Source organism: Arthrobacter globiformis (genome assembly GCF_046536215.2).
Classification (GTDB): domain Bacteria; phylum Actinomycetota; class Actinomycetes; order Actinomycetales; family Micrococcaceae; genus Arthrobacter; species Arthrobacter globiformis_E.
Genome location: NZ_JAWMWD020000002.1, coordinates 115344 through 173014, shown reverse-complemented (window position 1 = coordinate 173014; position 57671 = coordinate 115344). Strand labels below are relative to the sequence as shown.

General features: G+C 60.2%; 54 protein-coding genes and 2 pseudogenes (1 of these 56 only partly in view). 31 read left to right on the top strand and 25 right to left on the bottom strand.

All coding sequences use genetic code 11. The features are described 5' to 3' along the window. The 4 genes in view from R5O87_RS23685 to R5O87_RS23670 are tightly spaced (at most 15 nt apart) and all read left to right on the top strand, a layout consistent with a single transcriptional unit that may run on beyond the window. Positions 1-345 carry the final stretch of an ABC transporter substrate-binding protein gene (locus R5O87_RS23685; RefSeq protein WP_410554630.1) on the top strand. Its footprint begins 1233 nt before the window's first position, so only the last 345 of its 1578 coding nucleotides appear in the window; the start codon falls outside the window, past its left edge; it ends in the stop codon at positions 343-345. Between the two features lie 15 nt (positions 346-360). Then, positions 361-1416: an ABC transporter permease gene (locus tag R5O87_RS23680; protein WP_410554629.1), complete on the top strand. Its 1056-nt coding sequence runs from the start codon at positions 361-363 to the stop codon at positions 1414-1416. After that, positions 1409-3178, top strand: a complete 1770-nt coding sequence (locus tag R5O87_RS23675) for a dipeptide/oligopeptide/nickel ABC transporter permease/ATP-binding protein (protein WP_410554628.1) — start codon at positions 1409-1411, stop codon at positions 3176-3178. Before R5O87_RS23680 ends, R5O87_RS23675 begins: the two co-directional genes overlap by 8 nt. Beyond that, on the top strand, positions 3175-3996 hold the full coding sequence (locus tag R5O87_RS23670; RefSeq protein ID WP_410554627.1) for an ABC transporter ATP-binding protein: 822 nt from the start codon (positions 3175-3177) through the stop codon (positions 3994-3996). The genes R5O87_RS23675 and R5O87_RS23670 overlap by 4 nt, the downstream gene beginning before the upstream one ends. A gap of 82 nt (positions 3997-4078) precedes the next feature. On the opposite strand, the gene R5O87_RS23665 is transcribed toward R5O87_RS23670, so the two are convergent. Further along, a complete protein-coding gene (locus R5O87_RS23665) occupies positions 4079-4627 on the bottom strand; it encodes a gluconokinase (RefSeq protein ID WP_410554626.1) in 549 nt (182 codons plus the stop codon). A gap of 159 nt (positions 4628-4786) precedes the next feature. Between R5O87_RS23665 and R5O87_RS23660 the strand changes: the two genes are divergently transcribed. Both R5O87_RS23660 and R5O87_RS23655 read left to right on the top strand, forming a co-directional pair. Further along, positions 4787-5728, top strand: coding sequence for a 2-hydroxyacid dehydrogenase (locus R5O87_RS23660; protein ID WP_410554625.1), 942 nt, complete (start codon positions 4787-4789; stop codon positions 5726-5728). 1537 nt (positions 5729-7265) lie between these two features. Next, positions 7266-8660, top strand: coding sequence for a glutamine synthetase family protein (locus tag R5O87_RS23655; protein WP_410554624.1), 1395 nt, complete (start codon positions 7266-7268; stop codon positions 8658-8660). 376 nt (positions 8661-9036) lie between these two features. Here the strand turns inward: R5O87_RS23655 and R5O87_RS23650 are convergent. From R5O87_RS23650 to R5O87_RS23635, 4 genes and pseudogenes are all read right to left on the bottom strand, one after another. Then, a pseudogene (locus tag R5O87_RS23650) lies at positions 9037-10048 on the bottom strand (IS3 family transposase). Between the two features lie 522 nt (positions 10049-10570). Further along, entirely contained in the window at positions 10571-11527 is a 957-nt protein-coding gene (gene dmpG / locus R5O87_RS23645; protein ID WP_462836458.1) for a 4-hydroxy-2-oxovalerate aldolase, read from the bottom strand. 62 nt (positions 11528-11589) lie between these two features. Continuing rightward, the gene (locus R5O87_RS23640; protein WP_410554621.1) at positions 11590-12540 is read right to left on the bottom strand and encodes an acetaldehyde dehydrogenase (acetylating); all 951 of its coding nucleotides are present in this window, start codon (positions 12538-12540) and stop codon (positions 11590-11592) included. Positions 12541-12558: 18 nt separating this feature from the next. Beyond that, entirely contained in the window at positions 12559-13383 is an 825-nt protein-coding gene (locus R5O87_RS23635) for a 2-keto-4-pentenoate hydratase (protein ID WP_410554620.1), read from the bottom strand. Positions 13384-13758: 375 nt separating this feature from the next. Between R5O87_RS23635 and R5O87_RS23630 the strand changes: the two genes are divergently transcribed. Both R5O87_RS23630 and R5O87_RS23625 read left to right on the top strand, forming a co-directional pair. Then, on the top strand, positions 13759-14571 hold the full coding sequence (locus tag R5O87_RS23630; protein WP_410554619.1) for an IclR family transcriptional regulator: 813 nt from the start codon (positions 13759-13761) through the stop codon (positions 14569-14571). Positions 14572-14655: 84 nt separating this feature from the next. After that, a complete protein-coding gene (locus tag R5O87_RS23625; RefSeq protein WP_410554618.1) occupies positions 14656-15393 on the top strand; it encodes a FadR/GntR family transcriptional regulator in 738 nt (245 codons plus the stop codon). 230 nt (positions 15394-15623) lie between these two features. Here the strand turns inward: R5O87_RS23625 and R5O87_RS23620 are convergent, their stop codons facing one another. The 13 genes from R5O87_RS23620 to R5O87_RS23560 form a co-directional block, all read right to left on the bottom strand. Then, positions 15624-17099: an APC family permease gene (locus R5O87_RS23620; protein ID WP_410554617.1), complete on the bottom strand. Its 1476-nt coding sequence runs from the start codon at positions 17097-17099 to the stop codon at positions 15624-15626. 281 nt (positions 17100-17380) lie between these two features. Continuing rightward, positions 17381-18901, bottom strand: coding sequence for an amidohydrolase (locus R5O87_RS23615; RefSeq protein ID WP_410554616.1), 1521 nt, complete (start codon positions 18899-18901; stop codon positions 17381-17383). A 340-nt stretch (positions 18902-19241) separates the two neighbouring features. After that, the gene (locus tag R5O87_RS23610) at positions 19242-20150 is read right to left on the bottom strand and encodes an SDR family NAD(P)-dependent oxidoreductase (protein ID WP_410554615.1); all 909 of its coding nucleotides are present in this window, start codon (positions 20148-20150) and stop codon (positions 19242-19244) included. Beyond that, the gene (locus R5O87_RS23605) at positions 20143-20472 is read right to left on the bottom strand and encodes a bifunctional 3-phenylpropionate/cinnamic acid dioxygenase ferredoxin subunit (RefSeq protein ID WP_410554614.1); all 330 of its coding nucleotides are present in this window, start codon (positions 20470-20472) and stop codon (positions 20143-20145) included. Before R5O87_RS23605 ends, R5O87_RS23610 begins: the two co-directional genes overlap by 8 nt. Then, positions 20469-21326, bottom strand: coding sequence for a VOC family protein (locus R5O87_RS23600; protein WP_410554613.1), 858 nt, complete (start codon positions 21324-21326; stop codon positions 20469-20471). The genes R5O87_RS23605 and R5O87_RS23600 overlap by 4 nt, the downstream gene beginning before the upstream one ends. Continuing rightward, positions 21323-22537, bottom strand: a complete 1215-nt coding sequence (locus R5O87_RS23595; RefSeq protein ID WP_410554612.1) for an NAD(P)/FAD-dependent oxidoreductase — start codon at positions 22535-22537, stop codon at positions 21323-21325. Before R5O87_RS23595 ends, R5O87_RS23600 begins: the two co-directional genes overlap by 4 nt. Beyond that, positions 22534-23076 carry a 3-phenylpropionate/cinnamic acid dioxygenase subunit beta gene (locus tag R5O87_RS23590; protein WP_410554611.1) on the bottom strand — a complete coding sequence of 181 codons (543 nt, stop codon included), beginning with the start codon at positions 23074-23076 and terminating at the stop codon, positions 22534-22536. The genes R5O87_RS23595 and R5O87_RS23590 overlap by 4 nt, the downstream gene beginning before the upstream one ends. Further along, positions 23076-24320, bottom strand: a complete 1245-nt coding sequence (locus R5O87_RS23585) for an aromatic ring-hydroxylating oxygenase subunit alpha (RefSeq protein ID WP_410554610.1) — start codon at positions 24318-24320, stop codon at positions 23076-23078. Before R5O87_RS23585 ends, R5O87_RS23590 begins: the two co-directional genes overlap by 1 nt. Positions 24321-24468: 148 nt before the next feature. Next, the gene (locus R5O87_RS23580) at positions 24469-25182 is read right to left on the bottom strand and encodes a type 1 glutamine amidotransferase (protein WP_410554609.1); all 714 of its coding nucleotides are present in this window, start codon (positions 25180-25182) and stop codon (positions 24469-24471) included. After that, positions 25179-25946 (bottom strand): gamma-glutamyl-gamma-aminobutyrate hydrolase family protein, encoded by a 768-nt coding sequence (locus R5O87_RS23575; protein WP_410554608.1) that lies wholly within the window; start codon positions 25944-25946, stop codon positions 25179-25181. The genes R5O87_RS23580 and R5O87_RS23575 overlap by 4 nt, the downstream gene beginning before the upstream one ends. Next, a complete protein-coding gene (locus R5O87_RS23570) occupies positions 25943-26875 on the bottom strand; it encodes an alpha/beta fold hydrolase (RefSeq protein WP_410554607.1) in 933 nt (310 codons plus the stop codon). The genes R5O87_RS23575 and R5O87_RS23570 overlap by 4 nt, the downstream gene beginning before the upstream one ends. Positions 26876-27523: 648 nt before the next feature. Beyond that, a complete protein-coding gene (locus R5O87_RS23565) occupies positions 27524-27952 on the bottom strand; it encodes an ester cyclase (protein WP_410554606.1) in 429 nt (142 codons plus the stop codon). A 612-nt stretch (positions 27953-28564) separates the two neighbouring features. After that, positions 28565-28831 carry a metal-sensitive transcriptional regulator gene (locus R5O87_RS23560; RefSeq protein WP_410554605.1) on the bottom strand — a complete coding sequence of 89 codons (267 nt, stop codon included), beginning with the start codon at positions 28829-28831 and terminating at the stop codon, positions 28565-28567. A gap of 255 nt (positions 28832-29086) precedes the next feature. Between R5O87_RS23560 and R5O87_RS23555 the strand changes: the two genes are divergently transcribed. From R5O87_RS23555 to R5O87_RS23520, 8 genes and pseudogenes are all read left to right on the top strand, one after another. After that, the gene (locus R5O87_RS23555; protein WP_410554604.1) at positions 29087-29860 is read left to right on the top strand and encodes an MBL fold metallo-hydrolase; all 774 of its coding nucleotides are present in this window, start codon (positions 29087-29089) and stop codon (positions 29858-29860) included. 39 nt (positions 29861-29899) lie between these two features. Continuing rightward, positions 29900-30307, top strand: a complete 408-nt coding sequence (locus R5O87_RS23550) for an ester cyclase (protein WP_410554603.1) — start codon at positions 29900-29902, stop codon at positions 30305-30307. Positions 30308-30628: 321 nt separating this feature from the next. After that, complete coding sequence (locus R5O87_RS23545; RefSeq protein ID WP_410554602.1) at positions 30629-30889, top strand: hypothetical protein; 261 nt, start codon at positions 30629-30631, stop codon at positions 30887-30889. A gap of 485 nt (positions 30890-31374) precedes the next feature. Then, entirely contained in the window at positions 31375-32316 is a 942-nt protein-coding gene (locus tag R5O87_RS23540; protein ID WP_410554601.1) for an AraC-like ligand-binding domain-containing protein, read from the top strand. A 160-nt stretch (positions 32317-32476) separates the two neighbouring features. Further along, positions 32477-33556, top strand: a complete 1080-nt coding sequence (locus R5O87_RS23535) for a carbon-nitrogen hydrolase family protein (protein ID WP_410554600.1) — start codon at positions 32477-32479, stop codon at positions 33554-33556. Positions 33557-34017: 461 nt separating this feature from the next. Further along, positions 34018-34281: a hypothetical protein gene (locus tag R5O87_RS23530; protein WP_410554599.1), complete on the top strand. Its 264-nt coding sequence runs from the start codon at positions 34018-34020 to the stop codon at positions 34279-34281. A 251-nt stretch (positions 34282-34532) separates the two neighbouring features. Beyond that, a pseudogene (locus tag R5O87_RS23525) lies at positions 34533-34967 on the top strand (recombinase family protein). Further along, entirely contained in the window at positions 34964-35095 is a 132-nt protein-coding gene (locus R5O87_RS23520; protein WP_410554597.1) for a helix-turn-helix domain-containing protein, read from the top strand. The pseudogene R5O87_RS23525 and the gene R5O87_RS23520 overlap by 4 nt, the downstream one beginning before the upstream one ends. Before the next feature lie 185 nt (positions 35096-35280). Here the strand turns inward: R5O87_RS23520 and R5O87_RS23515 are convergent, their stop codons facing one another. Together R5O87_RS23515 and R5O87_RS23510 are read right to left on the bottom strand one after the other, a co-directional pair. Further along, positions 35281-35415, bottom strand: a complete 135-nt coding sequence (locus tag R5O87_RS23515; protein WP_410554759.1) for a hypothetical protein — start codon at positions 35413-35415, stop codon at positions 35281-35283. Positions 35416-35532: 117 nt separating this feature from the next. Then, positions 35533-37125 carry an IclR family transcriptional regulator gene (locus tag R5O87_RS23510; protein ID WP_410554596.1) on the bottom strand — a complete coding sequence of 531 codons (1593 nt, stop codon included), beginning with the start codon at positions 37123-37125 and terminating at the stop codon, positions 35533-35535. 157 nt (positions 37126-37282) lie between these two features. Between R5O87_RS23510 and R5O87_RS23505 the strand changes: the two genes are divergently transcribed. The 5 genes from R5O87_RS23505 (at position 37283) to R5O87_RS23485 (ending at position 41985) form a co-directional block, all read left to right on the top strand. Further along, positions 37283-38596, top strand: a complete 1314-nt coding sequence (locus tag R5O87_RS23505; protein WP_410554595.1) for an MFS transporter — start codon at positions 37283-37285, stop codon at positions 38594-38596. A 9-nt stretch (positions 38597-38605) separates the two neighbouring features. Further along, positions 38606-39595 carry a hydroxyacid dehydrogenase gene (locus tag R5O87_RS23500; RefSeq protein WP_410554594.1) on the top strand — a complete coding sequence of 330 codons (990 nt, stop codon included), beginning with the start codon at positions 38606-38608 and terminating at the stop codon, positions 39593-39595. Between the two features lie 17 nt (positions 39596-39612). Next, positions 39613-40254, top strand: coding sequence for an RraA family protein (locus R5O87_RS23495; protein ID WP_410554593.1), 642 nt, complete (start codon positions 39613-39615; stop codon positions 40252-40254). A gap of 85 nt (positions 40255-40339) precedes the next feature. Then, positions 40340-40633, top strand: a complete 294-nt coding sequence (locus R5O87_RS23490) for a hypothetical protein (RefSeq protein ID WP_410554592.1) — start codon at positions 40340-40342, stop codon at positions 40631-40633. A gap of 1112 nt (positions 40634-41745) precedes the next feature. Continuing rightward, the gene (locus R5O87_RS23485) at positions 41746-41985 is read left to right on the top strand and encodes a hypothetical protein (protein ID WP_410554591.1); all 240 of its coding nucleotides are present in this window, start codon (positions 41746-41748) and stop codon (positions 41983-41985) included. Positions 41986-42416: 431 nt separating this feature from the next. Here the strand turns inward: R5O87_RS23485 and R5O87_RS23480 are convergent, their stop codons facing one another. Next, positions 42417-42599: a helix-turn-helix transcriptional regulator gene (locus R5O87_RS23480; RefSeq protein ID WP_462836457.1), complete on the bottom strand. Its 183-nt coding sequence runs from the start codon at positions 42597-42599 to the stop codon at positions 42417-42419. Between the two features lie 700 nt (positions 42600-43299). Between R5O87_RS23480 and R5O87_RS23475 the strand changes: the two genes are divergently transcribed. From R5O87_RS23475 to R5O87_RS23460, 4 genes are all read left to right on the top strand, one after another. Continuing rightward, positions 43300-44448, top strand: a complete 1149-nt coding sequence (locus R5O87_RS23475) for a glutathione-independent formaldehyde dehydrogenase (protein ID WP_410554589.1) — start codon at positions 43300-43302, stop codon at positions 44446-44448. A 59-nt stretch (positions 44449-44507) separates the two neighbouring features. Then, entirely contained in the window at positions 44508-45656 is a 1149-nt protein-coding gene (locus tag R5O87_RS23470) for a zinc-dependent alcohol dehydrogenase (RefSeq protein ID WP_410554588.1), read from the top strand. A gap of 14 nt (positions 45657-45670) precedes the next feature. Continuing rightward, entirely contained in the window at positions 45671-46276 is a 606-nt protein-coding gene (locus R5O87_RS23465) for a hypothetical protein (protein ID WP_410554587.1), read from the top strand. 366 nt (positions 46277-46642) lie between these two features. Beyond that, positions 46643-47272: a DUF1345 domain-containing protein gene (locus tag R5O87_RS23460; RefSeq protein WP_410554586.1), complete on the top strand. Its 630-nt coding sequence runs from the start codon at positions 46643-46645 to the stop codon at positions 47270-47272. A 344-nt stretch (positions 47273-47616) separates the two neighbouring features. Here R5O87_RS23460 and R5O87_RS23455 read toward each other — a convergent pair whose 3' ends face one another. After that, the gene (locus tag R5O87_RS23455; protein WP_410554585.1) at positions 47617-47997 is read right to left on the bottom strand and encodes a DUF7793 family protein; all 381 of its coding nucleotides are present in this window, start codon (positions 47995-47997) and stop codon (positions 47617-47619) included. 368 nt (positions 47998-48365) lie between these two features. On the opposite strand from R5O87_RS23455, the gene R5O87_RS23450 reads away from it, so the two are divergent. Continuing rightward, on the top strand, positions 48366-49412 hold the full coding sequence (locus tag R5O87_RS23450; RefSeq protein WP_410554583.1) for a tyrosine-type recombinase/integrase: 1047 nt from the start codon (positions 48366-48368) through the stop codon (positions 49410-49412). A gap of 267 nt (positions 49413-49679) precedes the next feature. On the opposite strand, the gene R5O87_RS23445 is transcribed toward R5O87_RS23450, so the two are convergent. Beyond that, positions 49680-50621, bottom strand: coding sequence for a LysR family transcriptional regulator (locus R5O87_RS23445; RefSeq protein ID WP_410554582.1), 942 nt, complete (start codon positions 50619-50621; stop codon positions 49680-49682). A gap of 120 nt (positions 50622-50741) precedes the next feature. Between R5O87_RS23445 and R5O87_RS23440 the strand changes: the two genes are divergently transcribed. The 4 genes from R5O87_RS23440 to R5O87_RS23425 all read left to right on the top strand — a co-directional run bounded on the left by R5O87_RS23440 (position 50742) and on the right by R5O87_RS23425 (position 54299). Then, positions 50742-51734: a DUF1852 domain-containing protein gene (locus R5O87_RS23440; RefSeq protein WP_410554581.1), complete on the top strand. Its 993-nt coding sequence runs from the start codon at positions 50742-50744 to the stop codon at positions 51732-51734. A 20-nt stretch (positions 51735-51754) separates the two neighbouring features. Then, the gene (locus tag R5O87_RS23435) at positions 51755-52801 is read left to right on the top strand and encodes a methionine synthase (protein ID WP_410554580.1); all 1047 of its coding nucleotides are present in this window, start codon (positions 51755-51757) and stop codon (positions 52799-52801) included. A 2-nt stretch (positions 52802-52803) separates the two neighbouring features. Beyond that, complete coding sequence (locus R5O87_RS23430; protein WP_410554579.1) at positions 52804-53376, top strand: flavin reductase family protein; 573 nt, start codon at positions 52804-52806, stop codon at positions 53374-53376. A 209-nt stretch (positions 53377-53585) separates the two neighbouring features. Continuing rightward, positions 53586-54299 carry a YoaK family protein gene (locus R5O87_RS23425; protein WP_410554578.1) on the top strand — a complete coding sequence of 238 codons (714 nt, stop codon included), beginning with the start codon at positions 53586-53588 and terminating at the stop codon, positions 54297-54299. Between the two features lie 417 nt (positions 54300-54716). Here the strand turns inward: R5O87_RS23425 and R5O87_RS23420 are convergent, their stop codons facing one another. Then, positions 54717-55781 (bottom strand): NAD(P)/FAD-dependent oxidoreductase, encoded by a 1065-nt coding sequence (locus tag R5O87_RS23420; protein ID WP_410554758.1) that lies wholly within the window; start codon positions 55779-55781, stop codon positions 54717-54719. 120 nt (positions 55782-55901) lie between these two features. Between R5O87_RS23420 and R5O87_RS23415 the strand changes: the two genes are divergently transcribed. Then, positions 55902-56486, top strand: a complete 585-nt coding sequence (locus R5O87_RS23415; RefSeq protein WP_410554577.1) for a helix-turn-helix domain-containing protein — start codon at positions 55902-55904, stop codon at positions 56484-56486. Positions 56487-56964: 478 nt separating this feature from the next. On the opposite strand, the gene R5O87_RS23410 is transcribed toward R5O87_RS23415, so the two are convergent. Continuing rightward, a complete protein-coding gene (locus R5O87_RS23410; protein ID WP_410554576.1) occupies positions 56965-57573 on the bottom strand; it encodes a PxKF domain-containing protein in 609 nt (202 codons plus the stop codon). Positions 57574-57671 lie beyond the last annotated feature (98 nt).

Sequence of the window (57671 nt, the reverse complement as noted above, 5' to 3'; positions counted from 1 at the left end):
ACCAAGCCTGAAACCTGGGACATGACCGTCCAGGGTGACGCCAACTTCGTCGGAACCGTAGCTGCCTCCTTGACCCGCATCGCCGGTGTTCCCACCGACAAGGGTGGCCGCAACATCGGCGGCGGCGAAAACGCCGATATCCTCGCCGACATTTCCACGGCGCAGGCAGCCACTAATGACACCCAGCGGTGCGATGCCTACACGAAGGCACAGATCAGCGCCCTCGAAGACAACGACATCTACCCGTTCGTTGGCGAACCACAGATCGTCGCCCAGCGCCCGGGATTCTCCATCCAGGCACCCTCAGGCATTGTCGACTACGGCACCCTGCGGATCACCAAGTAAGTAAAGGTTCAGGACATGACCGAACCCACGATGCTCTCCAAGGAAGCTGTCATCCTTCAGGAGAGCCAAACCCCGGGAGCCGCCCCTTCGGGCTCCCGGGGTGCCCCCCGGGGTCTTTCGCCCTGGGGCAGCTACGCCCTTCGCCGGACCGGGGGCGTCCTGCTGTCCGTGGCTCTTCTCGTCGTCGTGACCTTCTTCATGGTGCCGCTGATCCCCGGCGATCCCGCCGTGGCGGTTGCCGGAGCCGACGCCACCAGCGAACAAATCGAAGCGATCCGGCAGAACCTGGGACTAAACCAGCCCCTGCACCTGCAATTCATCCAGTACATCGGGCACCTGTTCACAGGCAACCTTGGCGAGTCCTTCGCCTACAGCACGTCGGTGTCCTCGATCATTGCCACCAAGCTGCCGTTCACCGCCGAAATCGCCATCCTCGGCATCCTGGTGACCCTGCTGATCTCCATCCCCACCGGCATGGCTGTAGGCATCCTGACCCGCGGAGGCCGCAGGAAGTGGATGGATGTCTCGTTTGGAATGCTCACCGGCTTTTTCCAGGCCGTGCCGCAGTACGTCATCGCCACCATGCTGGTCGTCGTCTTTGCGATTGTCCTCAAGGTCCTCCCAGCCGCGGGCGCGGCGACCCTGAGCTCCCTGATCTTGCCCGTGGTAGGGCTGTCGATCGCTCCGATCTGCTCCATCGCACGCGTGGTCCGCCGCGAGACCGCCACCGTCCTGGAGCAGGACTACCTCAGGACGGCCCGCGGCCGGCGGCTTCCGGCGCTGCGGCTGTATGCCCGCCATGCGCTGCCCAACCTGATGACCACCACCCTCACCCTTGCCGGCCTGATCCTGGCGGGCATGCTGGGCGGAGCCATCATCATCGAGAACGTCTTCAACTGGCCCGGGCTTGGCAAGGAAATCGTCACCGCCATCATCAACAAGGACTACCCGGTGATCCAGGGCATCATCCTCGTCCTGGGCTTCCTGGCCATCATCCTCAACCTGCTGGTCGACGTCATACTCGGCATCATCGATCCGCGCACCCTCGGAGGGGGAAGGTCCCATGGCTGAAACGCGCCGCGCCAAGCGCCGCTTCCGGTGGACCACCGGACTCATCCTCGGCATCGTCCTGATAACCGTCATGATTCTGGTAGGCGTCCTCGCACCCCTGTTCCTCTCGGACGCCGCCGAAAAGCTCACCCCAAACCCGTCCCAAGGACCAGGTCCCGGGCACTGGCTGGGCACCGACGACTTCGGCAGGGACGTCCTGGCACGCTCCCTCGTCGCCACCCGGCTTACCCTTGTGATGACCGCTGCGACGACTGCCATCGCCGTCGTCGGCGGCGTCCTCATCGGTACGTTCATCTGGCTCGCGCCACCGAGGGTCCGCAATGCCGTCCTGCGCGTCATCGATGCTGCCGTAGCGTACCCCAGCCTGATCTTCGCGCTGCTGATCGCAGCGATCCTCGGGCAGGGTGCGTCCTCTGCCGTGCTCGCCATTGCTATCGCCAGCATCCCGGCGTTCGCCCGTCTCACTGCCAACATGGCGGCCTCTATTTCCCAACGCAACTACGTCTCCACAGCACGCCTGCTGGGCGTTCCCGGTCCACGGATCATCACCAGGCATCTGCTGCCCAACATGGCCGAGCCGCTGCTGGTGCTGACCGCCACCGTGTTCGCCACCACGCTGATCGAACTGTCCAGCCTGTCCTTCATCGGCCTCGGCGTGCAGAACCCCCAGTACGACTTCGGGCGCCTGCTCAACGAATCCCTCGTCAACATCTACTCCCAGCCGCTCCAGGCAGTAATGCCGTCGATCATGATCACAGTGGCAGGCCTGAGTGCCATGCTCATCGGCGATGGACTCGCCGCGGCGACCGACCCGCGCGGCGGACGGAAGTTCGGCAGCGTCAAAGCCGCATCCGAGGTTCCTGCCTCGTTGCGGGCAGATACGACAGCCCTGGTCGAAGTGGACAACCTCACCGTCAGCACGCCTCACGGCGTCCCGCTGGTCAAGGGTGTCTCCCTCAGCATCCACCCCGGCGAGGTCGTAGGTCTCGTGGGTGAGTCAGGCTCGGGCAAGTCACTGACCGCGATGTCCATCGCGGGCCTGCTCCCGGAGGAACTTATCGTCACCGCCCGGACCATGCGGCTGGGCGAGATGAACCTCCTGAAGAAAAACGACCCGCGCGCCCTGGCAACCTCCATCGGACTGGTGTACCAGGACCCGGGTACCAGCTTCAATCCTGCCCTTCGAATTGGCTCCCAACTGACCGAAGTCAGCAGGGTTCACCTGCGCCAGTCGAGGAAAACGGCCTACGCCCGGATGGTCAAAGCCCTGGCGGATATCCGCATCACCGAGCCGGAAAAGCGCATGAGCCAGCACCCGCACGAACTTTCAGGCGGCATGCTCCAGCGGGCGATGATCGCTTCGACCCTGGTCACGGATCCGCGGCTCATTATTGCCGACGAACCCACTACCGCCCTGGACGTGACTGTCCAGGCAGATGTACTGCGGCAGTTCCGCACCATCAACAGGGAAATGGGCACAGCCATGCTCTTCATTTCCCACGACATCGGCGTGGTCCAAGCCCTCTGTGACAAGGTCATCGTGATGAATGGCGGAAAAATTCTCGAACGCCTTACCGGTGAACAGCTGGCGGCCGGAAACGTCCGGCATCCTTACACCAAGGCCCTGCTCGCCGCTACCCCAAGCATCGCCGAACGCAAGGCCGAACTCGTCTCCGTCCGCGCCCAAGACTTCACCTACGACGAGGTCCCCGAGGATCCCGCCGGAGCCGACGTCACCGAAGAAAAGAGGCAAAGGCCGTGACAAGCACTTCAACCGGCCCAGAGGCCGTCCTGGAAGTCCGTGACCTCGAAGTCACCTTCGGCTCAGGGCACGCTGCAGCCAAGGTCCTGAAGGGGGTTTCGACCTCCATCCAACGCGGCAAGACGCTCGGTATCGTGGGCGAATCCGGATCCGGAAAATCAACACTGGCCAAGGCCATTGTTGGCCTCAACCCCCTCAGTGCAGGCAGCATCTCGATCAACGGCCAGGACATGGCGGGCATGAGCCGCACCCAGCGCCGGGCCATCTACCGCGAAGTCCAAATGATTCCGCAGGACCCGTATTCATCGCTGAACCCCCGCCGCACCATCGGTCAGACGCTGGCTGAAGCGATCAACCCTGTCCGCTCCAATCCAAAGCTCCACCGGGAAAAGATCTCCCGCTGGCTCTCCACTATCCGCCTCGACCCCGAGGTAGCCGACCGTTACCCCCACGAGTTCTCCGGGGGCCAGCGCCAGCGCATTGCCATCGCCCGCGCCCTGGCAGTGGAACCAAAGCTGATCATCGCCGACGAAATCACCTCCGCCCTGGACCTGTCCGTCCAGGCAGAGATCCTGAACCTGATCAGCCGACTCCGGGCGGAACTCGACCTGACGATGGCGTTCATTTCTCACGACCTGGACGTCGTCCACCATGTCAGCGATGAAATCATGGTGCTCTTCCACGGCGAAGTGGTCGAAAGAGGTGATGTGGACAGTGTCTACGGCAACCCGAAGCACCCCTACACACGCAAGCTCATCGACTCCGTCCCAGGTGGCCCCGGCTTCGACATCGGCGAACGCCGCAGTGCGGTTGCCTGACTACGGGCAAGAAGCCAAAAAGCCGGCCCGGGCACCCAGCCCGGACCGGCTTTCCGCGTTAACCAGGTAGTCGTTCTCCTGCTTATCCCGCGGCCGGTGTCGCCGTTGCTGCGGCAGTATTGGACTGCAGGACTGTAACTGCCTCCTCGACCAACTCGGCCGGGGGCTTGCGCACGTCCAAGAGCACGTGGGCTTCATCGGGCTCGAGTGGTTCCAGGGCTTCCAGCTGCGACGCCAGCAACGTCACCGGCATGAACTCATGGTTGCGGCCAGCCATGCGGGCCGCGAGTGTTTCCGCCGAGCCCTCGAGATGCACGAACACCATCTCCGGTGCGTACTCCCGGAGCAGATCGCGATAGCGGCGCTTCAGTGCCGAACAGGCAACAATGACGCCGCTGCTGTCCCTCTGGCCTGACTTCAAGGTCCGCCCGATGGCCTCGAGCCAAGGCCACCGGTCGCCATCTTCCAAGGGGATGCCTGCCCCCATTTTCTCTTTGTTTTGCGCCGGGTGCAGGTCATCACCGTCGATGAAACGGACACCCAGCCGCTGGGCCAGCAGCGCCCCAATGGTCGATTTTCCCGAACCCGATACGCCCATGATGACTAAGGGCCGAAAGCTGTGGTTATTCATCTCGATTTGCCTCCGCAAAGCTCTTGCCTGTCGCTGCCTGAAGTGCGATGATTGTCACACATGAGAAAAGTTTCTCAGATTGGGATTGACCAAGTCAATGGTCTTCGCGAGGACCCGGCCATCCCGTCTGAGCCGGCAACTACCGATGAGGCGCACCCGATGCAGACAGTCCGCACAGTCACTTTCCCTGATCAGGACCTGCTGGCCCGGCTCCAGCCCCTGCCGGCAGGCATCCAGGCCTCGGTCTGGGACCTCAAGTCCGATCCGAAGGACATCGACCTTGCCGAAATTGATGGCGTCGTCCTGCCGTACATTGATGCATCTGATGTCCTTGGCTCCCTGTCCAAGGCGCCCAACCTGAAATTCGTCCAGACCCAGTCCACGGGATTCGACGGCGTTCGGGAAGCCGCGGGGCCCTCCGCGGCCGTGGCCAGCGCCTCAGGCGTCCACGCGGCAGCCACGGCGGAACTGGCCATCGGCCTCATCATTGCCAAGCTCCGTGGCATCGATGAAGCAGTACGAAACATGCAGACCGGAAGCTGGCTGCCGCAGCGGCGATCCTCCCTGGCTGACAGGCGAGTCGTGCTGGTGGGCGTCGGTGGCATCGGCAATGAGATCGCCAAACGCCTGGCGCCTTTCGAAGTGGAGCTCACCCGGGTAGGCAGTTCAGCCCGTGAAGACAGCGTCGGCCACATCCACGCATCCTCCGAGCTCGCCGGACTGGCCAAGGAGCACGACATCCTTGTCGCCGTCACTCCGCTGAACGAACGCACACACCAACTCGTGGACGCCGTCGTCTTGGCCGCTTTGCCGGACGGGGCCCTGGTGGTCAATGTGGGACGCGGACCTGTCGTGGACACCGCCGCCTTGACGGCGGAAGTTCTCAGCGGCCGGCTGCACTGCGCACTGGATGTCGTCGATCCCGAGCCGCTTCCCTCAGACCACCCCCTCTGGTCATCCCCCAACGCCCTCATCACGCCGCACATCGGCGGCAACGCCTCAGCCTTCGAACCGCGAATCGTTAAGTTCCTGTCCGCACAACTCGCTGCCCTGGCCAGCGGTAACCGACCGCAAAATCTCGTTCAGGACGGACCCTTCTAACGCTTCGCATCGCCCATCAGCAACGGGGTTCGACACGAGACCCCATCCATCTACAACACCGTTTACTGACCCGGAGAATCGACAACAGTCATGAAGAGCAGAGCACTCGTCCATCGGAAGTTCGAAGACCGACTCTCTACGGTCCGTTCGCAAGGCGGATCACCAGCCGCAGGCGCACCCGGCTCCTCTACGGCCGGCCGGGAGCCCTCCAAAGGAAGGAAAGACCTGTCCTTCGGCAATCACAGCAGAGGTGCCGGAGAGGCTGCGGCGGCGAGAATCACGGGCAGCCTTCGATGAGGCGAGCATCATCTCTGAATTTAGGACCAGGTACTCGAGCAGTCACCGGCGTGCATGCCCCAGCAAGTGGGTGGTGGCGACCAGAGGATGATCCGCACCCCTTCCGCTACGTTGCCAAAGGCGATTTGATGCCCAGTTTGGGAGGCAACGCGACCCAGTGGGTACTTGAGTACTTACTGCGTCCGTCCGAACGTGCCAACCTCGTCCGGCCCCAGCGCACTGATCCTCAAACCAGGGAACGTGAGAAAGCAGAACATTTTGGACCTTCACCCGCTACCTGACTGGCAACAAGCATTAGGACAACAGGTGGAAGTTAGACGAGCAGGCGCGATAATCCGCTCCGGAGTGGTCGATGCCGTCACCTCGGATAGTTCAATACTTTGGATATCAGCCGCAGGAGCCGAGACAAGAGCAATGTACGAACGGACGGAGGGCTATGAGGTATTCACTACGTACGAAGTGAATAGCGTTCCGACTCAAACTTAGACCCCCGGCATGACCGGGCCTTCCTCTCCCCTGCCTCACGCGGCACCGGTCACTATACGGAATCAACAGCATTACACCGAGTCTCGTTACCCCCCCGGGTTTTTCGACCACGGGCCGCAGAAGCGCCTCTGATACAAGCACATCGCACGCATCCGTAATTCTTCTCTTGTCTCAAGTGCTGCTGCAACTAGCTCGCCACTGACAGAGTCGGCCCTGTCGAAGAGAAATGCCCGGCCTGGATCCAGCGGTTGGGCGGCAGATCTCTGATGCAATTTTCTGGTTCTAATGGACAAACAGACTCCGCAGGGCGTTGGCCCAGTGTCTCCTGCAGCGCCCCCTCAAACCCGACGGGCGCAGACCCAGCGATTGGCGCCCCGGGCCGTGCTTGGGTGCTCCAATCGAGCTTGCCAGCACACGAGCCGTGAAGACATCAGTCTTTGAGGGTGCAACTGTACCGACAGTGTAGGAGCTGGTGGTCTTTGGCCAAGATGGCCCCTTGCCCTTCATCCTCCACACATACACGACTCCGTGGGAACTCGCGACAGACCCGGCCCGCCTTGATTGACTGACGGTGGTCGTTATCGTGAATTTTGGGGAAGGGCCGGACATCACGATCTGTTGTGGCGGGGGCTCCTACGTCACCACACTGTGACCGCACTAACAGGAGTTCCACTCCATGAAACCGGTCCATTGTCAGTAGAAAGCGGCGGGTCGAGGATTGTCTCAGAAAGTTCAAAGAAAGTCGGAGGATTTGATGGAACACCCCGCCCACCCCGCCAATGCGGAAGCGATTGCAAAGGTACGCGCCGTTCTTGAAAAAGAAGGCATTGAGCGGGTGCTCGTGATGGGCACCGACATCCACGGTCAGTCCCGCGGTAAGTTCATTCCTCGATGGCGCTTCGAAAAGGATCCAGCCGAAGCACAGCATATTGCCGATGTCGTGGCCGTACTGGATATCGAGGATGAGATTATGCCTCGGCCAGCCGGCTACACGGGCTGGTGGCCTTCGTGGGACTCGGGCTTCTCGGACATGGAGGCGCTTCCTGACCTCAGCACCTTTTCATCGGTTCCCTGGATTGATGGCAGTGCGTTGGTTCTTTGCGACTTCCACGACGAACAGGGGCGACCCCTTTCGGCCATGCCGCGCAACTTGCTTCGTTCGATGGTCGATCGCGCCGCAGGAATGGGTTTCACGGCCCGGATGGCGACCGAATATGAGTTCTTCGTTTACCGTGAGACAGCGGAATCCGCACGCGCCAAGGGCTTCCGCGATCTCGAGCCAATGACCAGCGGTGTCACAATGTACGGCGGTGAGCGGGCGCACAACGAACTGGGACTGACGTCGGCAATCGAGGCTGCGTGCCAGAGCCTGGGGGTTAGGATTGAGGCCGTTGTCCCAGAGGGTGGACCTTCTCAGTTCGAGCTTAACTTGACGCCCCAGGAAGCATTGCGCGCCGCCGACGAAGGCTTCTTGTTCAAGTTTGCCGTAAAGCGCATCGCCGAATCGCTCGGTTACACGTCGTCCTTTATCGCTAAGCCCACACCAGGTGGTTTTGGTTCCAGCATGCATGTCCATCAGTCGCTGTGGTCAGGTGAACGGAACGTCTTCCACGACAACACCTCTAATGACGGCTTGTCAAAGACCGGTAGGCAGTATATTGCCGGACTCACGAGTACCCTCCGGGAGTTCACGGCTGTGTTCGCACCCTTCATCACGTCATACAAACGCTACGAGCCCGAATCAGCAGCTGGCACGCACGTTGCTTGGTCGCTTGGTAACCGTACGACAGCGATTCGAGCGATTACGGGTCCCGAACGGCTTACGCGCATTGAGAACCGCACCCCTGGAGCAGATGGAAATCCGTACCTCGTCCTAGCTGCCATGTTGGCCGGCGGCTTGTGGGGAATCGAAAGCGACCTCGATCCCGGCACTGCCTACACCGGCAACGCCTATGCTGATAGTTCTCTCGCCACTGTCCCCAGAACCCTCGCAGAAGCCGTGGACCTCTTCGAGCAGAGCGAAGTCGCGAATAAATATTTGGGTGAGGATTTCGTTCAGTACTACGGTGCGACTCGTCGTCTAGAAGTCGAGCAGTTCAACAGTGCTGTAACTGACTGGGAGCTCTCACGGTACTTTGGGAAAGTCTGAACCGGTTATCGAGGACCCTGGGAGAATGCCTGCCTGGCAGTGTCCCAGGGTCCTTGCTATTGGAGGCACCGGTTCGCCCTGATGACTTACGGGAATCTGGATGTCAGCGTTTAGGAGACGCCCAAGCAAGCTGCGAGCCAAAACGCCACGAATATGTGGACGGGATTATCCTAATAGGCCGCCCCAACGGTGAATATGAACAATCCTTCAAAGGACCTATCCGGGATTTTGAGTAGGGGCCGTGGATCCTGCGGCGCCAAAACCCGGACCTCCAGCCTTTACACACTAAAACTCCCCCAGGACTTCGAAGGTGACATCAACTGGTCCGATCCTTAGCGGCTGTGGGACTGCCCCCGGCTTTTGTTGGCCCCGAGTCTTAGGCCTCTGTGAGCGCGATCCGGTTGAGTGTTTCATATTCAGTGGCGTGAGTTTGCCCAGCCGTCTTTGCCGTCGCCGGCGGTGGCAGGTCCTTTCGATCCGCGTTGTGATGGCCAGGCGCAGGTCCTGCCTCGTGAGCCATCTTTGACGGTCCAGGACGTTCTTTTGCAGTAGGGAGATTCCAGTGCGGCGTTATCCGCGCATGCCCCGCCGCTGCCCATCGACCCTGTGAGGCCGTGGTCGCGGAGCGTTTCAAGGAAGTGGCGGAACCGGAAGTGGCACCCTCGATCGGGCTGGCCCACTGTCCCTTCTGGACGGCGTGCCCGCACCGCATTCTCCAGCGCTGTCACCGGCAACGAGGACTTCATTCGCGTTTTCATCGACTAGCCGACGATCCTCCCGGAATAGGCATCCTTCACCGTGCAGAGGTAAAGCTTTCCCTCGTCAGTGGGGTGTTCAGTGATGTCCGTCAGCCACAGCTGATTTCGCCACGGCGGCGGGGAAGTCCCGCTCCACCAGGTCGTCGTGAACCGGTGGCCCGCGCTTCCGGTTCAGTCCAGCGCCTGTGCGGGGACCATGGCATCTGGTCGGTGTTCTCGACTGGACTCGGTTCTCGCCTCGCTGTGATGCCCTTCTCCGGGAGCTCGTCGGCGACGAACCGGTGACCGAATGCCGGGTCGTCGGCGTGGATGTCCCGGGCGGCGTTGACGAGGTACGCATCGACCCAGTCGCGTTTGGGTTGATGTCCCTGGCCAGATAGGCAACAGCACGGCGCAGAATCGCATTCTCCTGCTCCAACAACCGGTGCCGCTTCTTCAACTCCCGCATCTCAGCCGACTCAGCGGCTGCCTGGCCGGTCCCTGATTCTTTGCGTTCGGCGATTGCAGTCCAGCGCATGAGCTTCGTGACCGGAAGCCCGAAATCCTTCGCAATCCGCGCCAGCGGCGCCCCGCCCTTGCGGGCCGTATCAATAACATCTCGGGGAACTCCGCCCCATACTCCGGGGGTATGGTGAACATCCTTCTACGAGCACAAGCTCGCTAGATTAAGGAGTGAACAAAACCGGAGGGCAGTCCCGTGCCCGAGGCTTACGCATTGAAACAGAACAGCGGCGTTTGCACGGCGGCCCGCCCCATAGGAGAACTGCGGCTCTTTGGGCCATCCCGCCATATGCCTGTGGTGTCTCCTGATGCCGCGGTGGCCGCAGCTCCCGGAACACCCACATATCGTCGGTTACAGAGGCACTGGCCATCCGAAGGGGATAAAAGATGGTGACCCGCCACCCCTCTTAGGGGTGCGGGTCACCATGGTGAGACAGTCAGGCATTTTTAGCCTCCGGCAGGCGCTCCGAATCTAGGAAGGCTTTTCCCTGCGGACGCTAGCGACGTCCTGACTCCGGTGTACTCCTTATCCGCTGAGTTCGCGCGGGACAAATTGTGGAGCCTCGCGGATTGGTCCGCAGATCATGGGCTAAAGACCTGGTTATTGATGTCAGCTACGTGGGATGACTTCGCTTGCTTTTTCGGGGTCCTCTAGCCCACCGCGGAAAGCTGGACAGCCACGTCTACGATCATGTCCTCCTGGCCGCCGACATAACCTGCTTTACCTACTTCTTCGAGGATCTTCCAAGCCGGGACCCCATAGCGATCGGCAGCGCGTTCAGCATGTATAAGGAACGAAGAGTAGACGCCGGCATAGCCTTGCATGATAGACGCGCGATCCATAACCGGAGTGCGTCGTACGTAGGGCTTGACCGTATCCTCGGCGGCGGCCATGAGCGCTTGGACGTTAACGCCTGTGTGGATGTTTAGCCTGTCAAAAGCAGCGGCGAGGACCTCAGTGGGGGAATTCCCGGCTCCGGCACCGAGGGCCGCCAAAGTCCCGTCAATCTGCTTCGCACCGGCTCTGACGGCGAATACCGAGTTAGCAACTCCGAAGGAAAGATTCTGATGACCGTGGAATCCGACCTCAGCGTCCGACCCAAGCTCGGAAACGAGGGCGGCGACGCGATCGGAGACGTCCTCCAGGATCAGAGCGCCAGCAGAGTCGACCACATATACGCACTGGCAGCCCGCGTCGGCCATGATCCGGGCCTGTTTAGCCAAATTTTCGGGGGAGACACGATGAGATAGCATCAGGAAACCTACAGTTTCCATACCGAGGTTTCGGGCATGGCCAAAGTGTTGGATAGATACGTCCGCTTCGGTGCAGTGAGTTGCAATACGCACTACGGAGGCGCCGGCGTCATGTGCATCGTTCAAGTCATCGATAGTTCCTAGGCCTGGGAGCATTAGTACGGCGATCTTCGCGCGTGTTGCTTCTTCGACGGCTACCTTGACCAAGTCGAGTTCGGGGGTGTGGGAGAACCCGTAGTTGAACGAAGATCCGCCTAGGCCGTCGCCGTGGGTAACCTCAATGACCTCTACTCCCGCGTCGTCCAAGGCTCGGACTGTGGAGCGGACGTGGTCCACAGTGAACTGGTGACTCATTGCGTGTGAGCCATCCCGAAGCGTGGTGTCGGTCAATCGGATGCTGAATTCGGATGAGGTGCTCAAGCGTGTACTCCTGCGATAGTTGAGGCGGTGCCCGAGAGCTTGCGTTCAGCAAGCAGGTCTGCGGTACGGGTTGCGGCGGCCGTGATGATGTCGAGGTTGCCCGCATATTCGGGCAGATAGTCAGCCGCGCCTTTGACCTGAATCCATACGCCTACTCTGCCCTGATTGTTCCAGTCGGGTCGGGCGTGGTCGAACTGCGGGTCTACTCGCAGCGAATAGCCGGGAACATACGTCTGGACTTCCTGAACGGTGCGGGCGATAGCCTCCCTAATGGCATCCTGCACCGTGCCAGGCTCAGCGGCTTCAGCCGGGATCGCAGCATAAACGGTGTTCCGCATGATCATGGGAGGTTCGACAGGGTTGATGATGATGATCGCTTTGCCGCGGTCAGCACCACCGACTACTTCAAGAGCCTTGGCAGTGGTTTGAGTAAACTCATCTACATTGGCCCGGGTACCCGGCCCAGCGGACTTAGACGCGATCGAGGCCACAATTTCGGCGTAGGGCACGGGCACAACTGATGAGATTGCCGCCACAATCGGCGTAGTGGCCTGGCCGCCACACGTGATCATGTTTACGTTTTCAGCCTCTGGCACGGCATCCAGATTCACAACGGGGCAAACATAAGGGCCCACAGCGGCTGGAGTCAGATCGATAGCCGTGATACCGGCGGCGGCGTATCGCGGCGCGTTGAGCGCGTGGGCTTTCGCGGAGGTGGCCTCGAACACGAAATCCGGTTTGTCATTCTGGGCCAGCAGCCAGTCAACTCCCTCATGGGAGGCTGCCAATCCGAGCCTGGCAGCGCGTGCAAGCCCGTCCGAAGCAGGGTCAACGCCGATCATGTATGTCGGTTTAATGTGCTCGCTGCGGCGCATCAGCTTGAACATCAGGTCTGTGCCGATGTTTCCCGACCCTACGATGGCCGCTGTCATTTTCTTGGCTGTCATGAAAGAAGCCCTTCCTATTTAGGTGAAACGGATGGTCAGGGACCCTAGGTCCCCGAAGTCAGCTGTAGCGGTGCTGTCTGCAATAACCGGCAGCGCTTTAGTAAAGGAGCCGGGCAAGATCAACTGTCCTTGTTCAAGGGCGATGCCTTGCTCACCAAGTACGTTGGCTAACCAAGCGAGCGGGGCCACCGGATCGCCCATAACGGCCTCACCTAGGCCGGATTCAGCGGTGTGGCCGTCTATGACAAGTTCGCATCGCACAGAAGCCAGGTCCGCAACATCGACCCTAAGCGGGGTCCGTCCCACCGCGATGGCCCCGCAGGATGCGTTGTCTGCGACGGTGTCGACGAGCTGAATGTCCCAATCGGCGATACGCGAATCGATGATTTCGATAGCCGCATGGACTGCCCCAATCGCTTCCCGCGCCTGCTCAATAGTGACGCCAGGTCCTTGAAGTGTGTGTTTGAGCACGAAACCGAACTCCGGCTCGACTTTCGGCGCGATGAAGCTTGAAGCCGGGATGGTCGCTCCATCATGGTGGACCATGTCTTCAAAAAAGAAGCCGAAGTCCGGCGAGTCAACGCCCAGCTGAGCCTGCATCGCTGCGGAAGTCAGCCCGACTTTCCGTCCCGCCAGCACCCGTCCGTGGGCAAGGTGACGCTCCAACTGCGCATTTTGGATCTCGTAGGCATCCTGGAGACTCATTTCCTGCAGACGAGTGCGCAGCGGAGAAACGGGTACAAGGGTGCGGGTGGCCTCCAGCAACTCTTCTGCGAACGGGATCAAGACTTTATCGGCAGTTGACGGTTCCATATTTTCTCCTAGGTTTTTCCCGTAGCCCATGGGACGGCTTCTACTCTGGCTTGATTCTGTTGCCCTCAGCCCCCGCCGGCAATGATGCGATTCCGCTGCTTGGAACACTTCGTCATCCGTTGCAGAGCGCGGAAGCTCGAAGTGGTGAGGTTTCAGGCGTGAGGATGATCCCTGGATTTCTCAATCACAGAGGACAACAAGATCGGCGAAGTTGGACTGTGGCGCGTCCTGAGAATTGAGTTGTCAAGATTTGGAATGAAGGCCAGTTCTCCGACTTTCTAAGGGAGCCAGCATGTTAACGCCGTCTAGCCTCCTCAGCCCACTCCCCCGCTTCGGGTCTCGTGCACATAAGTAAGTCCCGCAACACCAGTTGTGAAAGTGAGGTAAGACACTTAGGCTATTGGTATGTTGGTCAGCCCAATGGTCCCTTCGGTGGCCACACTTCCTGTTTCCGAAGCATTGTCGTCTGTTCACAAGGCGGCAGCTCTTCTCATTGCCTTCAATCACACCGGTGGCTGTGCCACGCTGACTGAGCTGGCAAGGGAAGCGTGCCTTCCCAAATCCACGGCTCATCGGCTCCTCGGTATTTTGCGAGAGGTTGGTTTAGTAGACCGGAACGATATGGAGTGGTACCTCCGGCGGCCAGTACTGCAACTGGGTGCCCTGGCCCTTCGCGGGGGTGCTGGTGCGCTGCGGGAAGTGGCCCTCCCGTACATGACCCAGCTCTATGAAGAAACCCACGAGAACGTGCACTTGGCCATGTTGGAGGGGTGCGAGGTCGTTTATTTGGAAAAGGTGTACGGGCACCGGTCGGCTCCCTCCCCATCACGGGTAGGCCATCGCGTTGGTGCCCACGTTTCTGCGGTTGGGAAGGCCATGCTCGCGTTTTCCGATGAAGGAACGATCAGGGACGTGATTATGTCAGGGCTGCGGCCGGCCACACCCCACTCTGTTATTTCGCCTCGTGCTCTGCTCCGCCAGCTGGAAGCAGTACGCTCCAGCGGAGTCGCATACGATCTGGAAGAATGTCGTCAGGGCCTTACCTGTGTGGCGGCGCCTGTAGTGACAGCCGAGGGGCGTCCGGTGGCGGCCATATCGGTAGCTGGGTCTACTCGCACGATGAGATTGGACTTGGTGGCCGAGAAAGTTAAGGCGGCCGCTGGAAAAATCAGCGTTCAGGCGGGTCCAGATGTGAATCTGCTTGCAACAGCTGTATGAGGGGCTGTGATGCGCTGTTTCTAGGAGTTGCGTCTGTCGCCCATTGCCCTGCATTCTTGTATTCCAGTTCGAGGGGGACGGCGAATGTTGCCAGTTGATTCTCTGGGCGACGTAAAGTGGTCCTACGCATCAAATTCATCATTAACCAGTGTTGACCAGGTTCAATCGACACTGAAGAACATGATTCACCGCGGCGAGCTGGCACCCGGTGACCGGCTGCCTGCAGAACGACGGCTCTGTGCCCTCTTGCAGGTATCCAGGTCGACTCTCCGTGAAGCTCTCAACGCCTTGCGTGCAGACGGCTACATCGAGGTTTACCGCAGTGGTCCGACTGGGGGCTCGTTCATAAGCCATCTCGACGTGGCGTACGGTCGTTGGCTCGCGTGGATGCAAGCTGACTCGTCACGGCTTCGCGAAATAATGCACCTCAGGACGGCCATAGAATGTCAGATAGCCTGGTTGGCTGCGGAGAGTTCCCAAGCCCTCGACGAACCGAGTGTCATCCTGCCCGCACACCGCTCGAATATGAGTCAGAAAGAATTTCGTGAGGCGGATGGACGATTTCATGCTGCATTAGCGGATGCCGCCGGCAGCCCTCGACTGAAGTCTTTGATGCTGGAAGCCCGTGGAGAACTTTTCGTGCCCGCGAGTTCCAGCTTAATTAACGCTGCAATGATCGACCGAAGTCACCGTGAGCACGAGATGATCATGCATGCTGTCCAGGCAGGAAACCCGGGGGCAGCTGCAGAGGCAATGAGAGCCCATCTCGCCTCCACTTACCACGACGTCTCCTCGGCTTTGAATCTGCCTGAAGCCCTGTAACCGCTGCACGGACCAGGTGATCGCTCTAGCAGACGAAGCCGGCGGGTTTCTTCCGGGCCGGACAGCGGTTACTGCCTGTACCGTTACTTGGTTGTGGAAAGGCGACCGTTGAACGGGGAACCAGAAGACCTGCAAGCACGCCTTCGTGCTTGCAGGTCTTCTGGCCTTCTCCACTACACTGGAAAATTTCCTTTTTCGCGCCGCCGCTGGGAGCCATCGGCGGCAGGGCCTCAGTACGGGGCCACGACACCGGAAATCGGCGGAACTTCCGCTTTGTTATCTTCGAATGAATTTCCGATGGAGGTTCCACTGCGCCTTGTGGCCAATGCCCCTGCCGCACCCACAAGCGCTGACAGAACAATCAGCCATGGAAGAAGCACCGGGATCCCCGAAGTGGCGCCCGCCAGGATGTCCCAATTGGCTACGGCGAGGTACACGGCCGCAACGAGTCCCAGGGCTGACAAGATTGGTGCGACGGCGCTGCTCCACGGGCGGAATTCATTGCGTCTTTTGCGGAGGAAGAAGACCACTACAGCAATTGAGGTGGTTGCTTGCATCACCAAAACGCCCAGGGTTCCGACTCCCACGAGCCAAGCGTAGAGCTCTGCGAACGGGTCGGCACCTGCAAGCATGAACGTTCCAACAACCACCAGCGTAAGGGCAGTCACCGTGACGCTCGCGACATGTGGGGACTGCCACCGCGGATGTGCTGACCCCAGGACGCGTGGCAGAACACCGGATCGGCCGAGTGCAAAGTTATAGCGAGACAGCGTGTTGTGGAACGCGACCAGCACTGCGAAGGTGCTGGTCAAAAGTAGGAGGTTCATGGCCAGGGTTGACCACTGTCCGACATACTCGGAATTAAGAGAAAATATAAACCCGGAGGGGTTTTCGGTTGCAGCCTGCTGGATCTTATCGGTGCCGCTCGCCAGCGAGATTGCCCACGTGGAGACCGAGTAAAAGACTGCAATAAGGACTACGGCAACGTAGGTTGCACGCGGAACAGTTCTTGCCGGATCCTTCGCTTCCTCGCCGTAAATGGCGGTGGCTTCGAAGCCGACGAACGATGCGGCGGCAAAGAGCAGGGCCACTCCGAGTCCGTCCGTGGCAATGTTGCTGGGCTGGAAGGAGTCCAAGTTTATTCCCGCAGCTCCGCCTTGAACGAACACGGCCGCATCAAATACCGAAAGGATGAACACCTCTCCGATCATCAGAACTCCCAGCACCCTGGCGCTGAGGTTGACCTCGAGATAGCCAAGAATCGCCACTCCCGCCCATGCGCCGGCGGTCCATAGCCTCCAGTCCGTTTGAGTGCCGGTGAGATCACCAATGACTGCACTACAAAAATAACCGAAGAGGCCGTAGAGCCCCATGAGCATACCGTTATAAGAGACCAGAGCTACGGCTGCCCCGGCGAACCCGACTGTCCTGCCCAAACCTTGTTCAAGGTAGGCTGCAAAACCCGCGGAACTGGTGACGAAGCGGCTCATGGAACCGTAGCCGACAGCAAACAATATGAGTATCACTCCGGCGATGAGGTAAGCGCCTGGGGCTCCTGCGCCCACAGCCGCAAAGGCGATCGGCGATCCGCCCAGGGCCGCGGCCAGCGGGGCGGCAGCTGCGACGACGAAGAAGACGATCCCCGGCACACCGATCGCGTTCCGCTTGAGCGCGGGGGCCGCGGGTTTATTTGTAAGGTCTGACATGCAACTCTCGATCCATTAGTGCCCGGACTATGCGGCCAGGCCATAGGTGAAAAAATAGCGGTCGTATTTGAAGCGCCCGGCTCCGGGAACCTACACAGGGACCCGGCGCACGTGAGTTAGACGGAAAGCGGGCCGGCTGAACCGCTAACTTGGAGTGCCTTGAGGCAGAAAAGGCCAGTTCGGCCGGCTGAAGGCAAGAAAGCCCGTTCCCAGGGATGCGAAGTCGGGCCTTCCGGAAGGAACCCGGAGTAAGACCCAGGTTCTCGGTACTGATTTCCTTACTAAGAAGGGGTCCGCTCGTAGCGGAGAACCCCATCAACGTAAGTCCTGAGCACCTGCATGTCGCGCAACTGGCCGGTTGGGCAGGTGAGAGGATCTCGGTCCAGAACAAGGAGGTTGGCGCGCTTGCCAACTTCAATGCTTCCCTCCTCGGAGCCCCGGCCCGAAGCCTGCGCTGGGTCGATGGTGTACATGCGCAGTGCTTCCTCGGGCGTCACGGCTTCGTCAGGTTCCAAGGGAGCGCCGGCCAAGGTTTCCCGGGCAACGGCGGTCCACATAATCTCGGCTGGTGAATAGGTACCACAGGGATGGTCGGAGGCCAAGCTGACACGGACGCCGGCATCGATCATGCTCCGCACGGGAAAGAGCTTGAGGTGGTTCTGTTTTTCGCCGCGCCACATATCAAAAACCTCGCCCCAGCCGTAGGCCAGGCCGGGATTGGCGACAAGGTCGACGCCCAGATCTGCCATTCGCTGCCCTTGGCCTGTTTCGGCGATGAACGCATGCTCGAGCCGTAAGACTGTTTCGGCATTGCTTTGTCTACGGACAGCCTCATAGGCGTCCAGAACAATGTCGATGGCGCAATTGCCCATTCCATGGATTGCGAGATTGATGCCCAATTTGCTGGCTTGAACGGCAAGGTGGTGTACTTCGTCCTTGCTGTAGAAGTTCGCGCCAACGTGGGTTTTGCACCCATCATGGATCTGGTCTATCGCGGGGCTCGGGTAGGCGCGGTCCACGAAGATCTTCATGGCGCCGCCTCGGAGCAGAAAACTTTCGGGCTCCATGATCCGATCGACTATGTCCGACCGGCCTAGGTCTTGCATCGAGAAGAAGTGATCGCCTCCGTGCAACTGCTGAAGCGTGAAGGGCATCTTGCCTGCAGCATCGGCGCGACGATACAACTCCGCGGATTTTGCCGTGACCATGGCATCACCAACTGCGGTAAGCCCCACAGCGAGATAGTCATGCATTTTGGAACGCAGCATTTCTACTGCTCGGTCCCAGTCGCGATCTGCGTAGTCGTTCCAGGAGGCCGAATGCAGGAGATTGGCGGCAGCCTCAAGGAGCGTTCCCGTTGGGGCTCCTCTGGTATCCCGTTCGATCTCTCCACCCCAAGGGTCGGGCGTATGGGCGCTGATACCTACCTGATCCAGGGCAGCGCTGTTCGCGAATCCTGCGTGGCAACTCGCGTCAATGAGAAAGAAAGGGTTATGCGGGGCGACTTCGTCAAGCTCATATCGGGTCGGGTTACGTTGTTCACGAACGTGCGAGGCGTGAAAATTCATTCCTCGAACCCATTGTCCGGGGGGGACGGTCCGGCAATGCCTCTCGATGACTTCCAGAACCTCATCCAGAGACGTCAGCGGTGGCGTGGAGCAGTCAACGGAATCTGGCGCGAATGCCGCCACACTGAGATGGTTGTGAGCGTCGATGAAGCCGGGAACGACGGTCTTCCCGGAAAGGTCGAGAACTTCGGTGTCGGGCCCCGCTGCCCCTCGCACAGAAGCTTCCGTTCCCACGGCGGCTATTCTTCCACCGCGAAGAAGTACCCCTTGCGCTATGGAATTCCGGGGGTCCACCATTCGAACTGTTGCATTGGTAATCATGAGGTCACGCGTTTGTGTCATGTCGTCTCCGATTGATCGACGGGCAGCTGAAGGCTGCCCTCGGCTTGAAACACTTAACTGACGGCTCGTTCACGCAGAGCTGGCCGCCCTTTTGGTCCCCCGCAATCGCACTGCCTTACCTGGCTGTCGTGTCGAACTCTTTACCTACCCAGGGGCATTTACCGAATAGGCTCGGTCCAACCGGGATAGCCCGGCTCACATAAACCTCTTACAGAAGTAGGTTGGGTGTGGGTCAGACCGAGTTGAGCTTGCTCAGGCCCGAGCGCGGGTCGCCCGCCAATTGACGCGCATACTCCGAGAAGGCCCTGCCTCGGACTGCTTCACCACCGTCACATTCGATGATGCTCCCCGTGATGGTTCTTGCATCGTTTGCGGATGCAAGCGCTACGTACCAGCCTACGTAGTCATCTGGCTCAGGCAGGAAGCCCAGCGGCGAGACTATGGAAATGAGCTTGTCCATGGGAAGATCCGAAATGGTCGATGCAGCCTTCGATAACGCAGGAGGCGGCGCAAGTGCCGTAAGCATTCCACCGGGCGCGACCGCGTTCACTCGAATTTCCGGTGCAAGCTCGTATGCCAACTGACGCACAAGACCTACCACGGCATGCTTGGCTGCTGTATAGAGCGGTCCACCTCCGCCTGGGTGAAGGCTCGCGTTGGAGGCGGTCATGATTATGGATCCTTGTGTTCGACGTAGCGCCGGAGCTGCAGCCTTCGCCCCGGCCAGAAGCGCCTTCACGTTCAGAGAGAAGATCTGCTCGAAGGCCTGGTCGAACCCCTCGCCCTCGGGAAGGTCTTCGGCCGAGACCCCAAAATCCCAGTAGCCGGTATTGGCGACAAAGCAGTCCAAGTGGCCGAACACCCCTGCCGCGGCCTCCACAACTGCGCGGTTGTCGTCCAGTTGCGTGGCGTCACCCCGAAGTACGACAACTTTTCCTGCGTACTCCTCAACGAGCGCGTTTGCACGCTCGGGTGAGATCTCGAGGACGGCGACGGAGCATCCTTCGGAGACAAATCGGTCAACGATTGCCCTCCCAATTCCTGCTCCGCCGCCCGTAACAACGGCGGCCCGGCCTGCAAGTCGTCCCGGAGAAACGCTGACGGGCTCCGCCGAGGTATCGAAGGCCGGGAGCTCAGCCATTTAGCTGCACCATGACCTTATTGCCGTCGACCATCGTGGGATACACCGTCAATGGAATGGTGGCTGGTGGAGCAAGAACCTGACCTGTTTTGAGGGAAAAGCGGGCCATGTGTGCAATGCACTCGACCACACACCCTGACTCGACATATCCTTCCGAGAGAGACGACTGGCCGTGGGTGCAGACGTCATCGCTCGCGAAGAATTGTCCGTCAACGTTGAATATGGCCAGCGCATTGCCGTCTACTTCGAAACGGCGTCCTTCCTCGTCCGGCACATCATCCACCGCGCAAACTACTGTCCAGGTCATGGTGTTCGCGGTCATCGGCTTGGCTTGAGATCGCGGTGACCCCACCAACTGGTCGTCGTATAACTCGCGCCTCGGTGGGTTGCGTCGTCAATGAGCCGTCCCCCACAGCCGTACTCGATGGTGAATCCGCCGGGGGCCAGAGCGTAAAACGAGTACATGTTGTCGTTGGAGTGCCGGCCGAGCGTGGTTTGTGCAAGCTCCTTGTCACTGCAACGTTCGTAGGCGGCGCCTACTTCATCGATGTCGGTCACCTCAAACATGATGTGCTGCAGGGTGTACTGGTTCTTTCCCGCCACCAGTGCCAAGCTGTGGTGCCGCTCGTTGCATCGAAGGAAGTAGATCACCTCGGAGCTCAAGTGGATGCTGTCTGTCACTCGCAGGCCAAGGCCGGAGCAGTAAAATTCGAGCATTGCCGGAAGATCGCTGCAGTAGAGGACCATGTGGCCAACGCCCGGGTGCGTCTCAAACTTAACCTGGTGGGGGGATACGAACGGTTCGCCGGCCACGGCTGCGGAGTGGAAGAGTTCCACGCGGTTACCGTCCGGGTCCTCCCCCGTAAACATGCGCTGGACCTGGCGATGACCCGCGTCTGAAGGTGAGGCCTCGTCGAACTTGTAGCCTTGCGCTTTCAGACGATCGGCAAGCGCTTCGATTTCGGCATCATCGGCCACCTCCCAGCCCGCAAATGCTAGGTCGTTGTGCTCGCCGGACATGATCTGCACCCTAGACGTGCGTTGATCGAGGCGGATGTCGAGACCGTGTCCCTGCTCGGTGACCTGAGCGCCCAGCAGGGATCCAGCGAGTTCGCGCCAATCGTCGAGGCGGTCAGAAGTGATGCCAAGGTATCCAAGGGTACGTACGCCGTTCATGTTGATACTGCTACCTTTCGTAGGTCAATGGAGGAGTCTTCAATGAGTAGTGGGTCTACGGGGTCGCCGCTTCGAATTAGATTGGTCGCCGTTCGGATCTCTCGTGGGGCGTCCACGCCGATGGCTCCGACCACTTGCCCGCCGCGGAGATGCACGCTGATCTTGGTGTCTCCATTTGGTCCGGTGCGTTCGATGACGTGGCTTCCCTGATCTGGACGACCTGCCACCTCGATCCTGTGGTCGTACTGATCCGTCCAAAACCACGGGACGAGGACGCTAGGTGTTTCATCGCCCATAATTGCTCGCGCGACGACCTGCGCTTCGTCGATGGCTGTGCGGAAGTGCTCGACCCTGAGCCTCCCGAGGATTCCGAACGGCCAGGAGGCCACATCACCGGCGGCCCAGACGCCATCCATGGACGAGCGCCCAAATGCGTCGCAAACGACGCCGTCTGAGCAGTCGATGCCGCTAGCCGTAGCTACCTCAAGGTTAGGTTGACTGCCGGCAGCGACCAGGAGGAGATCGCAGGGGATGCTCTGACCTGAGGCTGTAATGACGTCCTCGATCTTTGTAGTGCCCACTGCCTGGGCGACCACATCCTGTACAAAGGCGACCCCCTTGGTCTCATGGAGTTCCCGTATGACGCCCGCGGCCCAAGAGCCGAGCTTATTCGCAAGCGGTTCGGCGAAGGGCTCCACGAGTGTGACTTCACAACCATGGGATCGGAGAGACGCTGCTACCTCAGTTCCAATAAAACCGGCGCCGGCGATGACCACGCGCTTTGAGGTGGGGACCTGGGAATAAATGGTCCGGGCATCGGCCAGATCACCCAGCGTCAGGACATTCTCAAGATCACAGCCGGGGAAATCAATTCGCCGCGGGCGGGAGCCAGTCGTCAGCACAACAGAGTCGGCCACTATCTCACCACCGGCTTCCAGATGAATGGCGATACGGGATTCCCGACGTTCCACTCGCATTGCACGAGCACCCAACCGGACGTCGATGCCGTTCTCCGAGTAGAAGTGGGCAGGCAGAACCGGTACCACTTCCTGGCCGAGCAGAATCCCTTTCGATAGCGGCGGCCGTTCGTAGGGAAGTTCCGTATCTGCACAAATGAGGGAGATTTCCCCTGTAAATCCTTGGTTGCGGAGCTCTTGGCTAAGGATTGCGCCCGCCTGTCCGCCGCCGATTACCGCAATTGTGGTTGTCATAGAAACACCGCCAAGTTGTTGCCGAGCAAAACGGTCTGGTCCAGGAGGATCTGACGCTTGGTAATTAGGAAGTCACCGAAAAGTGGTGATTGGCGACGCAAGAGATCTTGTCGGGCCCCTGCGAACATGTCCTGGTACGTCGTTCCGCGGGTTCGGTAAAGAAGGAAGCTGGACCGCACGAAAAACGTGTCGGTTTCCTCAGCCCGTTCGACCTCAATGTTGGTTATGAGGTGCCGGGTCCGAGACGCCGGGACCTCTGACCATGCACGACCAGTTGCCACCTTGCGCACTCGCTGCGCAAGGTCCTCTTTGGACTCGTCAAAGTGGGCGCCGCCTGTGGGGGGCTCGAATTCCTTGCTTTCCTCCCGGGGCATGCGAGCCAACCGCACCGGCGCGGTGTATCGAATCTCATCGGCAAGGAGGGTCAACCACTCGTCGAATTTTCGTTCGTCCAGGAGCCGTGCCTCTCGGGCCATGAACTGGCTGACCTCGAAATGATCCGTGAGTAGGTTTTCCCGCAGTTGGGATTCGCTGATCATCAGTCCCCCTTCTCCATCAATTCGAGCCAGCGGCGGTAAAACGAGCGGCCGGCCTCTTCGCTGTAGATATTGCCGATGCGGCCAGGGAAGTCATCGTGGTGGCCGGCGGCTCCACGACCCATCGTGAAGTTGAACGATGAGCGCCCGGCACGACTTCCTTTCAGGACACCTTGGATCTCGGACCAGTTCTCACCGTCTTCAGCCTCAAAGATTCCGCCGGCGCTGAAGGTACGTAGCGCGTTGCGTCGCATTGCGTCCTTTACTTCTGCAGGTGCGTCCGCATCGCCGAGCGTCCACGTCATTACTTCGATCGAGTGGGGACCCCGTGGTTGCCAGATTCTGAACGTATTTGTTCCCACAAGGAAGGAGAAGTTGGGAAAGATTGTGTTGTGGCCGCGGACATGCACGGCCCGGGTTTCACCCAGTCGTTCGATCTCCGTTTGTCGGATCGCGGCGCGGTATTCGCTGGCCACGGGACCGTAGTCGGTCATGTCGGGTGCGTCGTCCAAGTAGAAGCCTGTTCCATGCCCACCCGGCGAGCTGAATTGGAGGCCTCGTGTATCCGCGTTTACCCAGTCGCCGCCCTGGGCAATGAGCGCAGAAATGTGGCTTGTCTCTGCATGGTAAACGTCGGTGGCGAATTGTTCGGCGGGGAATTTCCAGTTGCAGTCGATGATCCATCGGTTAGGTGCGCCGAGGACCTCGTTGTGTTGCCAGCGGTCGGCGAATGAGTCGAAGTACCAGGCCATGTCACCGAGGTATTCCTCGAAGGTGGGTCCCTCTTCGGACCATGTTCCGAAGATGAATCCCTTGTAGTTCGTCACCCGCGGCACGCGTTGTGCGCCAAGCTTCTCTTTGTTGAGAGCTCCGAGGTATCCATCCTCCTCGTGGGGCACCTGAACCAGTTTGCCGCTGAGGTCGTAGACCCATCCGTGGTAGGAGCAGGTGAAGGCCTTCGCGTTGCCCTCATCGGACCTGCAAAGTCGCATGCCGCGGTGACGGCACTGGTTCATAAACGCAACGAATTCGCCGCTGCTTTGACGCACGACGACCACAGGATCGTCGCCCATTGTTGTGGTGAGGTAGTCGCCCTTCTTCGGGATCATTGACTCATGGGCGAGGAACAGCCAGCTCGTCCCAAAGATGCTCCGCATCTCCTGGTCGTAGATGTCCTCATCGGCGTAGATCAGTGCGCTGATCTGGCCCTCGTCAGGGTCGACCAGATCGCTGTACTTCTTGGTCATGTGGGTGCTCCTTGCAAACTTTCACGTTGCAGCCGTGTGGCTGTTGCGTTTTGTCCTGCTCGATCATCGGGTGGACGAGCCGATGCTGCCAATGGTTGAGTTCCGGTGGCTAGAACCAGAGGGGGCGTTATTGAAGGTTGGATTCCGCTCAGCGGTGGGCTTCCTTCACCACGCGCCCAAATGCCTTCGCGACAGCCTGTCCGTGACTCCGCAGCACCTCTTCAAGCTCTGTCACTTTGCGTCGGGTTCGGGCGCGCTCTTCGGTGGGCAGCCCGTCGACGTCGCGGTCCATCCAGGACAGGAAGCGCTCTGGTACTGCTTCAGGGTGGCTTTGGATACCCCAAGCGTAGGAACCGACGCGGAACAACTGGTTCGGGAATTCGGTGGTTCCACCCAATCGAACGGCGTTCGGTGGCAGCGCCGTGACCTCGTCATAGTGGTAGCTGAAACCCTGATAGGGCGCCGGCAGCTGAGCGGCGAGTGCATCGTCAGAGGCGGTGTCCGTCAATTCCACCTCAACGATTCCGATCTCGGGGCCACGAGGGCTGCGTTGAACTTCGCCTCCGGCCGCGACTGCCAAGAGTTGTGCACCCAGGCAAATTCCTAAGAGCGGAGTTTCCCGGCTAACCATCTCGCTGATTAGTTCGCGCAGCGGAGGCAGCCACGGCACCTGCTCATCGTCGTATGCCCCTGGTTGTCCTCCCAGGACAATAAGGGCCTCCAGGGACTCTCCATCCGGCAGGGGGTCGCCTGCGTATGGCCGGTGAACCACCACGTCGAAGTTTTGATCCTCAAACCAGTGGACCATCCTTCCCAGAGGGGCTCCGGGCTCATGTTCTACCACGTCTATGCGATGGATCACGAAGCCGAACCTCCGGTCCGGGAAGCGGAGGCAGATACGGCTAGGTCACGTGCGGAGGTTCTGCAATGTTCGACAAATGCGCCGAATAGCAACGACCCCTGAGCCTCCTCCGGATGCCATTGGACACCTTGAACCATGCCATGGCCTTCCATCTCAACCGCTTCGACGACACCGTCCTCTGCCCAAGCGGTCGCCCTTAACCCATTTCCCAGAACCCGAATGGCCTGATGGTGATGGCAACTTACCGAGTTAGTTTCCCCCAGAGCTGAATCCAGCCAGCTGCCTTTCTTTATTTGGACCCGCCGGGGGGCAAAGGCCCCATTCGCCCCGTGATGCAGTTTTTCGAGGTCATCAGGAATGTGTTGATCGAGCGTGCCCCCACACCAAACGTTGAGAAGCTGAGCTCCCCGACAGATGCCCAGCACAGGCGTTCCTGCAGACACGGCCGCAGCGAGCAAGGCGATCTCGGTGGCATCCCGGTTCCGACGTGGTTCGCCTGCAGCAGGGTGTCGGGGCTGATTGTAAAGCCCGGAGTCCACGTCCGGTCCGCCGCTAATGATGAGCGCATCAAGCCGGGAAAGCGAGTCCAGGACGGCGTCCGGCCTGGATGGAATCAGAAGGGGAGAGCCTCCGGCGTCCGCCACTGCGTCGGCATAGGCGGTTGGCAGCACATCAGCGTCCCTATTCCAGTAGGACCACTGAGTTCGCTCTCTGTACGCCGTGATGCCGATGACAGGACGACTTTCGACACGTGCACCACTCATGCTTTGAGGAATTCGATAATGACTTGGTCGTGCTCCTCTGGCTTCTCCCATTGCGGCCAATGCCCGCTGTCGCGCATCAAGTAGAACGAAGCGTTAGGGATCTTTGTGGCGACATACTCACCGAAGTCTGGTCCCTCCCATGGGTTACCGTCAGTCCAGAAAACCAGAGTTTCCGGTTTGAAGTTCGCCAAATCCGCTTCTGTATATAGGTCTGTCCACGTCCAGTCTCTGCCGATCCGGTAGACGTTGCGCATGGCGGCATTGACTTCCGGATCCGCGTAGAGACGGAGGCGAAGTCGAACCATTTCATCGGTCATGCGATCGGGTTCGGCGACTAGCCATTCCAATCGTTTCTGCATCGTCTTGTAGTCAGGTTCGAGAAGAGTCTTTACAGAGAGCTGCTTCAGCTCCTCGAGGCTTCGTGGAGGCGGCGCGAAATCAGTCTTCTCCAGTTTTACGTTCCCGAAGCCAGTATTCAGAATAAGTTTGCCGGCCCTCTCGGGATACATCAGCCCGAAGTGGCAGGCGATGGAAGCGCCCATCGATTCACCTTCAACGTGGGCCCAATCGTGCCCGAGCGCGTCGAGGAGGTCTACCAGGGCCTCTACCTGCAGACGATACCGCTCGTTATCGTCGTAGGGCTCCTTGTCCGTGTAGCCGTGGTAGAGGGCGTCCACCGCATAGACGTGGAACCCGTTTGCGGCTAAGTTTTGAAGGTTTCGAGCGTAGGTCTCCGCGTGGCCGCCGATTCCATGTAGGAGGATTAGCGGCTCTCCGTCCTGGCCGGCCTCGATGACTCGGTGACGCCACCTCTCTCCCTGGACGAATCGGGTCTGTGTACCCAGGAGTTCCACGGAGATCGGGTCCCACTCTGATAGCGGCTTGCATGTCACAGGCTCGCGGAGTTCGAATCGTTTCGCCTTCAGCATTAGGCCATTCCCTTTTGTCGTCGTATAGGGCCGGCTGGATAACCGCAACCGGCGGTCTTTGATCCCACCGGTTGCTGACTTCTGAGTCGCCTGGCTTAGCCAGAATGGCGGGTGCAATTACCATCCGTGCAGATCGCCGGGATAAGCAACCACCATGTTCTAGCCCTTGGAACTTCCACTTCAGCGAGACCTTGCGGGCACTATGTAGCACGCGCCAATCCGGGTCAGCGATCTAAAATATCGGCCGTGGTTCGCGCAGATGGATAGGGTGCCTGCACGATGGCGGCGGAGGTGGCCGGAGGTGACACCTGGAGCCGATGAAGGGTAGGACGACAACGGATGAAGGTACCGAACGCGGCCGCGGTTGTCGCCGCATCGGTATTTGGAGCGATGCCTGGCTTCGTCGAGATACTCCAAGGCCTCAGTATGGTGATGTCAGTTCGGGCCGTCACCGCCGCAGACGTCTAGCGGCCGCCGTGAGGGACGAGCTGTGATCCAAAAGCCGGAACCAGGCAGCCGAATTGCGAGCGAAATGAACCGAAGCTCCCGGTCTAAGCGCTGACAGGCGCTTCGATTCATTGGGACAATTGAACTTTACGTCGGCCCGATGCCGGAAGAGGCTCGGTGTACCGGCGTTACAGGGGCTTGTTATCCCCAATATCCCAGTCGGTCGGAGCCGACACTAAGCTGCTCGATGTGGTCGAGGCGGTCATAGTGAGCCCGCTTCTCGATCACTTTTCCGTCGGCGATGGTAAAGAGGTTGAACATCGACATTCTAAGATGGGCACCTCGGGGCGGAACACCATAAAACTCACGGCTCTGGTCACCTTCAAATTCGACATAAGCCGCGACCTGGTCACCTTCCGCTACGGTTTTTACCCGCATGCGGAAGCCCCTAAACGCGTCGAGGTGCTTCTTCTCGGCAGCAATGAATCCAGCGGCGCCCGGACGGGCGGTATCGATCTGGTTATAGAAGACAAATTCTTCGTGGCACATGTCAGCTACCGCTTCGTAATTCCCTTCTTCGAGTGCCTGATAGAAGCGGTGGACGATTTCCTTGTTCTTTTCGATACCCATGTGAATCTCCTTTTCTGGTTCCTGCAATCAGGATGAGGGATGGGGTCAGGCGTGGCTGAGGGCTGCGGCATGTGCTTTGTCCGGTGGTGCGACCTTGTAGCCGAGCTTGCCTTAGACTTTGCCGTAGGCGGCCACTTCGAGGCCGTTTCGTCGGCCGAGTTCGTAACGTCGGAGACTTGCGTATTGGCTTCAGCCCCGTTGCCGCGCCTCACGTCATGCATGAGCGAAGTGAGATAGTTACCGTCCACTGTCCGGACGGCCTCGAACATTTCCGCCACCGGGCCCCTTCAATCGGCATGCCGGCAGCGGTCGCGATACTAAGAATCTCGTTTCGGACCTCAATCATGAAGTTCATTGATTCTGAGCTTTCACGTACCCCCCCAGCATCGGTGTCGAAGTGGACTTCTACGGCTGAGAGCGTGGATACGCGAACAAATTTCTGAAGTTCACTTGGCAGCATGTTCTGGGAGGTCTCGCACTCAAGCCAAGTCCGGGACACCGATACCCCCGTAGCGGCGGACACTTCAACCCGGGCCACGGATAGTGCGGATGACTGCACTCAGCCTCGTAAACCTCGCAGAAATCCAAGCGCCGGCCAACCTGGTATTGCTCTCAGGCCAGCGAAAGAAACAGCTTCTCGAGTTCCTTGAGGTCGTCTTCCGTAGCGGGATGTTCTGCGTCCTGCAAGTGGTACTGAAGTGCTTTTGAGATAATGGCGAACCCGGCACGATCGAGTGCGCGGGAGACAGTTGCCAGGTTGTGTACAGCAACCCGGCACTCTTGACCGCTTTCGATGGACTTGATAACAGCATCCAGTTGGCCTCGGGCTCGCTTGAGGCGGTTCAGGACGGGGTGCATTTCCGCGGGGTCTAGCTGCATGTTTTCCTCCTGGAACTTTTCTACATTCCAAATGTACCCCCCGGGTATCTTGCATACCCCATGGGTATCTGCCATTATGAAGCTGACTTCAAGGGCACCAGGCGTTGCGCGAAACAGCTCAGCCAAAACAGCCTGACGATGCCGCCCTCCCACCCTGAGGTGTCTTGACGGGGATCCGAATGGGAGGCTCGTTATCAGCGTTTGGTTCACTGGTGCCTCTAGTCATCCCAGCACCCATACCTGAAGGAGAAAAAGTTGTCTCTTGAAATTACGCTAGTCGGGGGCCCCACTGCAGTTCTCGATATCAACGGTTTCCGCATCGTCATCGACCCGACATTCGACGAGCCGCAGTCTTATCGACCAGAAGGCTCTCCCGTTACGATGGTGAAAACCGCCGGGCCCGCATTCACTCCGGAGGAACTGGGACCCGTCCACTTGGTCCTCGCCTCCCACGAGCACGAGGACAACTTGGACCATTCTGGACGTGCGTTCCTGGCAGCAGCGGATAAAGGGCTGACCACGCCAGAAGCCGCTGCAAAATTTGGCGACAATGTAGCGAGCCTGGAACCCTACGAGTCCGTGGAAGTGCCCATGACGGATGGCAAGAACCTTACTGTAACTGGCGTTCCGGCCCTTCACGGCCCCGACGGCGTGTGGCAGATTGCCGGCCCGGTAACGGGGTGGGTCCTCTCAGGTGAAGGTATCCCCACTATTTATGTGAGCGGGGACAATTCATGGCTCGAACTCGTTGAGGAGATCGGACGCAAGTGCGGCCCGATTGATGTCGCAGTCCTTTTCGTCGGCGGCGCACGCTTCGAGGAACTGGGCGGGGTCTACCTGACGCTCAGCAACGAAGACGCGCTACAGGCAGCTGGGATTCTCAGTGACGCTACCATTGTCCCCGTCCATGCCGACTCTTGGGAGCACTTCTCGCAGACATCCGCAGAGTTGAAGCAGATGTTTGATGAAGAAGGCCTCGGGCACCGGATCGTTGTCCTTGAGCCAGGACAAAAGGCCAGGGTTAAGTAGCCGAACTCCAACTCCCACAAACCAAGAAGGGGCAAACGAATGACTCTGGAAGAAAACAAAAACCTCGTTCTCGACTTTTATGATGCATTGAAACGTGAAGACTACGATGCGGCCGCCCAGATGTGCCATGAGGACTTTGTCTTCTATAACCAGGTGGACACTCCCCATCAGGGCATCGAAGGCTTCGTGGCAGCGGAGAAAAAGAATCTTGACGCTTTTGAAGGCTACCGAATGGCGATAGAGACGACGGCGGAGGAAGACCGCGTCGTGGCATACATAGTATTTGAAGGCAACCAGAGCATGGAGATTTACGGAATTCCTCCCGCCGGGGCCAGCCTTCGCATGTCTATGTGCAATTTCTTCCGCATCAACGAGGGCAAGATCATTGAGAAGCGGGCGCATTTCGACCGCCTCGACCACATCGAGCAACTCCGTAAAACTAGTTGATCATTGCTCGATTTCCTTCGGAACTAGCCGGTGTCTGCGCCGGTGACTGCGAGGCTCAGGAGCGGTAGGTAAGCCAGTTGCTTGCGGAAATTTGGTCGGCAACCCGGGTGACACGGTTACAGGCGACCACGACGTCGTCGTCGTCATTCCGCAGTCGGAAGCCGTGGAGATGCTCCATCGAGTACCGCATCAGGAAGACGTTGAACGGCAGAATCGGGACCGGGTGAAGGCGGCCGCGGCTACCTAAGGAAGGCCTGTGGCCGCCACCTTATCCGGTGGCGGCCACAGTCCTACCCACTTAACAGGAAGACAAGAGACTGCATGAAAACGCAGGATTACCCCCTTTGGGAATTGCTCGCCGGCGCCCTCGTCGAAGTCCGTCAGAACGGAACGGTCGTAAGAACGGGCTTGGTCGAACAGGTTATGCCCGATGGCTCCGCCTTTTGGATGGCATCCCACGGGGCACACCCCCGCCGGATGTTCGAGAAAGCAGAAGGTTTCACCGTGTGCGTTGACCTCAAAGAACTCGATGGCGCCCAGAGCTACCGCATGACGGCAGACCAGCTCTTCCCTCTGACGTGAGTACGGTCAGCGACGCCTTGCCGGGACTTGTTGTCCTGCACGCCGGGATGGGCGCGCACATCCCGACGCCAGACCTGTGAAGGGAACCACTAGACGATCAGGTCACACAACCACTGCTCAGCACTTCTGGGGTTCAGACTGAGAAGCCCGTGAGCCGATCGTTCTTGCGGGAATAAGTTCGTCAATCAAGCCCCGGTGGTACTTACAGGACTCCACCACGCGAACAGCTGCCGCTTCACCCAAGGCTGAGATCAGGAGCTGGCCAAAGTCCTCCGGGTGAAGCGTCTCGAATGTCACGTGTTTGTTCAGGAATGCGGAGAACCCGCTGGTCGTACGACCGGCTTGGCAGGTGCAAGCAGTCTTTTTCCTGAGCTGAATGAGCTTAGGGAAAGTACGATCTCCTAGGACGGCAGTTCAGATTCAAAAGCTCATGCAGCCTCTTCGTCGGGCTCGCGATAATGGCTGAGTCGAGAAGGAAACGGATAATGGCAACAGTTGTTCGCACTTCATCTGTTCCGGTGAGGAGCAGGGTTGCGTTCTGGACTGAAAGCGTCTCAGAGGCTTTCGTCAGCCTCGAATGCAGGGCTGGCGCCGGCCATGAAGATATCCAAGGGGAACTTTCCGTCCAGTCGCTGGGCTCTCTGGACCTTGCCCGTGTTCGCGCCACAGCGCAGTCCGTCCACCGCACTCCGACCAGCATCGGTTCATCCGGCGAGGACTTCTACCTCGTGGGCGTGCAAACGGAGGGCTCCTGCACAGTGAGCCAGGCAGGACGATCGGCTGTCATTGAAAACGGAGCTTTCGCCTTGTACGACACGACGCGGCCATATTCCCTTCAGCTGACAGACCACTTTGAACAGCTGGTGCTACGGTTGCCGCGGCGGGGGCTTGAGGCACATCTTCCCAATGCGGAGGGGCTAACGGCGCTGGCAGTCGGGGCCGATCCCGGGGCTGCTCAAATTCTTGTCAAGACAGTGATGATGCTGGCGAACGACATCGAGTTCCTTACTCCGTCCGCGGCCTTGGCTGTTTCCCATGGACTGGAGCATTTGATCGTAGCCGGACTGGGCGGTCTCACCAGCAGGCTGCCTGACAGTGACAGTCAGTCCAGGAAAGATCTCATTCAACGCTACATTTTGGACAACTTGAGAGACGACTCCCTGAACATCGCAGCGATCGCGCAGCAGCTTCACCTCTCGCCGAGCAGCATCCACCGGGCATTCGCCCTCCAAGGGCAAACCGTCATGGGCTGGGTCTGGCAGCAGCGCCTGGAAGGAGTCCGCAAGGAACTGGCCGCGGGCAGCCATAAAGGAACATTGGCCGAGCTGTCCCATTCGTGGGGATTCTCGGACTCGGCACACTTCAGCAGGGCTTTCCGGCGCCAATTTGGGCATCCCCCGTCGTCGCTGCACCGGCCCCCAAGATAACCTCTCCCTACTCCGCAGGTGGCCATCGGGGTTCGCGAGAAAAGCTGACACATTCGGTCAAAGTCCTTGCGATGCAGAGGCAAGACAGGTTTGCACCACCTGCCTAACGTTGAATGTATCCAAGCCGCGGTGACTGAGGTCACAAAAGTAGGAGCTTTCAATGGACCATCCCAAGTTCAAGGCAGCGGCCATCCAGGCCGCACCCGTTTTCCTCAATCTTGACGCCACCATCGACAAGGCAGTCGCCCTCATCGAGGAGGCCTCCAGCAATGGTGCGGAGGTGATTGCTTTCCCCGAGACCTGGCTTCCGGGCTACCCTTGGTACGCTTGGCTGGACGCGCCCGCAGTCTGGCTGGCGAAATTCGGCCAGCGCTACTTCGACAACTCCCTTGAGTACGGCACTCCCCAGGCCGAACGCCTGGCCAAGGCCGCTAAAGACAACAACATCATGGTCGGCATGGGCCTGAGCGAACGAAGTGGCAGTAGCCTCTACATCGCCCAGTGGATCATCGGCAACGACGGAAAAACGATCGCGCAGCGCCGCAAGCTCAAGCCCACGCATGTGGAACGTACCATCTATGGCGAAGGGGACGGTAGCGACCTTTCCGTCTGGGACACGAACCTGGGCAGGGTGGGTGGCTTGTGCTGCTGGGAGCACCTGCAACCGCTCTCCAAATACGCCATGTATGCGCAAAATGAACAACTCCATTTCGCCGCCTGGCCCAGCTTCTCCATCTACGAAGGCGGGGCATATGCGCTCAGCGGCGAAGCTAATGTCTCAGCCTCCCGGGTGTATGCGCTGGAAGGCTCCTGCTACGTCCTGGCTCCCACAGCCATTGTTTCCCAGGAGATGCAGGACGAGATGTGCGAAACCGACCTGCAAAAAGCGCTCCTTAAGACCGGCGGCGGATACAGCCGTATCTTCGGCCCTGACGGCAAACAACTCCACGAATCTCTTCCCACAGACCACGAAGGGATCGTCTACGCAGACATCGACCTTGGAACAATCTCCTTGTCCAAGGCCATCGCAGACCCGGCCGGTCACTACTCACGAGCGGACGCCACCCAACTTGTCCTCAACAAGACCGTCCGTCGCCCGGTCATCGAAACCTCACCGGACGAGCAAGCAACTCGCACCCCTACCGGGAATTCCATGCCGGAACCTGCGCCTGAAGACCGGTCCTGGGAGGCTACATCCGCCGAAATGGAAGGAATCGAGCAGGTTCCACAGACTCTCTAGCTTTTTCTCCTCTTACAGTGGGTGTCCCCGGATATCGGGACCGTCCAAGCCCGCAGCCTCGCGCCACTGGTTGCGCGCAGTCTTGGTTCCAGATCTTAACTGCATCGACGCCAAAAGCCACAGAAGAGGCTGCACCCGAACCAGCCGCCGGCTCTAGGGCGCGAGGAAACAAGTTAGCATGTCTTCAAATTTTGAGCTGGCCCCTCAATCAAAAACGGTGGGACGCCCGGGAACTACACCCTGGTGTTGTCTTCGCCTATGGATGTTCGGACCAGGATGTCCCCGCCCGTATATACATTTCGCCCAGGGTGTCCAGCAGGACACCCTGGGGTGAACCCCAAGCAGGAACCGGACCGAACGATGACTTTTCTGGCATCTCAACGCGCAGACACTCCTCATACCGATGAGCCCAGACCCATAGGTCTCAAGTCATTCTGGCTTCAGTTTTCGAAAGGTCACTAATGCCCCAGCCCTCAACCCAAGCCGAATTCCATTTGGACATTTTTGTCGATAATCCAGAAAACCTAGGTCTGCTCTTGGATCAAGCAGTACAACGGCTGATTCCAGCAGCCCTAGAACGTCGGCAGGGCATTCTCGTTACCCAAGTCTTCCCAGACAAGTACAGCGTTGAAGTCCACGAAGACGTCATTTGTGGTGTGGTCCAAGAAAGACGATCCGGGCCAAATGCACACAAGATTCAGTTGCAGAACACCAGCATGACCTGAAAAGACATCTATGGATCATTCATCGGGAGGTTCTCACGAATGAAGGCACCTAGCGGCGATCAGGTTGTGGAGGGCTCCCTAATCTTCACCCGCTGGCTTTGACGGCGGGCCCCGGACGTGAACAAGTTGGGCGTTTTCCGCCCAGCCAAAGCACAGTCTCATCCACTGCGCCGAGCTAACTTCTCAACCGCATGGCCTACGCAAACAAAGACTAGAACTCACCCTCACAGGCACTCGGGTTGAAGGTTACGGTGCGCGGACAGCGGATCGGGTACGTACCGGTAAGCACGCTGGAGCGGAACGAGAAGCGCCAGCTCGACGGCCAGGTTCTTGACCCGCTCTTCACGGATAAGGCCTCCGGCAGGGACACCTCTAAACCGCAGCTCGCCGAGATGCTTCGCTTCGCCTGTGACGGTGACACCGTGGTGGTGCACAGCATGGACCGCGGGCCAGAAACCTTGATGACCTCCGTGCTCTCGTCCAAGACCTCACCCGCAAAGGTGTCCGCGTTGAGTTCGTAAAGGAGAGCCTGGTCTTCACCGGCGAGGACCCCCATGGCGAACCTGATGCTGTCAGTTATGGATGCTTTCGCAGAGTTCGAAAGTTCCCTGATCAGGGAACGACAGCGTGAGGAAATTGCCCTTGTGAAGCAGCGCGGAGCCTACAAGGGCGGAAGAAGACCTTGATCGCCGAACGGGCAGCCGAGCTCGTGCACCGTGCGGAAAATGGTGTTCCCAAAGCCGTCCTCGCCCACGAGTACGGCCTCAGCCGCGAAACGGTCTACCAGTACCTTCGTCAGGCCAGAGCCATCTAGAACTCCTCCGCAGACAGCCTCACACACGCTCATTTGGAAGCGTCAAGAATGCCAATTCCCCGGCCCACCAGGCTGACAGAACCTCTGTTATCGGCATCCTAAAATAAGTGGAAGCGAAGCTTGGAACAGGCGCTCACGGGTCCTCGCTTGTAGCCCAGGGGAACTCAAGTGGGTCCTCTCCCGACCTATGTGTCGAAGAAGCGACTATACTCTGTGGGCGTCGCGGAGAATCCTGTTGAGAAGTTTTGCCTTTGGGTTACAGCGCTGGCGAAGCCGCATCTGACTGCAACCTGGTCAATCGATAAATCAGTAGTTTCCAGCAGCCCCCGTGCCGCGTCCAGCCGTCGGCTGCGTATCCAGGTCGACTGGTTGTCCCTGTCGAAGTGCGAAAGGCGCGAACGAAGGTTCGGCGGCTCATGTGCGCTTGGGTGGCGCCGTTATCCGGTGATGGTCACCGCTACTCGGGTTTCCTGGGGTTTCGTGGGTTTGGTTTCTTTGTCCGTTGGTGGGGCTTGGGGGTCGGTGGAGAGCAATCGGGTAAGCCGGTGTGCTGTTTGGACGACGGCGGCGACGAGCTCTTCGGCCGGGGTGCCGGCGATGCGGTGGTTGGGGATGGTGGCGGTAACTGACCCCCTGACTGTGCCGTTTGTGAAAAACGGGGCTGCTATTCCGTGTGCGTCGGGGACTCTTTCGCTGTCGGTGGCGGCCCATCCCTGGACGCGTATGTGTTCCAGCTCTTCTGCCGGGATATTGGCTTCACTGCTGGTGGGTGCGGCAGCGGTTCGTGGCAGGTAGGCGAGGATGGCCTTGCCTGCTGCTCCGGCTGTGAGCGGTATTTCGGATCCCTCATCCAAAACGTATCGTACATTGCGGGCGCCCACATGGGACCTTGCAATGTGAGCGCTTCCTCCGTCGGCGTCATAGAGGGCGAGACTGATGGTTTCGCCGGTCTGTTCGCTGAGGGACTGGAGGTCCTCGTCAACGATTTCGGACAATTCGTGGTTCGTGCCGATGGTTGCGGACCAGCGCAGCAGTGTGGGACCAATCGTCCAGGTGCGTTCATTGGACTTTGTCATCAGCCCTACGTCGGAAGCCGATTCGGCCAGACGCCGTGTGGCTACTGATCGTGTCCCCCACAGAGTTGAAAGGTTAGGCAGTGTCAGTTCGGCCAGCGGCTGGCCGCAAAACGTCGTGATAATCGCGACGATCCGGTCTAGGAGAGCGGACGATTCTGCCGGGGGCAACTCTGGGGTTTGTGCTGACGCCTGGATGGAGCGGACTATGCCCTCCAGTTCTTTCGCGGCTTCGCGCAGCGTTTCGGCGCCAGGGGCGATCGAGGATTCCTCGAACTCGTTGCGGGGCCTGGACAGGGAGAGTGAGCCGATGAGGTGATCACTAACGGTGAATGGGACCGCGATGCCTGCAGCGTCCGGTATATGCTGCCCGATGCTGACCACCGCGCCCACGGAGGCGTAGCTCTCCAGCGCCTTTTCGATCCGGCCCCGGCTGTCCATCGAAGCTTCGGTATATGTCTTCAGTTCAGGCGGCAGCCCGGCCGTTCCCCGGCGGGACAGGACAGCCAGGCCCAAAGCGCCGGCATGGGTGGGGACGATGGAGCCTGGGGTGAGTGTGTACCGGACCGGCGCGTCAGGTTCGATCGTTGCCAGCACGAAGCACTCTTCCGGTTTCCCGGTTTCGACTGCCATCAAGGCGGTCGCTCCTGATGCCTGGCTCAAGCGGGAAAGGATGCGGGAACCTTCCGTGAACAGGGGATGGCCCTTCTGAAGTGCTTGCGATAGGACCTTCAGGCGCGGCCCAAGAATGTAAGCGCCGGCGGCATCGCGGGAGACAAAACGTTCGTCCACCAGACGGCTCAGGATGCGGTTGATCGTACTCCTGCTGGCGCGCAGTTCCTCGGCGAGCTCCCGGACGCCCCAGCCGTACCCGCTTCGGCCGATGACGGCCTCGAGGACGGCGACGAGTTCTTTTGAGCCGTCCCGCTGCGCTCCCTGCGGGTCCCGTTCCTCCATAAAGGCAGTATTTCACGCGCAGCAGTCTGCACCCGGATTCCGCGGATAGGGAAGAAGGCCGCTTGACAGTGGCGTGGAGCACATGCATTCTTTAATCAGCGCTCAAATGAGACATCGTCCCATTTTTCTAAATTATCGTAGACAGAGAGGTCTTCGAATGACCATCCCCACATTGGCTGCTCCGGACCTTGCCCGGCGTAAGAAAGCGAAGAAGGCAACCGGCGTCGCCGCCTTCGGCACCTTCATCGAGTACTACGACTTCAGCGTCTACGGCTACGTCGCTGCGACCCTGGCGACCGTGTTCTTCCCCAGCAAGGATCCGCTCATGTCGCTTCTGGACACGTTGCTGGTGTTCGGCTCAGCGTTCGTCGTCCGCCCACTGGGCGCCGTCTTCTTCGGCCGCCTGGGTGACAAAAGGGGACGCCGCTATAGCCTGATCGCCAGCATCACCTGCATGGGCGCTGCAGCTACGCTGACCGGCATCCTGCCCGGCTTCGCACAGATCGGGGTCCTGGCCCCCATCCTCCTGGTGATCCTTCGCATGCTGCAGGGATTCTCCACGGGCGGTGAAATCGGCGGCGCCGCAGCATACATCCGTGAGTGGGCCGAACCGAGCAAGCGCTCCCTCTACGTTTCGATGATTCCGGGCATTGCCCAATTCGGTAAGGGCCTTGCCGCGGGCCTCGCAGCGCTGGCGGCAGCGACCATGCCGGCAGCCGTGATGACTGACTGGGGATGGCGCATCCCGTTCCTGCTCGCCCTGCCCCTGGGCATCATTTGCCTCATCATGCGCCTGAAAATTGAAGACAGCCCCGAATTCACCGCCATCAAGGACAAGGACACGACGGCCGAAAAGCCCTTCCGTGAAGTCCTGACCAAGTACCCGAAGGCTTTGGCCAAGGTAACGACCATTTCCCTCGTCCAGAACCTCGGTACCTACATCGGCACCGTCTTCGTCGCCGTCTACTTCAGTGAAGTCCTGGGCTTCAAAAAGAGCGAAGCAGCAACCATCGTTCTGCTCGCCGTGATATTCGCCGCAGTACTGATCCCCTTCGCCGGACAACTAGGCGACCGCATCGGCGGCCGCAAGGTCCTCCTCTGGTCCTACATCGCCTACGCCGTCATCTCAATTCCATCCTTCGCCCTGATGAACCAGCATTCCTTCGCCCTGGCACTGCTCGGCCTCGGACTCGGCATCATCCCCTACGCCCTCTGCCAGGCCGGGACCTACGGCTCCATGCTCGAGTTCTACCCCACCCGCATCCGCCACACCGGCGTCGCCTTCGGCCACAGCGTCGGAGCTGTCATCGGCGGCGGAGCAGGCCCCTACTTCGCCACCTGGCTCATCGACCAAACCGGCAACACCTTCGTCCCCGCCTTCGTACTGGTTGCCGCCGGGCTCCTCGGACTCCTCGTCGTAGGACTCCTGGTCAAAAAGAACGACGCCACCTCAGAACACCTCTACCGTTAGGCCGCCCCCTTGACCACCATCTACATCTCCGACCCCATCCACCCGGATATCCTCACCGACATCCAAGCCGGCGCCGACGTCCATCTCGGGTATGGACCGAACAAAGTCGACTATCTCAGCGTCAGTGAAACTGTCGATGGCGTGATCCTCCGGGCCGAAAACTTCACCCGCGAGGTCATCGAAGCCTCACCCCGGCTTAAGATCATCGCCCGCCACGGCGTCGGCACGAACAATGTGGACATCGACGCAGCAACTGAACGCAGGGTCTGGGTGACCACCACACCGGGGGCCAACAGCAACGCTGTCGCGGAGCACGTCTTCGCGCTCCTGCTCACCGAAGCCAGGAAGGTATGCACCGCCGCGGACCGTGTCCGGGTCGGTAACTGGTCTGAAAGCAAAGCCGACCTGATCGGGTTTGAACTGTCAGGGCGCACTATCGGCATCATCGGTTTCGGCGCCATCGGCAAACGCGTCGCCGCAATCGCCAAGGGATTTGGGATGCGAATACTTGCCTCCGACCCCGTCGCAACCAGCGCCGATGCCTCAGCATCAGGGGCCGACCTTGTCGAACTGGACACCCTTTACGACGGGGCGGACATCATCACCGTGCACGCGCCGCTGCTGCCGGGCACCCGGCACATGATCGGCGCCCGCGAGCTGGGCATGATGAAAAACACGGCAGTGCTCATCAACACCTCACGAGGCGGGCTGATCGACGAGGACGCCCTCGTGGCTGCTCTCACCGAAGGGCAGATCGCCGGAGCAGCACTCGATGTGCTCGAAGCCGAAAGCATCGACATGAAGGACCCGCTGGCTCACACCCGCGTTCCTCTGAGCAAAGTACCGAACCTCATCCTCACCCCGCACATTGCCGGTCAAACCCAGGAAGCGTTCCTCGAAGCCGGAACGAAATCCTGGCTCGAGGTCAAGGCGGTCCTGGCTGGCAACGCACCATCATTTCCCGTCAACTCCGACGGCCTGCAAAAGCTCGCCGTCTAACCCGATCAAGGAACCACGTGTATATCAACGCCCCGGCAGACAACATCGCCGTCTACCCCGAATGGCCGCGACCCTCCCGGGACATCGTTCAGTCACTCGCCGCCTACCCCCCAGCATTGATCGGAGACGTGCGCAAACGCATGGACATGATGTCCTCCGACATCCGCTGCCTCACCCCCGCAACCCGCCTCGCCGGCACGGTGCTGCCCATCCAGACCTGGGAAGGCGACAACCTCGCCATCCACCGCGGCCTGGACGAGGCAAAACCCGGCGACGTGCTGGTCATCTCCGGTAACGGCGTCACCAACCGGTCCATCTTCGGCGGAATCCTCGCCGAGATCTGCCTGCACAAAGGCGTCGGCGGAGTGATCATCGACGGCGCCGTCAGGGACGTCCAGGAAATGAACGACATGGGCATCGCCGTCTTCGCCCGCGCCGTTGTACCCGCCGGGCCCTCCAAGAACGGGCCAGGCTACGTCGGCAAGCCGATCGCCTGTGGAAACGTTGTCTGCAACCCCGGAGACGTCGTCATCGGCGATCAGGACGGCATCGTAGTCATCCCGCAATCCGAACTCACCGAAACCCTTCAGGCCCTCCCCGGCCAGGAGAACCTCGAGCGACAAATCCGCTCCCGCATAACAGAACACGTCACCCCCTAGAAACACCCGCCCGACTCGAGCAGTGGCGGCGCACCGGGACCCGAGCGCCCCGCCGCCACTGTGCTCCTTAGGCCTCTGGAAAGCAATGACACTAAAGCCGCCAACCGCCCGCAAGCACGCCGAATGGTCCCTCCTGGTCAACGCCCTGGTAGAGATCCGCCACAACGGACAACTAATCAGAACCGGCTTCGTCGAAGACGCCATGCCGGACTCTTCTGCACTCTGGATCGCCGCGGACAACAGAAACTCACGCCAAATGTTCCAGGCGACTGAAGGCCACGAAGTATGGGTTACACCCCAAGAGCTCAGCGGAGATCTCAACTACCGCATGACCAACAGGCATCTATTCAAGACAACACCGCCGACTCGAAACTGGTAAACAAAAGACTTCCGCCGGCGCTCCCCCGAGAGCGGTGGCGTCATAATTGAGAACGCCAGGAACTGGAGTCCTACCAGGACACCGAGTACCCTGTCCGAAAACCGACGCGGTCACCCAAGCACTGCCATGGCTCCAATGCAGACCGAACGGCGATCCACCAAGGAGACAGAAAGGTCGAGCCTGGCGGACATCAAAAAGAGGCAGCCAAGCCGAGCAGGCCGTGCATACCTACCTGCAGGTACAGGAAACCAACCCAACCAACGTGCGTCGCCGACTCAGAGTGGCCGGGAAAATCCTGTGCGAAGCGGGTCAGAAGAAGGTAAGAACGCGGAACTCCGTCACCCCCGTATCCAGCGAACATGGTGCTAACACCGCCTGCAAGGACGTCAAGGGTGCTGGCGCGGAAACGATCATGAACGCTACGGCGCCCACTTCCAGCCGGTAAGGACGTACGGTGCAATCGGGAAGGCGCTGGGCGAGAGGAGCCGGGCCTGCAGGACCGGAATCAAGGAGATGTCCCCGTTTTGAGAAGGTTGTTAGCGGGAGCGCGGGACTTTAGAACCAGAACAATTGGCACGCTGCCCTATGTGGTTCGGCGACGGCGATAATTTTTCAGTCAGCCTGCTTGTCGGCAGCCATCGTCACTTGCAGGACAGCATTCTCGGCTGTTCAACAGGCCACCGTTCCGGGGCGATACACCCAAACTTGACTCACAAGCCTCTGATCAGGGAGGACTTGGCGCCGATGGTTGAGCACCCTCCTGTTCTTCGACGCCCGCCCCCTTCATAGCAGGTGGCATACCCCCACTGACCACCAGATCTAGGTTCATCGGGCTATTTCGCACTCCCCCGGGCCCAAATTCTTCCCCTCCGACTGTCCGGGTGGGATCTAAGAAGGTCGTGAGTCATTGTCAGTGAACCGGAACACCGCACTATTCTGACGGGGCCTCACGAAAGGCCCCGGCATTGCTTAGGCTTATACGGCGCCCAGGCTCGAGAGACACGGACCCCGTCATGAGGGCATCTTCGAATCTCCGCCCGGGGATCCAGCGGTTGGTATCGTGAGAGGGCCGCGTCAATGGCCCCATTCGCGCCAAGGAGTGTGACCGACCCATGCGTGAGGATCGCGTCTCGTACGGTTTTCCCCTTCCGCAGGGCGAAGTGTGCCCTACGGGTTCGTTTGTGCTGTCCTTGGATACGGGCCGGAGCGCACTGAGCCAGAACACAAACGTCAAGACATCAGCTCTTGCCGCCCAGATCGTCGCCGCCGCGGAGAACGGAAGCGTCCATGACATCCTCGGTGCATGGCCGACGAACGCCGCGGGCCAGCACAAGAGCACACCTGGCCAATAACCAGGCCAGGCAAATTAGGCAGACGAACTCCAATCCCACCACGTGTTCATGGAAGCCTTTGCCGTTCCCCCACGCCCGCAATGGTAGTTGTCGGCGTCGTTGGTTCGGGACCGTGGGTGGCGGAGTCCCGCCGCTGCAAGGTAAGGGGCCAACGGCGGGACTTTGAGGCATTGCCTACCACGGACGACAAGTGTTGTCTGGGAGTCCGTGAACCGCGCGCTGCTACACGGCGAAACCACTATGCCTTATTGTCCTCAAGATCGAATCAAGGCCAGCTATAATTCCTCTCCCCAATGGGACCGCGACGGTGCCAAATCTGTTCCTACTGCAAATGAACTCGTGGCAGGCTCACGGTTTGGCAGCGATCAGGCCCTATGCCAGATGGCGCGGTCTGGCGGGCGTCCGTTAGCGACGATGGTTCCCTGCAGGTATCAAAATATTTCCTCCACGGGGCGCCTGAAGTAGCGGGCTATGGTGATGGCCAGAGGAAGGGAGGGGAGGTAGCGTCCAACCTCTATGGATTGGATCGTTTGTCGCGAGACCTTGAGGGCAGCGGCGAGTTCCCCTTGCGACATCCCGGTTGCGATGCGGAGATCGCGCACTTTGTTCTTCACGTCCACCCCCGAGTAAGGGCTGTTTGTGATTGACATGAATAGTGTCATTTTCAGAACCACTCGCGTCAATGGTCCTGCTCACCCTTCCTTGGGTTGTTTTGCGGGTTCGCGCAAGTTTCGGGTGGAACGGCGACCGCGGCCGCCGTCGCCTGCTGCTACCCGCTTGATCGTTCCTTCCAGGGGTGCAGTTGGACGTAGTATCTTGTCCCGCTCGCTTAATAGGCGCAGGGCAGGCCCGGCTTTTGTCATCTACTCGAGACCGGCCGTGCCGTGCTCGAGGGCGGAATACTCATCTGGCAGCCCTGCTCTCCACTTCCCCGTGCCCGTACACCCCGTCCAGATGCTGGCAACTGTGACCGTGAAGTAGACCCCCCGAAATTATTGCGGCCCGCTTCCCCTCGACATCACTTGCTAAGGGTGCTTAGCATTGAGACTCAATCAGTTTCGCTTTTGCATACAGACCTGCAGGTGAAATTTTCGCGGACAGCCTGCAGTCTGCAAGCCTTTGAACCCGCGCACCCGTTCGGATGGATTCGCGGGCAGCATCCTCATTCCCCCCTTCATCGCTGGCTCAGTACGCGTATTTGGGTGACTCCCGCGCCACCATTCCGGAAACCTTCCCGGCAATTTTCTGCGCCCACGCACCGGAAGCTACGGCTACTTAGCCACGATTAGGGGCAAGCAAGAAGAGAGCGGACAAATGAAGGCAGTAGTTTACAAAGGACCGAACGACGTAAGTGTCGAGGAGATCCCCGACGCCAAAATTGAGCACCCCGCGGACGTGCTGGTGCGCATCACTTCAGCGAACATTTGCGGCTCCGACCTCCACATGTATGAAGGCCGCACCAGCTTCGAGCCCGGACGCTCCTTTGGGCACGAGAACCTTGGGGAGGTGGTGGAAGTTGGACCGGCGGTCAGCAAGGTCAAAGTCGGGGAGCGGGTGGTGCTCCCGTTCAACATCTCCTGCGGATTCTGCAAGAACTGCGAACGTGGCTTCACGAACTACTGCCTGACCATGCAGCCCGAACCAAAGCTCGCCGGCGCCGCCTACGGCTTCGCAGACATGGGCCCGTACCAGGGCGGGCAAGCCGAATACCTGCGCGTGCCCTACGGGGACTTTAACTGCCTGCGGCTGGGCGAGGACGCGGCGGAGAAGGAACTCGACTACGTCATGCTCGCGGATATCTTCCCCACGGGCTGGCACGCCACTGAGATGGCCGGGGTATACCCGGGCGACTCCGTGGTCATCTACGGTGCCGGACCGGTAGGTCTGATGGCCGCCTACTCAGCCACCCTCAAAGGCGCCGGAAAAGTCATGGTCGTCGACCGCCACACCGACAGGCTGAAACTGGCGGAACAAATCGGGGCCATCCCTGTCAACGATTCGGAAGTGGACCCTGTCGAGTTCGTCAAGGACCAGACCATGGGCTTCGGCGCCGACCGCGGCTGCGAATGCGTGGGCTACCAGGCACACGATCCCGGCGGAACCGAACATCCCAACATGACCCTGAACCGGCTGGTGGACTCCGTGCGGTTCGTCGGTGGCCTGGGCGTGGTCGGGGTGTTCCTGCCTCAGGACCCGGGCGGCCCGGACAAGCTTGAGCAGCAGGGCCAGGTGGCCTTCGACTACGGCAATTACTGGTTCAAGGGACAGACCATGGGCTCGGGCCAGTGTCCGGTCAAGAAGTACAACCGGGCCCTCCGCGACCTCGTTGCCGCTGGAAAGGCCAGCCCGTCCTTCATCGTCAGCCACGAGCTTCCGCTGGACCAGGCCCCCGAGGGCTACAAGAACTTCGACAGCCGCGAAGACGGCTGGACCAAGGTCGTCCTCCACCCGGCTAGCGCCTGAGAAAGCCGGAGGGGACAAATTTCCATGTTGAAACCAGCATTTTCCAGGACGTGGTACTAATGCGGGCCATGGTCTACCGGGGCCCGTACAAGGTACGGGTCGAAGAAAAAGACATTCCAAAGATTGAGCACCCCAACGACGCAATCGTGCGGGTCAGCAGGGGCGCCATCTGCGGTTCCGACCTGCACCTCTATCACGGCATGATGCCCGATACACGCGTAGGGATGACGTTCGGTCACGAGTTCGTCGGCACCGTTCATGAGGTTGGATCCTCCGTGCAAAACGTGGCAGTCGGGGACCGGGTGATGGTGCCGTTCAACGTCTACTGCGGCTCCTGCTACTTCTGCGCCCGTGGCCTGTACTCCAACTGCCACAACGTCAACCCCAACGCGACGGCGGTGGGGGGCATCTACGGCTACTCCCACACCTGTGGAGGATACGACGGCGGCCAGGCAGAATTCGTGCGCGTCCCCTTTGCTGACGTGGGGCCGTCGAAGATTCCGGACTGGATGGACGAGGAGGACGCCGTCCTGCTCACCGACGCCTGCCCCACCGGCTACTTCGGTGCCCAACTCGGGGACATTGCGGAAGGCGATACCGTAGTGGTGTTCGGCGCAGGCCCCGTGGGCCTGTTCGCGGCCAAGTCCTCCTGGCTGATGGGGGCCGGGCGGGTGATCGTGATCGACCACCTCAATTACCGGTTGGAGAAGGCCCGCACCTTCGCCCATGCCGAGACGTACAACTTCGCGGAGTACGACGACATCGTGGTGCACCTGAAGAAGGAAACCGACTACCTGGGCGCCGACGTCGTCATTGACGCAGTAGGGGCCGAAGCGGACGGAAACTTCTTCCAGCACGTGACCAGCAGCAAGCTGAAGCTGCAGGGCGGCTCCCCCATCGCGCTGAACTGGGCGATTGATTCGGTCCGCAAGGGCGGCACGGTGTCAGTTGTGGGGGCGTACGGGCCGATCTTCAGCGCGGTGAAGTTCGGCGACGCGATGAACAAGGGCCTGACGCTACGGATGAACCAATGCCCGGTGAAGCGCCAGTGGCCGCGCCTGTTCGAGCACATTCGCAACGGCTACCTCAAACCCAGCGACATCGTGACCCACCGGATTCCGCTGGAGCACATCGCAGAGGGTTACCACATGTTCTCCGCAAAGTTGGACAACATCATCAAACCGCTCGTTGTCGCCGGCCAGTCCTGAAGGGACACCGCATCATGACTGATACAGCCACACCCTATATTCCCAACAAGCGCATCCCGCCGAAGTCCGCGGAAGAACTGCGGGCCCAAATCCCGGGCTGGGGTGCTGACCTCGACCCTGCCGACCGGCCCTCCTACCCCCGGGAGCAACCCGGGATCGAGACAGGCGCGCGTTGGGACTTCCCGGAGCGCCAACCGGAGAAATGGCCCCGGGAACGCTCCGTCGAGCACGCCTTCCTGCCCCCGGTCTTCGGTACCTCGACACCGTCCGCCGGGGTGTCGGGGGCCATCCGGCGATACGCCTATAAGTACAGCGAGGGCCGGGCCGCGCACTGGCTGTTATTGATGGGCGCTGACCGGGTGGACGCGGGAGAACACCACCTCAAGTCCCTTGCTACCCTGCGCCCCGACAACCCCATCACCGAAACCGGGGTAGTCAGCGAATTCCGCGGGGGCGGCTTCCGCTCACGGTTCGGGCAAGATCGCGCGGACGTCAACCACCAGTGGATGGATCCGATCATCGTGGCCGGACCATGGGTACTGGCGGCCGCAGGGCTCGCAGCAGCCTATAAAACCTTGCGAAAGGAGCGCACACAATCTGACGCGCGTTCCGCCACATAGGCGGAATGCCACCGGAGCAGCACAACGTGCGCCGCAATTCCTGCCGCGGTGACCTACGCGAAGTGGGCACCGCGGCTGGGGTCTCGTGCCCGCATTGGCCTGCTGACTTGCACCGAACAACGGCGCCAACTCGAATCAAGGTTTCAGGATTCACGAGCAGCCGGAACGCTTCGCCAGCGGCACTATTGCTACAAAAGTCAGGCCAGGACCCACTGGACGACAACTAGCAGCCAGATCTCCCGGTTTCTGCGGATAGAAGGGAATCAGTAGGTCCTGCGATAGTCCGTGATGTTAAGATCCGCTTTGACCCAAACAGCGGACTATCGGCGCGTCACAGTTAATCTTGTCTGAAGGGCAGCTTCTGCAATGTCGCACCTTGATCGCAAGGCTTTAGTTTCGGCCACCATCGGTCTAGTTTTCGCACTTGTTCCGTGGCTGCTCGGTGCTCCGGAACTCGCGCCCTTAATCGGATGGTCTGTAGCTGGCTGCGTCTTCCTGACCTGGTCATGGACAAAGGCATGGCCCGCCGGTCCGGAGGCTACAGGTGAACTCGCCCGCCATGAAGGTCGATCTCGAAGACTCGTTGACTCCCTCATCATCGCCGCGACATTCGTCAGTCTCGTAGCGGTCGTCTTTGCCTTGATCCGCAGCCAGCAGAAAGACTTCATCGGCGTGGCCGCAGCGCTGCTGGCAGCTCTCGGCGTAGTGCTCGCCTGGGCTCTGGTGAACGCTGTCTACGCCTTCAAGTACGCCCGGATGTACTACCACGACGACCGCCATCGCTTCCGCTTCAACCAGGACGAGGAACCGTCTTACAGCGACTTCGCCTACGCAGCATTCTCCATCGGCATGTCATACAACGCGGCCAATGTGAACGAGTCATCCACTCCCTCCCGCAGGATCGCCCTGGGGCACGCCCTGCTCTCCTACTTCTTCGCCACCTTCGTCGTCGCAGTGGCCATCAACCTAGTCGTCAGCCTCGGCCAATCCAACTGACCAGAACACAGGCGGCGTGCGAGTCCTCCCATTACGCGTTGCCCCCCCGACTCTTGCGGCTCAACCGCCGAAACACAGGAGGAATGCGCCCCAGACACGAAGGAATGCAAAACCACGGCCATCACCGGATCGAAGTTGAAGGCCGGCGGCGAGGGGGCGAAGCGACAGCAACATCTCGCCCCAAACTGAAAATCACCATGACTCCATCCCAGGAACCGTCGACGCAGTCGCTAACCATCAACGTGGCTCGTGCAAACTTGCATTCTGCCGACCGCCGGGTCTTTTAACCGCAACAACAAAAAGCTCTGCTCGTAGTGCCTGCCACCAAGAATCCGGAACGACCATTAGAAGCCCGACATAGTAGGTGCCGTCCATTTGGGTGATTCACTGGTCAGCCAAGTCAGCGCCTCGTCCAGTGACGTGAAGAACCGCGTCGGACAGGAATGGGTGTGTCGTGCGGCATAAAAGGCGGCTATGACCTCGTCTACGGGACTGACACCTACGAGGGCCATCCGCGCGAGCGGCCACAGGGCTGCAAAAATCTCTGTGGCGCGGCGATCAATCCACGTCATGCTGGCCATTTCCACCAGCATTGGGAGGGCACGTCCTGCACTCAATTCAGCAGAGCGAGCCTTCAACGCGATCGCTTCGACTGTTGTGACCACTGCGCCGGACGTCCATCGCACATGCAAGTAACCGAGACGGGAGAGATCGACAGTCACCATGCCACGATCTTGCCCAATTAGTTCCACGACCACTCCTCAAACCGTATACACAGGCCCGCCCTTAATGTCAGCAGTCCAGACATCTTAGTCGGAGGTCCCTGGGTCCCTTTACGGAGAGAGCCACTAAAGCCCTATCACCTGACGGCCCATACGGTCTTTACCAATTTGACCTCTTAAATCTCCCGCCGCTACCCGCGGCGGGAGACCTGGCGGACGGGCAGACTTTGCGGCATCTGTACCACTCGCCGTTCGTCAGCATTTCAGCGTAGCCTGTCACTGTGGCCAGCATTGCCCCTCGCCCGCGGTGGGATGGAACTACAGCGTTCTCGGTGCGTTGGCGTGACCCAGGGACCCGTCGACAGCATCGGGTGACTCTGCGGTCGGAGAAGGAAGCCAGCAGCCTCGCCCGCTACCTCAACAACAACGGCCAGATCACGGCGCCTGTCCTGCCGGAAGCCCGGCCGGGGAACCCTCATGTTCCCACGGTCGCGGACGTAGTTCAGGAACACATCGACCTGCTCGTCCGCCCCTCGCCCGGCGCGATCGGAACCTACCAGCGAATACTCGACCTGCACATTCGGGAGACGATCGGCACCATCCCGGTCGACGAGTTCGGTTACCGCGACACCATGCATTGGCTCAAGCACCTGACCGCCAAAGGTGCCGCACCCAAAAGCATCCACAACATGCACGGGTTGCTCTCGGCGGCGATGAACACGGCCTTGCTCCTCGGGTACGTGGCCCGCAACCCCTGCCGCGGCGTGCCGCTGCCGACAGTTGAGCGGGCAGACGATGATGCCGTGTTCCTCACCCACGAAGAGTTCAGTCTCCTCCTTGAGGTCATTGATGAGCACTACAGGACGTTCGTTCAGTTCCTGGTCATGACGGGAACAAGGTTCGGTGAAGCAACCGCCCTCAGAGTGGCCGACATCGATCTGCGTTCCCGACCGGCCACCGCGCGGGTGAACAAGGCCTGGAAACGCGACGGGCATTCCCGTTATTATGTGGGGCCAACCAAGACCGCGGCCGGCAAACGAACCATCGGACTCAACCCGGCCCTCGTGGAGTTGCTGATTCCCATCGCGGCAAGCCGGACGACGGGTAACGATCTCCTCTTCACGACGACCGACGGTGGGCGGATTTCTCACAAACCATTTTGGCAACATCACTGGGTGCCGGCCGTCCGAACAGCCCAAGCCCGCGGAGTGGCTAAGACGCCGCGAATTCACGACCTTCGACACACTCATGCGTCATGGCTTATCCAGGACGGCGGTATGTCTCTCTTCGCGATATCACGTCGGCTGGGTCATGCATCTGTCCGAACAACGGAACAGGTCTACGGGCACCTCATGCCGCAGGCCCTTCAAGACGGCGCAGACGCTACAGAACGGTCCATCCAAGGAATCCGTTCATAGAACAGCAGCGACAGCACCCTTCTTGCAGTTCCGATTCGGTCCGCCCACCCACACCATGCCGGGACTGCACTCGCACAGTAAACCCGGCCTGGATGTCCCTGGCAGGATCGCCACTACCTGGAACATGCCGGCTTACTCGCTGGCGTCCGGCCCGGTCATGCCAACGACGGCGACGGCGAGGGGCATATACGACACCAGCAATACGCTCGGCTGCAACATACACGTCCGATCACCGAAAGGCTAAAGACCCCGCCTGCTCAACTGCAGTCAGTCGAGTAGCGCTAGGCCGAACTCCGCGACGACGGCCCGCAATTCCCTGAGGTAGCGCTGCGCTTGGTCGGTAAGCGGAATCGCGGCGTGACCGATCCAGCCGATCTCGATGCGTTCGTCAACCTCGAGCGGGATGGCGACGATCTCCGGGTCGAGCTGCCCGCTGATGATGCCCGTCGAAATCGTGTAACCGTGGAGCCCGATCATGAGGTTGAAGATCGTCGCACGGTCGGAGACCCGGATCTCCCGCTTACTGGACAACGTGGAGAGAATCTCCTCGGCAAAGTAAAAAGAGTTGTTCGCACCTTGATCGAAGGTCAGCCGCGGCAAGGCGGCAAGATCGTCCAGAGTCGCCCGCTCTTTCGAGGCGAGCGGATTGTTCCGCGCAACGAAAATGTGCGGATCGGCGAGGAACAGCGGAGAGAACGCGAGCCCGGATTCCCGGAGCAGCTTGTCGATGACTTTCCGGTTGAAATCGTTCCGGTAGAGGATGCCTATCTCGCTGCGGAGTGTCCTGACATCCTCGATGATGTCCCACGTGCGGGACTCGCGGAGCGAGAACTCGTATTCGGCCACCTCAGTCGCCTTGACCATCCGGACGAAGGCGTCCACCGCGAACGAGTAGTGCTGCGTGGACACCCCGAGCAGACGTCGTGTCGGTGGCCTGCCAAGATAGCGCTGCTCAAGCAGAGCGAACTGCTCGACCACCTGCCTCGCGTAGCCGAGGAACTCTACCCCGTCGGCGGTGAGGGTGACCCCGCGGGCGGAGCGAACCAGGAGTGCACGGCCCACCCGTGCCTCAAGGTCCTTCATCGCTGCGGACATGGTCGGCTGCGCGACGTAGAGAAGATCGGCGGCCGCGGAAATCGACCCCTCAGCGGCAACTTCGATGAAATAGCGGAGCTGCTGCAGGGTCAGTCCGCTCGAAACCTGGGCCATAGGAAAATTCTATATGAACGCATAGTAACGCCTAGTTACTTGATACCCCTTGAAAACCTTCACTATGAACACGTCCCTTTTGAAAGGCCGTCTCCGGCCCATCTCCAAGATTGGCAGCGCATGGCCGACGATTTCACCTTCAGCATTACCACCACCCGCTTCGACGAGGACTACTCCCCGTCCGAAGGCTCCCGGATCACGACGAACTTCGCCAACCTGGCACGTGGCGAGCACCGCCAGGAGAACCTCCGCAACGCCTTAACCATGATTCGGCGTCGTTTCAACGATCTCGCAGACTGGGACAACCCGGACCGGGACCGCTACACGCTCGAGCTTGAGATCGTTTCCGTGCAGATACAGTTCACCGCGGACGGTACGGATCAGCAGTTCCCGCTGTTCGAGGTTCTCGATATCCAGATCGTCGACCTGCTGAACGGGGTCCGCCACCAAGGGATCGTGGGGAACAACTTCTCCTCCTACGTCCGGGACTTCGACTTCAGCGTCGTACTGCCAGCGGCAGCAGCTGACTCAGGCAAGCCCACCGTACCCGAGGACTTCGGCGATCTTCACGGCAAGCTGTTCCAGCACTTCCTGGATTCCCCGGTATGCCGGGAACGCTTCCCGCAACCGCCAGTGGTGTGCATCAGCGTCTCCACGAGCAAGACGTACCGGCGAACCAGGAACCGCCACCCGGTCCTGGGCGTCGAGTACCAGCAGGACGAGTTCTCGCTGACGGACGCGTACTTCGCAAAGATGGGACTGCGGGTCCGCTACTTCATGCCCCGCGGGAGCGTGGCTCCCCTTGCCTTCTATTTCCGCGGCGACCTGCTCAATGACTACTCCAACCTGCAGCTCATCGGCACCATCAGCACCATGGAGACGTTCCAGAAGATCTACCGCCCCGAGGTCTACAACGCGAATTCCGCCGCCGCCGCCGTCTACCAGCCGAGCCTGGGCGAGCAGGATTTCTCACGGACCCAGATCGCGTACGACCGCGTCGAGCGCAGTCAGCTCGCGATCACGCAGGCGAAGTACACGGAGGAACACTTCATCACGCCCCACAAGGATCTGTTGGACCAGTGGACCGCCAACTACCCCGCACTCGTCAACTGACCCACGGAGAATCGCCCATCATGAACACACTTTTGCCCACCACCGTCGTCGGAAGCCTGCCGAAACCATCGTGGCTGGCACAGCCGGAGACTCTTTGGTCCCCGTGGAAGCTGGAGGGGGATGCGCTGCTCGAGGGCAAGCAGGACGCGCTGCGCATCGCCATCCACGAGCAGACCCGGCGCGGCATCGACATCGTCAGCGACGGCGAGCAAACCCGCCAGCACTTCGTCACGACCTTCATCGAGCATCTCGTCGGGGTCGACTTTGAACAGCGCAAGACCGTGCGCATCCGCGACCGCTACGACGCGAGCGTACCGACCGTCGTCGGACCGGTGCGCCGCGAACGGCCGGTATTCGTCGACGACGCGAAATTCCTCCGCGCAACCACCGACAAGCCGATCAAATGGACCCTTCCGGGCCCAATGACGATGGTGGACACGCTCTACGATGACCACTACAAGAGCCGCGAAAAGCTGGCCTGGGAGTTCGCCACCATCCTGAACCAGGAAGCTAAAGAACTCGAGGCGGCCGGCGTTGACATCATCCAGTTCGATGAGCCGGCGTTCAATGTCTTCCTCGATGAGGTCAAGGACTGGGGCGTGGCTGCGCTTGAGAGAGCGGCCGAAGGGCTGCGCGCGGAGACCGCCGTGCATATCTGCTACGGCTACGGGATCAAGGCCAACAATGACTGGAAGGCGACGCTCGGCTCACAGTGGCGGCAGTACGAGGAAACATTCCCGCTGCTCCAGAGCTCCAGCATCGACATCATCTCGCTGGAATCCCAGAACTCCCACGTGCCCATGGACCTCATCGAGCTCCTCCGCGGCAAGAAAGTCATGCTTGGGGCTATCGACGTCGCAAGCGAAACCATCGAGACCCCGGAAGACGTCGCAGACACCCTCCGCAAGGCCCTGCAGTTCGTCGATGCGGAGAAGCTCATCCCCAGCTCGAACTGCGGCATGGCACCGTTCCCCCGGGACGTCGCACTGGCCAAGCTGAGTGCCCTCAGCGCAGGGACGACCATCGTTCGCGAAGAACTCGCCCGCTCCACCCCCAAGGTGTCATAACGGTGTTTCACGCCTACCCCGCAGACACCTGGCTCGAGGCTCCGCAGCAAAGCTTCCCGTCCTCCCTCTCGGCCGATGAATTCAAAGCACTGTTCCGTGGGCACCCGGGAGGTGTCGCCGTCATCACGGCCGATGCCGGCGAAGGACCTGTTGCGCTGACGGTCTCGTCGGTCGTGTCAGTGAGCGCGGACCCTCCGCTGCTGATCTTCTCGGTCTCGGCACTCTCGTCTGCATCCACGGTGCTGTCGCGCGCCGAAACCGTCGTCGTGCACCTGCTGGACGCGCACGACGTCGACTTGGCCAAGTTGGGAGCGACCCCCGGCGCCGACCGCTTTGACCAGACGCACCGCTGGTCGGCCCTCGCAACCGGCGAACCGGTGTATGACGACGTCCGCGCCTGGGTGCGCTGCGCCGTCATCAATCGCATGGAGGTGGGGACCTCCACCATCATCGCCGTTCACGCCCTCGAGTCCCGCGTGATGCGTGACGTCCAAGCGGGCGAACCCGGCGACGCCCTGGTCTACCACAACCGTTCATGGCACCGCCTGAGCGAGCATTCCAAGCTTGAAGGCTGAGCGCCGCGCCAACAATGCGAGGCAGGAAGCAGAACGGCTCACGACGGCGGAAGATAACTGCCGCCATTCGCGCTTCGTGGTTGGCGGCATGGACGCACAGGACGGCCAACGACCACGTCCTTGACGTGGGCCTGATTGACGATGACCAACAAGCATGTCCGAGGGGTGGTCAGAGAGACCACCCCTCACGATGAAAGATTCCATAAGCCATGACATCAGCCGTAACCAGCTCAGGTACCAAAACCACCTCTAACCCGAAAGAAAATGCGTCTCCGGAAAAGTTCCGACTGATGCTCATGATGGCCCTCACGCTCGTTACAGGTGTGGTTGACGCCGTCGGCTACCTTGGACTTGATCGCGTCTTCACCGGAAACATGACCGGCAACGTGGTAATTCTTGCGATGGCGTTGGCCGGAGCCGCGAACCTGCCAACTTTGGGCCCACTGGTAGCACTCGGCGCCTTTCTCCTCGGCGCTGCGGTCGCCGGATTTACGCTCCAGTCAAGCCCGAAAGGCTGGAACCGCAGGGTCACGCTCCTTCTCACAGCGGGTTGTATCGCATTGACGGGAACCGCCGCCATCTCACTCAGCGTGGAAGACGTCGGCCACCAGTCCATTCGTGTCATCGTTGCCGCCCTTATCGCCATGCACATGGGCTCCCAGGCCCTGATTGCGCGGCATTTGGGCGTACGAGACATGACCACAGTGGTCATTACTTCCACCATCACCTCCCTCGCCGGAGAGTCACTTGTGGGCAAGCAACGGCCCCGGTTACTCAACCGACGGCTCGGCGCTGTCCTCGCTATGTTCGCCGGGGCCGCCATCGGAGTACTCCTGCTCCAGATCCATCTCAGCGTCCCGATCGGCCTCGGCATCGCCATCACCGCCGCTGTGACGGCCCTAGGGAGTCGCCGCTGGCACTGATGCGGTACATCCCACCGGCTACACCGCACCAGGGAGCGCGGCCGGAGCACCTCGATGTACGGGCCTCACCACCGACTGAACTACAAAGGTAGCCAAAGCCCACGGAGCAGCTTTACAGATCCTTCGCTATCGGCTCTTGATTCCGGTCAGGGGAGAAGCCCAAATAGGGTCGGTGTGTGACGTTAGTCGTCCCTTAGTCAGGGGCCAGAACGTCGTCAGCCAAGGCGCGGTTCACACATCAGCCGCGTTCACAACCTCAGTGGGAATTACACCTAGGGCGTGTCTCCTTATTGACGTAGCCAGATCAGGACCGAGTAGAGGGCGGGGTGCGCAATTGGCGGGACAGACATCCGGCACCGGTCTCCTTTGCCGGCCCTGAGGTCGTCGACGTTGCGGGTGGGTGGTTGTCGATGCTGATTACCTTTCTGCTGTAGCCGCAGGGCCGGTGTGAGTGACGTTCGGTCCATCTTCAAAGCCGTGGCGTCGGTGACCGAGCACGATCCTGGAGACGGCTGCCTCCGAGGCGGCGGAAAAAGGACCGAAGTGCCCCTCAACGGCCCAGCGGGTTTCCTCTTCGATGAGGTCGGCGTTGATTCTTGCGCCGGTCATGACGCCCTCGGCCGCTGCGGTGATGACTTGGGCCATGAGGTTGGTTACGTTGCCGGCCGCATACACGCCGCGGACAGCCGTCGCACCACCCATAGCGTCGGTCTCGATGAACCGTCCGGCCCCCAGCGGGTGCACCTGGGAATTCAGCCCGAGTGATTCCAGAAGCGTGGATCTGGCCTCCATACGTGTTCCGACTGCCAAGGCCTGAAGGTGAAATGCGGGTCCCTGCCGCAGCGTGAGGCCTGTGAGTACGCCATCAACAGCGTCAACAGAAGCCACGGCGCCGTCAACGACCGTGATGGACCGGGCAGCGAGCTTGGCCCACTCCTCGTCGGTGGGTTCCACAGTGTCGTTGAGGAAGAGGGTGATATCCCCGGACCACTGCCGGAATAACAGCGCCTGATGTGTGGAGAGGGGGCCTGTGCCCAGCACTCCAATCCGTTGCCCGCGGATTTCCCAGCCATGACAATACGGGCAGTGAACAACGCCTTTTCCCCATTGCTCCGGCAGTCCGCTGATCGGAGGCAGGCCGTCTGTTAGGCCGGTCGTGATAAGGAGACGTCGGCCGCAGAACCGGCGGCCATCACCGAGCGTCACCTCGAACCCATCGGGGGTCCGCTGCGCCGAAGCGGCTTCGCCATCAATCACCGTACCTCCATAAGAAAGCACTTCCTGGCGTCCAACGGACAGTAATTCCCGGGGGCTCATACCGTCCCTGGAGAGATATCCGTGGACACCCGCCGCGGGTGCATTGCGGGGAGTTCCTGAATCGATGACCAGCACCGAGCGCAGCGCCCGGCCCAGCGTCGTAGCAGCACTAAGTCCCGCCGCGCCGCCGCCAACAATCACTACGTCATACCGTCTAGTTTCCATCCTGACCTGCCTTTCGACGCCTACTAAAAGTTCCCTGCCAACGTCCGCGTCGGTCTTTACAGCTTGTATCCCGGAAAGGAGGTTTGACAAAAACTGTTGCCACTATGGCAAAGTTGGGGGATGGAAAAAGAGCTGGACGATGTTCTCGGGGCAGTTGGGCCCCGGCTTCGGGCACTGCGTACGGAACGGAATCTCACACTTGGAGATGTCTCTTCCGCATCCGGGGTATCGGTCAGTACTCTGTCCCGCCTGGAAGCGGGCCAACGCAGGCCGAACCTGGAACTCCTCTTACCTCTCGCGAGGTTGTATGGGGTTCCTCTCGATGATCTGGTTGGCGCCCCAGCCACTGGGGATCCGAGAATCCACCTGCAGCCAATAATCCATGCCGGCATGACGGCTGTACCTCTTACGCGTCGGCCGGGCGGACTACAGGCCTTCAAGATGGTGCTCACCGGTAACGCCCGCGGGCCAGAGCCCGACCCGCGGGTCCACGAAGGCTACGAATGGCTCTACATCCTCAACGGACGGCTGCGCCTGGTACTGGGCGACAAGGACTTTGCACTTCGCCCTGGCGAAGCAGCGGAATTCGATACCCGCACACCGCACTGGTTCGCCAGCGCCGACGGTAGACCCGTCGAGTTCATCAGCCTGTTCGGGCAGCAGGGCGAGCGGATGCACGTACGCGCACGACCTAAGCCCTCATAGCCGAAGGAGTCCCAGGGTTTCCGAAGAGCACAGCTTCTGGAATAGCCCTCTGATGCACTGTCGGTGCCCCCCGGGCACCCCAAGACCGTCAGCGAGACAGTCGGCAACTACCTCCAGCCAAGTCAACGGGACCCTTCGGGGACGGTCGCACCCGCAGTGCCAACCTGTTCGCTGGCTTCAGAAGGCCACCTCGGCCTGGTGTCCGCAGCTTTACGGAATCATCATTGTCGGCGTTTGAACAACGGGAGCAGAGGCGGCATGGAGTCCGGAAAGCCTCCTCAAAGGTCAACGATCTTAACCTCTCACCCGGGCTGAGGAAGCCTTCATTCTGGGGGCTTATGCAACGAGTCGTAGCGGGGTGTCCGCTATCATTCCGGCCGCAAATCCGGGCGTTGGAAGATCTTGAACCAGAAAGGGTGGGCGATGCCGAGTTTCCCGGCATCGCCCACCCCTTCTGATGAATTGGCTTCAGGTCCTGTTACTTGAGGAGGAAGTTGGCTGTGATGTTGCTGCCGTCCTGTGCAGTGATGGTGACCTGAAGGCATTTGCCTGGAGTCTTTGGGCTCTTCCAGTTCTGGTGGAATTGCCCATCCTGGTAGACAAGGCCTGCAGGGGAGGTGGTGACTGTTTCGATTTCATCTGTCTGTGCACCGCCGCCGGGGCAGCTGACGCCCGCAGTGCTGAAGCTCTTCACTTTCGCTGTGTCGGTGATTTCCGTGGTGTCGTCGAACATCGTGAACTTGAGAGGTACAGTGCTGCCTGCCTTGACCGTGTTCCATACTCCCTGCATGTCGACCGGTGCCGTGAAGCCGTTGATCGTCCAGGGTTGTACGGTGTATTTCAGCTCCGCGATCACGGAGTTGCCGGCGTTGTCGGTTGCTGTGGCGGTGTAGGTGTGCTCGCCCACTGAGGTGCCGCCGCCGGTGATGAGGCAGGAGGCCAATCCGGACGTTGCGTCACTGGCGTCGCAGGTAGGTGCGGTGGGGTCGTGGCCGAAGACGTAGCTGCCGCTGGGGCCACCGTTAAGCTTTACCACGGGCGCGGTGGTGTTGATACGGAGGGTTTGCGTTCCGCCGGACTTCTCCACGGGCCGCTCCGTCAACGACGGCGTGGTAGGACAGGGTGGTTTCCCCGTCCTGGGCGATGACCAGGGGAGGGTGTCGTATGCCTGCCACTGCCCTTCGC

Coding starts and splice junctions, on each gene's coding strand:
- R5O87_RS23655 (WP_410554624.1), top strand. CDS start 7,266: ATGGAACACCCCGCCCACCCCGCCAATGCGGAAGCGATTGCAAAGGTA.
- R5O87_RS23565 (WP_410554606.1), bottom strand. CDS start 27,952: ATGGGTATCGAAAAGAACAAGGAAATCGTCCACCGCTTCTATCAGGCA.
- R5O87_RS23575 (WP_410554608.1), bottom strand. CDS start 25,946: ATGAGTGGTGCACGTGTCGAAAGTCGTCCTGTCATCGGCATCACGGCG.
- R5O87_RS23535 (WP_410554600.1), top strand. CDS start 32,477: ATGGACCATCCCAAGTTCAAGGCAGCGGCCATCCAGGCCGCACCCGTT.
- R5O87_RS23490 (WP_410554592.1), top strand. CDS start 40,340: ATGACACTAAAGCCGCCAACCGCCCGCAAGCACGCCGAATGGTCCCTC.
- R5O87_RS23435 (WP_410554580.1), top strand. CDS start 51,755: ATGAACACACTTTTGCCCACCACCGTCGTCGGAAGCCTGCCGAAACCA.
- R5O87_RS23470 (WP_410554588.1), top strand. CDS start 44,508: ATGCGGGCCATGGTCTACCGGGGCCCGTACAAGGTACGGGTCGAAGAA.
- R5O87_RS23445 (WP_410554582.1), bottom strand. CDS start 50,621: ATGGCCCAGGTTTCGAGCGGACTGACCCTGCAGCAGCTCCGCTATTTC.
- R5O87_RS23545 (WP_410554602.1), top strand. CDS start 30,629: ATGAAAACGCAGGATTACCCCCTTTGGGAATTGCTCGCCGGCGCCCTC.
- R5O87_RS23425 (WP_410554578.1), top strand. CDS start 53,586: ATGACATCAGCCGTAACCAGCTCAGGTACCAAAACCACCTCTAACCCG.
- R5O87_RS23465 (WP_410554587.1), top strand. CDS start 45,671: ATGACTGATACAGCCACACCCTATATTCCCAACAAGCGCATCCCGCCG.
- R5O87_RS23680 (WP_410554629.1), top strand. CDS start 361: ATGACCGAACCCACGATGCTCTCCAAGGAAGCTGTCATCCTTCAGGAG.
- R5O87_RS23610 (WP_410554615.1), bottom strand. CDS start 20,150: ATGGCTGAGCTCCCGGCCTTCGATACCTCGGCGGAGCCCGTCAGCGTT.
- R5O87_RS23665 (WP_410554626.1), bottom strand. CDS start 4,627: ATGAATAACCACAGCTTTCGGCCCTTAGTCATCATGGGCGTATCGGGT.
- R5O87_RS23625 (WP_410554618.1), top strand. CDS start 14,656: ATGTTGCCAGTTGATTCTCTGGGCGACGTAAAGTGGTCCTACGCATCA.
- R5O87_RS23530 (WP_410554599.1), top strand. CDS start 34,018: ATGCCCCAGCCCTCAACCCAAGCCGAATTCCATTTGGACATTTTTGTC.
- R5O87_RS23485 (WP_410554591.1), top strand. CDS start 41,746: ATGCGTGAGGATCGCGTCTCGTACGGTTTTCCCCTTCCGCAGGGCGAA.
- R5O87_RS23595 (WP_410554612.1), bottom strand. CDS start 22,537: ATGACAACCACAATTGCGGTAATCGGCGGCGGACAGGCGGGCGCAATC.
- R5O87_RS23590 (WP_410554611.1), bottom strand. CDS start 23,076: ATGATCAGCGAATCCCAACTGCGGGAAAACCTACTCACGGATCATTTC.
- R5O87_RS23585 (WP_410554610.1), bottom strand. CDS start 24,320: ATGACCAAGAAGTACAGCGATCTGGTCGACCCTGACGAGGGCCAGATC.
- R5O87_RS23460 (WP_410554586.1), top strand. CDS start 46,643: ATGTCGCACCTTGATCGCAAGGCTTTAGTTTCGGCCACCATCGGTCTA.
- R5O87_RS23540 (WP_410554601.1), top strand. CDS start 31,375: ATGGCAACAGTTGTTCGCACTTCATCTGTTCCGGTGAGGAGCAGGGTT.
- R5O87_RS23620 (WP_410554617.1), bottom strand. CDS start 17,099: ATGTCAGACCTTACAAATAAACCCGCGGCCCCCGCGCTCAAGCGGAAC.
- R5O87_RS23475 (WP_410554589.1), top strand. CDS start 43,300: ATGAAGGCAGTAGTTTACAAAGGACCGAACGACGTAAGTGTCGAGGAG.
- R5O87_RS23635 (WP_410554620.1), bottom strand. CDS start 13,383: ATGGGCTACGGGAAAAACCTAGGAGAAAATATGGAACCGTCAACTGCC.
- R5O87_RS23455 (WP_410554585.1), bottom strand. CDS start 47,997: ATGGTGACTGTCGATCTCTCCCGTCTCGGTTACTTGCATGTGCGATGG.
- R5O87_RS23505 (WP_410554595.1), top strand. CDS start 37,283: ATGACCATCCCCACATTGGCTGCTCCGGACCTTGCCCGGCGTAAGAAA.
- R5O87_RS23550 (WP_410554603.1), top strand. CDS start 29,900: ATGACTCTGGAAGAAAACAAAAACCTCGTTCTCGACTTTTATGATGCA.
- R5O87_RS23570 (WP_410554607.1), bottom strand. CDS start 26,875: ATGCTGAAGGCGAAACGATTCGAACTCCGCGAGCCTGTGACATGCAAG.
- dmpG (WP_462836458.1), bottom strand. CDS start 11,527: ATGAGTCACCAGTTCACTGTGGACCACGTCCGCTCCACAGTCCGAGCC.
- R5O87_RS23560 (WP_410554605.1), bottom strand. CDS start 28,831: ATGCAGCTAGACCCCGCGGAAATGCACCCCGTCCTGAACCGCCTCAAG.
- R5O87_RS23675 (WP_410554628.1), top strand. CDS start 1,409: ATGGCTGAAACGCGCCGCGCCAAGCGCCGCTTCCGGTGGACCACCGGA.
- R5O87_RS23415 (WP_410554577.1), top strand. CDS start 55,902: ATGGAAAAAGAGCTGGACGATGTTCTCGGGGCAGTTGGGCCCCGGCTT.
- R5O87_RS23660 (WP_410554625.1), top strand. CDS start 4,787: ATGCAGACAGTCCGCACAGTCACTTTCCCTGATCAGGACCTGCTGGCC.
- R5O87_RS23600 (WP_410554613.1), bottom strand. CDS start 21,326: ATGAACGGCGTACGTACCCTTGGATACCTTGGCATCACTTCTGACCGC.
- R5O87_RS23510 (WP_410554596.1), bottom strand. CDS start 37,125: ATGGAGGAACGGGACCCGCAGGGAGCGCAGCGGGACGGCTCAAAAGAA.
- R5O87_RS23640 (WP_410554621.1), bottom strand. CDS start 12,540: ATGACAGCCAAGAAAATGACAGCGGCCATCGTAGGGTCGGGAAACATC.
- R5O87_RS23630 (WP_410554619.1), top strand. CDS start 13,759: ATGTTGGTCAGCCCAATGGTCCCTTCGGTGGCCACACTTCCTGTTTCC.
- R5O87_RS23440 (WP_410554581.1), top strand. CDS start 50,742: ATGGCCGACGATTTCACCTTCAGCATTACCACCACCCGCTTCGACGAG.
- R5O87_RS23420 (WP_410554758.1), bottom strand. CDS start 55,781: ATGGAAACTAGACGGTATGACGTAGTGATTGTTGGCGGCGGCGCGGCG.
- R5O87_RS23605 (WP_410554614.1), bottom strand. CDS start 20,472: ATGACCGCGAACACCATGACCTGGACAGTAGTTTGCGCGGTGGATGAT.